General features: G+C 39.9%; 58 protein-coding genes, 1 pseudogene and 1 other annotated feature (2 of these 60 running past the window's edge). Of the genes and pseudogenes, 9 read left to right on the top strand and 50 right to left on the bottom strand.

Annotated features, from left to right (window positions below):
- From M3Z76_RS03820 to M3Z76_RS03785, 8 genes are all read right to left on the bottom strand, one after another.
- Positions 1–425: the 5' portion of a 16S rRNA (uracil(1498)-N(3))-methyltransferase gene (locus M3Z76_RS03820; protein ID WP_293920890.1), read on the bottom strand. The gene continues 319 nt to the left of window position 1, outside the view; the window shows 425 of its 744 coding nt (coding positions 1–425); it begins with the start codon at positions 423–425; the stop codon falls past the left edge of the window.
- A gap of 66 nt (positions 426–491) precedes the next feature.
- A complete protein-coding gene (gene prmA, locus M3Z76_RS03815) occupies positions 492–1,430 on the bottom strand; it encodes a 50S ribosomal protein L11 methyltransferase (protein ID WP_293920892.1) in 939 nt (312 codons plus the stop codon).
- A gap of 21 nt (positions 1,431–1,451) precedes the next feature.
- Complete coding sequence (dnaJ, locus tag M3Z76_RS03810; protein WP_293920894.1) at positions 1,452–2,570, bottom strand: molecular chaperone DnaJ; 1,119 nt, start codon at positions 2,568–2,570, stop codon at positions 1,452–1,454.
- Between the two features lie 220 nt (positions 2,571–2,790).
- Positions 2,791–4,623 carry a molecular chaperone DnaK gene (gene dnaK, locus M3Z76_RS03805; RefSeq protein ID WP_293920895.1) on the bottom strand — a complete coding sequence of 611 codons (1,833 nt, stop codon included), beginning with the start codon at positions 4,621–4,623 and terminating at the stop codon, positions 2,791–2,793.
- A 78-nt stretch (positions 4,624–4,701) separates the two neighbouring features.
- Positions 4,702–5,253, bottom strand: coding sequence for a nucleotide exchange factor GrpE (grpE, locus tag M3Z76_RS03800; protein ID WP_293920896.1), 552 nt, complete (start codon positions 5,251–5,253; stop codon positions 4,702–4,704).
- 23 nt (positions 5,254–5,276) lie between these two features.
- Positions 5,277–6,296 carry a heat-inducible transcriptional repressor HrcA gene (gene hrcA, locus M3Z76_RS03795; RefSeq protein WP_293920898.1) on the bottom strand — a complete coding sequence of 340 codons (1,020 nt, stop codon included), beginning with the start codon at positions 6,294–6,296 and terminating at the stop codon, positions 5,277–5,279.
- A gap of 208 nt (positions 6,297–6,504) precedes the next feature.
- Entirely contained in the window at positions 6,505–7,644 is a 1,140-nt protein-coding gene (gene hemW, locus M3Z76_RS03790; protein ID WP_293920900.1) for a radical SAM family heme chaperone HemW, read from the bottom strand.
- Positions 7,645–7,762: 118 nt separating this feature from the next.
- Positions 7,763–10,081, bottom strand: a complete 2,319-nt coding sequence (locus tag M3Z76_RS03785; protein WP_293920901.1) for a YhgE/Pip domain-containing protein — start codon at positions 10,079–10,081, stop codon at positions 7,763–7,765.
- A 142-nt stretch (positions 10,082–10,223) separates the two neighbouring features.
- Between M3Z76_RS03785 and M3Z76_RS03780 the strand changes: the two genes are divergently transcribed.
- Positions 10,224–11,261, top strand: coding sequence for a YdcF family protein (locus M3Z76_RS03780; protein ID WP_293920902.1), 1,038 nt, complete (start codon positions 10,224–10,226; stop codon positions 11,259–11,261).
- A gap of 22 nt (positions 11,262–11,283) precedes the next feature.
- Here the strand turns inward: M3Z76_RS03780 and M3Z76_RS03775 are convergent, their stop codons facing one another.
- The 11 genes and pseudogenes from M3Z76_RS03775 to M3Z76_RS03725 all read right to left on the bottom strand — a co-directional run.
- Positions 11,284–12,135 (bottom strand): pentapeptide repeat-containing protein, encoded by an 852-nt coding sequence (locus M3Z76_RS03775; protein ID WP_293920903.1) that lies wholly within the window; start codon positions 12,133–12,135, stop codon positions 11,284–11,286.
- Positions 12,128–12,835 (bottom strand): Type 1 glutamine amidotransferase-like domain-containing protein, encoded by a 708-nt coding sequence (locus tag M3Z76_RS03770; protein ID WP_293920905.1) that lies wholly within the window; start codon positions 12,833–12,835, stop codon positions 12,128–12,130. Before M3Z76_RS03770 ends, M3Z76_RS03775 begins: the two co-directional genes overlap by 8 nt.
- 164 nt (positions 12,836–12,999) lie before the next feature.
- Positions 13,000–13,284 carry a hypothetical protein gene (locus M3Z76_RS03765; RefSeq protein WP_293920906.1) on the bottom strand — a complete coding sequence of 95 codons (285 nt, stop codon included), beginning with the start codon at positions 13,282–13,284 and terminating at the stop codon, positions 13,000–13,002.
- The gene (locus M3Z76_RS03760; protein ID WP_293920907.1) at positions 13,284–13,532 is read right to left on the bottom strand and encodes a hypothetical protein; all 249 of its coding nucleotides are present in this window, start codon (positions 13,530–13,532) and stop codon (positions 13,284–13,286) included. The genes M3Z76_RS03765 and M3Z76_RS03760 overlap by 1 nt, the downstream gene beginning before the upstream one ends.
- A gap of 219 nt (positions 13,533–13,751) precedes the next feature.
- Positions 13,752–13,922, bottom strand: coding sequence for a hypothetical protein (locus M3Z76_RS03755; protein WP_293920908.1), 171 nt, complete (start codon positions 13,920–13,922; stop codon positions 13,752–13,754).
- Between the two features lie 182 nt (positions 13,923–14,104).
- Complete coding sequence (gene lepA, locus M3Z76_RS03750) at positions 14,105–15,934, bottom strand: translation elongation factor 4 (RefSeq protein WP_293920909.1); 1,830 nt, start codon at positions 15,932–15,934, stop codon at positions 14,105–14,107.
- Between the two features lie 127 nt (positions 15,935–16,061).
- On the bottom strand, positions 16,062–17,630 hold the full coding sequence (locus tag M3Z76_RS03745) for a glycoside hydrolase family 10-like protein (protein WP_293920910.1): 1,569 nt from the start codon (positions 17,628–17,630) through the stop codon (positions 16,062–16,064).
- Between the two features lie 101 nt (positions 17,631–17,731).
- A complete protein-coding gene (locus tag M3Z76_RS03740) occupies positions 17,732–19,855 on the bottom strand; it encodes an InlB B-repeat-containing protein (RefSeq protein ID WP_293920911.1) in 2,124 nt (707 codons plus the stop codon).
- 98 nt (positions 19,856–19,953) lie between these two features.
- Positions 19,954–21,072: a response regulator gene (locus M3Z76_RS03735; protein ID WP_293920912.1), complete on the bottom strand. Its 1,119-nt coding sequence runs from the start codon at positions 21,070–21,072 to the stop codon at positions 19,954–19,956.
- A gap of 1 nt (position 21,073) precedes the next feature.
- Positions 21,074–22,789 carry a sensor histidine kinase gene (locus M3Z76_RS03730; RefSeq protein WP_293920914.1) on the bottom strand — a complete coding sequence of 572 codons (1,716 nt, stop codon included), beginning with the start codon at positions 22,787–22,789 and terminating at the stop codon, positions 21,074–21,076.
- A gap of 96 nt (positions 22,790–22,885) precedes the next feature.
- Positions 22,886–23,476: pseudogene (locus tag M3Z76_RS03725) on the bottom strand (AAA family ATPase); the annotation flags it as partial.
- A gap of 90 nt (positions 23,477–23,566) precedes the next feature.
- On the opposite strand from M3Z76_RS03725, the gene M3Z76_RS03720 reads away from it, so the two are divergent.
- Positions 23,567–24,226, top strand: a complete 660-nt coding sequence (locus M3Z76_RS03720) for an HD domain-containing protein (protein ID WP_293920916.1) — start codon at positions 23,567–23,569, stop codon at positions 24,224–24,226.
- On the top strand, positions 24,141–24,917 hold the full coding sequence (locus tag M3Z76_RS03715) for a TGS domain-containing protein (protein WP_293920917.1): 777 nt from the start codon (positions 24,141–24,143) through the stop codon (positions 24,915–24,917). The genes M3Z76_RS03720 and M3Z76_RS03715 overlap by 86 nt, the downstream gene beginning before the upstream one ends.
- A 43-nt stretch (positions 24,918–24,960) precedes the next feature.
- Here M3Z76_RS03715 and M3Z76_RS03710 read toward each other — a convergent pair whose 3' ends face one another.
- From M3Z76_RS03710 to gpr, 3 genes are all read right to left on the bottom strand, one after another.
- Entirely contained in the window at positions 24,961–25,764 is an 804-nt protein-coding gene (locus M3Z76_RS03710; RefSeq protein ID WP_293920918.1) for an alpha/beta hydrolase, read from the bottom strand.
- Positions 25,765–25,847: 83 nt separating this feature from the next.
- Positions 25,848–26,672, bottom strand: a complete 825-nt coding sequence (gene spoIIP / locus M3Z76_RS03705) for a stage II sporulation protein P (protein WP_293920919.1) — start codon at positions 26,670–26,672, stop codon at positions 25,848–25,850.
- 53 nt (positions 26,673–26,725) lie between these two features.
- Positions 26,726–27,739, bottom strand: coding sequence for a GPR endopeptidase (gene gpr / locus M3Z76_RS03700; protein ID WP_293920920.1), 1,014 nt, complete (start codon positions 27,737–27,739; stop codon positions 26,726–26,728).
- A 164-nt stretch (positions 27,740–27,903) separates the two neighbouring features.
- Between gpr and rpsT the strand changes: the two genes are divergently transcribed.
- Positions 27,904–28,152: a 30S ribosomal protein S20 gene (gene rpsT, locus M3Z76_RS03695; protein WP_293920921.1), complete on the top strand. Its 249-nt coding sequence runs from the start codon at positions 27,904–27,906 to the stop codon at positions 28,150–28,152.
- A gap of 181 nt (positions 28,153–28,333) precedes the next feature.
- Here rpsT and holA read toward each other — a convergent pair whose 3' ends face one another.
- Positions 28,334–29,347 (bottom strand): DNA polymerase III subunit delta, encoded by a 1,014-nt coding sequence (gene holA, locus M3Z76_RS03690; protein ID WP_293920922.1) that lies wholly within the window; start codon positions 29,345–29,347, stop codon positions 28,334–28,336.
- 232 nt (positions 29,348–29,579) lie between these two features.
- Between holA and M3Z76_RS03685 the strand changes: the two genes are divergently transcribed.
- A complete protein-coding gene (locus M3Z76_RS03685; protein ID WP_082799124.1) occupies positions 29,580–29,750 on the top strand; it encodes a YqzM family protein in 171 nt (56 codons plus the stop codon).
- A gap of 40 nt (positions 29,751–29,790) precedes the next feature.
- Here the strand turns inward: M3Z76_RS03685 and M3Z76_RS03680 are convergent, their stop codons facing one another.
- The 12 genes from M3Z76_RS03680 to M3Z76_RS03625 form a co-directional block, all read right to left on the bottom strand.
- Positions 29,791–32,082 carry a DNA internalization-related competence protein ComEC/Rec2 gene (locus M3Z76_RS03680; protein WP_293920923.1) on the bottom strand — a complete coding sequence of 764 codons (2,292 nt, stop codon included), beginning with the start codon at positions 32,080–32,082 and terminating at the stop codon, positions 29,791–29,793.
- Positions 32,060–32,635, bottom strand: a complete 576-nt coding sequence (locus tag M3Z76_RS03675) for a ComE operon protein 2 (protein WP_293920924.1) — start codon at positions 32,633–32,635, stop codon at positions 32,060–32,062. The genes M3Z76_RS03680 and M3Z76_RS03675 overlap by 23 nt, the downstream gene beginning before the upstream one ends.
- Before the next feature lie 60 nt (positions 32,636–32,695).
- A complete protein-coding gene (locus tag M3Z76_RS03670) occupies positions 32,696–33,298 on the bottom strand; it encodes a helix-hairpin-helix domain-containing protein (RefSeq protein ID WP_293920925.1) in 603 nt (200 codons plus the stop codon).
- Positions 33,299–33,394: 96 nt separating this feature from the next.
- Positions 33,395–34,132 (bottom strand): class I SAM-dependent DNA methyltransferase, encoded by a 738-nt coding sequence (locus M3Z76_RS03665; protein ID WP_293920926.1) that lies wholly within the window; start codon positions 34,130–34,132, stop codon positions 33,395–33,397.
- Positions 34,132–34,476, bottom strand: a complete 345-nt coding sequence (gene rsfS / locus M3Z76_RS03660; RefSeq protein ID WP_293920927.1) for a ribosome silencing factor — start codon at positions 34,474–34,476, stop codon at positions 34,132–34,134. Before rsfS ends, M3Z76_RS03665 begins: the two co-directional genes overlap by 1 nt.
- 93 nt (positions 34,477–34,569) lie before the next feature.
- Positions 34,570–35,136 (bottom strand): bis(5'-nucleosyl)-tetraphosphatase (symmetrical) YqeK, encoded by a 567-nt coding sequence (gene yqeK, locus M3Z76_RS03655; protein ID WP_293920928.1) that lies wholly within the window; start codon positions 35,134–35,136, stop codon positions 34,570–34,572.
- Complete coding sequence (locus M3Z76_RS03650; RefSeq protein ID WP_293920929.1) at positions 35,126–35,695, bottom strand: nicotinate-nucleotide adenylyltransferase; 570 nt, start codon at positions 35,693–35,695, stop codon at positions 35,126–35,128. Before M3Z76_RS03650 ends, yqeK begins: the two co-directional genes overlap by 11 nt.
- Positions 35,695–36,000, bottom strand: a complete 306-nt coding sequence (gene yhbY / locus M3Z76_RS03645) for a ribosome assembly RNA-binding protein YhbY (protein WP_293920930.1) — start codon at positions 35,998–36,000, stop codon at positions 35,695–35,697. The genes M3Z76_RS03650 and yhbY overlap by 1 nt, the downstream gene beginning before the upstream one ends.
- A 25-nt stretch (positions 36,001–36,025) precedes the next feature.
- Entirely contained in the window at positions 36,026–36,850 is an 825-nt protein-coding gene (gene aroE, locus M3Z76_RS03640; protein ID WP_293920931.1) for a shikimate dehydrogenase, read from the bottom strand.
- A 24-nt stretch (positions 36,851–36,874) separates the two neighbouring features.
- Positions 36,875–37,978, bottom strand: coding sequence for a ribosome biogenesis GTPase YqeH (gene yqeH / locus M3Z76_RS03635; RefSeq protein WP_293920932.1), 1,104 nt, complete (start codon positions 37,976–37,978; stop codon positions 36,875–36,877).
- Positions 37,978–38,496 (bottom strand): YqeG family HAD IIIA-type phosphatase, encoded by a 519-nt coding sequence (locus M3Z76_RS03630; RefSeq protein WP_293920933.1) that lies wholly within the window; start codon positions 38,494–38,496, stop codon positions 37,978–37,980. The genes yqeH and M3Z76_RS03630 overlap by 1 nt, the downstream gene beginning before the upstream one ends.
- Positions 38,497–38,556: 60 nt before the next feature.
- Entirely contained in the window at positions 38,557–39,339 is a 783-nt protein-coding gene (locus M3Z76_RS03625; RefSeq protein ID WP_293920934.1) for a phosphatidylserine decarboxylase, read from the bottom strand.
- A 174-nt stretch (positions 39,340–39,513) separates the two neighbouring features.
- On the opposite strand from M3Z76_RS03625, the gene pssA reads away from it, so the two are divergent.
- Positions 39,514–40,053: a CDP-diacylglycerol--serine O-phosphatidyltransferase gene (gene pssA / locus M3Z76_RS03620; RefSeq protein WP_293920936.1), complete on the top strand. Its 540-nt coding sequence runs from the start codon at positions 39,514–39,516 to the stop codon at positions 40,051–40,053.
- 362 nt (positions 40,054–40,415) lie between these two features.
- Positions 40,416–41,120, top strand: coding sequence for an RNA polymerase sporulation sigma factor SigK (sigK, locus tag M3Z76_RS03615; RefSeq protein WP_483310139.1), 705 nt, complete (start codon positions 40,416–40,418; stop codon positions 41,118–41,120).
- A 334-nt stretch (positions 41,121–41,454) separates the two neighbouring features.
- Here sigK and mtnN read toward each other — a convergent pair whose 3' ends face one another.
- The 14 genes from mtnN to recD2 all read right to left on the bottom strand — a co-directional run bounded on the left by mtnN (position 41,455) and on the right by recD2 (position 56,292).
- Positions 41,455–42,147, bottom strand: a complete 693-nt coding sequence (gene mtnN, locus M3Z76_RS03610; RefSeq protein ID WP_293920937.1) for a 5'-methylthioadenosine/S-adenosylhomocysteine nucleosidase — start codon at positions 42,145–42,147, stop codon at positions 41,455–41,457.
- A gap of 25 nt (positions 42,148–42,172) precedes the next feature.
- On the bottom strand, positions 42,173–42,856 hold the full coding sequence (locus tag M3Z76_RS03605) for a YrrS family protein (RefSeq protein WP_293920938.1): 684 nt from the start codon (positions 42,854–42,856) through the stop codon (positions 42,173–42,175).
- A 199-nt stretch (positions 42,857–43,055) separates the two neighbouring features.
- Positions 43,056–43,547, bottom strand: coding sequence for a transcription elongation factor GreA (gene greA, locus M3Z76_RS03600; protein WP_293920939.1), 492 nt, complete (start codon positions 43,545–43,547; stop codon positions 43,056–43,058).
- A 428-nt stretch (positions 43,548–43,975) separates the two neighbouring features.
- Positions 43,976–44,611 carry a uridine kinase gene (gene udk / locus M3Z76_RS03595; RefSeq protein ID WP_293920940.1) on the bottom strand — a complete coding sequence of 212 codons (636 nt, stop codon included), beginning with the start codon at positions 44,609–44,611 and terminating at the stop codon, positions 43,976–43,978.
- Complete coding sequence (locus M3Z76_RS03590) at positions 44,612–45,889, bottom strand: peptidase U32 family protein (RefSeq protein ID WP_293920941.1); 1,278 nt, start codon at positions 45,887–45,889, stop codon at positions 44,612–44,614.
- A gap of 16 nt (positions 45,890–45,905) precedes the next feature.
- Positions 45,906–46,838, bottom strand: a complete 933-nt coding sequence (locus M3Z76_RS03585; protein WP_293920942.1) for a peptidase U32 family protein — start codon at positions 46,836–46,838, stop codon at positions 45,906–45,908.
- A gap of 5 nt (positions 46,839–46,843) precedes the next feature.
- Positions 46,844–47,476 carry an O-methyltransferase gene (locus tag M3Z76_RS03580; protein ID WP_293920943.1) on the bottom strand — a complete coding sequence of 211 codons (633 nt, stop codon included), beginning with the start codon at positions 47,474–47,476 and terminating at the stop codon, positions 46,844–46,846.
- 189 nt (positions 47,477–47,665) lie between these two features.
- Positions 47,666–48,784, bottom strand: coding sequence for an endolytic transglycosylase MltG (gene mltG / locus M3Z76_RS03575; protein WP_293920945.1), 1,119 nt, complete (start codon positions 48,782–48,784; stop codon positions 47,666–47,668).
- A gap of 161 nt (positions 48,785–48,945) precedes the next feature.
- Positions 48,946–49,461: a DUF1292 domain-containing protein gene (locus M3Z76_RS03570; RefSeq protein ID WP_293920947.1), complete on the bottom strand. Its 516-nt coding sequence runs from the start codon at positions 49,459–49,461 to the stop codon at positions 48,946–48,948.
- A 72-nt stretch (positions 49,462–49,533) separates the two neighbouring features.
- The gene (locus tag M3Z76_RS03565) at positions 49,534–49,824 is read right to left on the bottom strand and encodes a DUF1292 domain-containing protein (RefSeq protein WP_293920948.1); all 291 of its coding nucleotides are present in this window, start codon (positions 49,822–49,824) and stop codon (positions 49,534–49,536) included.
- Positions 49,825–50,142: 318 nt separating this feature from the next.
- Entirely contained in the window at positions 50,143–50,559 is a 417-nt protein-coding gene (ruvX, locus tag M3Z76_RS03560) for a Holliday junction resolvase RuvX (RefSeq protein ID WP_293920950.1), read from the bottom strand.
- Positions 50,556–50,828 carry an IreB family regulatory phosphoprotein gene (locus tag M3Z76_RS03555; RefSeq protein ID WP_107838770.1) on the bottom strand — a complete coding sequence of 91 codons (273 nt, stop codon included), beginning with the start codon at positions 50,826–50,828 and terminating at the stop codon, positions 50,556–50,558. Before M3Z76_RS03555 ends, ruvX begins: the two co-directional genes overlap by 4 nt.
- Positions 50,829–50,911: 83 nt before the next feature.
- Complete coding sequence (gene alaS / locus M3Z76_RS03550) at positions 50,912–53,572, bottom strand: alanine--tRNA ligase (protein ID WP_293920951.1); 2,661 nt, start codon at positions 53,570–53,572, stop codon at positions 50,912–50,914.
- Between the two features lie 89 nt (positions 53,573–53,661).
- Positions 53,662–53,872 (bottom strand) — a binding site (T-box leader).
- 38 nt (positions 53,873–53,910) lie between these two features.
- Positions 53,911–56,292, bottom strand: coding sequence for an SF1B family DNA helicase RecD2 (recD2, locus tag M3Z76_RS03545; protein WP_293921128.1), 2,382 nt, complete (start codon positions 56,290–56,292; stop codon positions 53,911–53,913).
- Between the two features lie 164 nt (positions 56,293–56,456).
- On the opposite strand from recD2, the gene hisA reads away from it, so the two are divergent.
- Positions 56,457–57,230, top strand: coding sequence for a phosphoribosylformimino-5-aminoimidazole carboxamide ribotide isomerase (gene hisA, locus M3Z76_RS03540; protein ID WP_293920952.1), 774 nt, complete (start codon positions 56,457–56,459; stop codon positions 57,228–57,230).
- Between the two features lie 5 nt (positions 57,231–57,235).
- Positions 57,236–57,526: a hypothetical protein gene (locus M3Z76_RS03535; protein ID WP_293920953.1), complete on the top strand. Its 291-nt coding sequence runs from the start codon at positions 57,236–57,238 to the stop codon at positions 57,524–57,526.
- Positions 57,527–57,573: 47 nt separating this feature from the next.
- Here the strand turns inward: M3Z76_RS03535 and M3Z76_RS03530 are convergent, their stop codons facing one another.
- On the bottom strand, positions 57,574–57,671 hold the 3' end of the coding sequence (locus M3Z76_RS03530; protein WP_293920954.1) for a TraR/DksA C4-type zinc finger protein. Its footprint extends 430 nt past the window's final position; the window shows 98 of its 528 coding nt (coding positions 431–528); the start codon falls outside the window, past its right edge — the gene reads right to left on this strand; the stop codon is at positions 57,574–57,576.

Below are 57,671 nucleotides of genomic sequence, written 5' to 3'. Positions count from 1 at the left end.
TATGTACGATGTGATTGCTCTGCTGCCTCCTGTGCAATTTTTTGCAGACGCTCCGTTTTTTTCTCACCTTTTTTGTCATCCCATTTCACGATGGAGCGCTCTGCTGCAAATGGAATTAATGCGTGCATCCCTAATTCTGTCGCTTTTTGTGCAATTAACTCTAGCTTATCTCCCTTTGGTAAGCCACAGGCAATATCAACCTTAATCGGCATTTCTGGCGACGGCACTGTGCGACCTGTGTTACGAACAATGACGGCTATGTCAATTTCTACAATTTCGCTAATATAGGCTTGTCCATTTGTGACAACAACGATTTCATCACCGCTTTGCATGCGCATCACTTTACTTATATGTTTTGCGTTTTCTCCAACCATTTCGAGCTGCTGTTGTTCATCGAATTGTTCATTTACAAAATATCGTTGCATACGCTCTCTCCTTCTGATGAAGAGAAAACCAACAGCTTCATTGGTAAGCTGCTGGTTCTCAAATTTTTAAGGTCTACGTGAAATAATTGCTACCCAATCTTCCATCATTAACACTTCCTCAATTTGGAAGCCCGATGCTTCAAGTGCTGCTTTTACTTCATCTTTTTTCGCACCGATAATACCTGATGTTACATAAACGCCCCCAGGCTTCACAATGGAAAAAGCGTCATCTGTAAAGCTCATAATAATTTCAGCTAAAATATTGGCAACAACGACGTCCGCTGGCTCCTTTACTGTATCAAGTAAATTGCCATGGAATACTTCTGCAACATGCTCCACTTTATTGAGCTGAATATTTTCCTGTGCTGACTTTACTGCGACTTCATCTAAATCAAGCGCATGCACCGATTTTGCGCCGAGCATTGCTGCGCCAATGGATAAGACACCTGAGCCTGTGCCAACATCAACAACACTATGCCCCTCTTTTACAACCTTTTCAAGCGCTTGTAAGCACATCACCGTTGTTGGGTGTGTCCCTGTACCGAAAGCCATACCTGGGTCTAGCTCGATAATCAGCTCATCTGTAGAAACAGGCGTGTAGTCTTCCCATGTTGGAACAATTGTAAAGCGCTCTGAAATTTTCACAGGATGATAGTATTGCTTCCAAGCTGTCGCCCAATCTTCCTCATGGACTTCGTTTGTCGTTAATACATTTTCGCCAATATTAATATCAAAGTTCACAAGATTTGCGATTGCAAGTCGAATTTCTTCAATCGTTTCAGCTAAAAAGCTTGTAGCAGATAAATATGCCTTCACTACTACACCATTCTTCGGGAAGTCCTCTGGATTTAGTGCGTAAATTTCACCAAATTGATCTATTCTTTCCTTCGTTAGTTCGATTGAATCTTCTATAACAACACCGCTTGCACCAGCCTCATGCAAAATATTTGATACTGCGTCTACTGCTTCATGCGTTGTTAAAATTGACAGCTCTGTCCATTTCACTTGCAACCACTCCTCTTATCATTATTCACCTTTTAATTTTTTCTTTAGCTGACCCCATAATGAACTGCCATGCTCTTCTGGAATATCGCCACTAATTTCTGCAAAATCACGCAGCAATTGCTTTTGTTTTTCTGTTAGCTTTGTTGGTGTAACAACATTTACGACAACATATTGATGTCCTACTCCATAGCCATGTACATTTTTAATCCCTTTATCTTTTAAACGGAACTGCTTGCCTGATTGCGTACCTGCTGGAATTTTTAATTTTACTTTACCATTCACTGTTGGTACTTCAATTTCATCACCTAAAGCAGCTTGTGGGAATGTCAGCTTTAATTCATAGTAAATATCGTCGCCATCGCGTTCAAAGTACTCATGGTTGCGGACAGCGAAGACGATATATAAATCACCAGCTGGTCCACCGTTAACGCCCGGCTCCCCTTGACCTGCTACACGCAGTTGTTGACCATCATCAACACCTGCTGGTACAGTAATTTTAATTTTTTTGCGCTTTTGCACCGTTCCTGCCCCACGACAAGTTGAACATTTCTCAACGATAATTTTACCTGTACCACGGCAGCTTGGACAGCTACGCTTATTGACAATACGACCTAATGGTGTATCGACAGTTTGATTGATTTGTCCTGCACCGTTACACTGTGAACATGTTTGTGGCGTTGTGCCAGGCTTTGCACCTGAGCCATGACATGTATCACAAGGCTCGTCGCGCGGAATTTCAATTTCTGCTTCCTTACCGAAAATAGCTTCCTCAAAGCTAAGATTCATGCGATACTGTAGGTCATCACCTTTGCGCGGTGCATTTGGGTCTTGACGTCGGCCACCACCGAAAAATGAGCTAAAAATATCTTCAAAGCCGCCAAAGCCGCCGCCTCCGAAGCCACCACCACCAAAGCCAGCATTTGGATCTTCATGGCCGAATTGATCATAACGAGCTTTCTTTTGATCATCTGATAACACTTCATAGGCTTCTGCGATTTCTTTAAATTTTTCATCCGCTCCCGGCTCTTTATTAATATCCGGATGATATTGCTTAGATAGCTTGCGATAAGCTTTTTTTATCTCATCTTTACTGGCACCTTTCGTAAGGCCTAGCACTTCATAATAATCGCGCTTATTCATTTCATTACACTCCGATCTTTTTTGCATAAAGTTTATTTTACCATGCAACGACAAAAACTGCTCTATATTTATCCAAAAACTCATTTAAACAGTGAAAAGCCAAAGCCGCAAGCGGTCTTTGGCTTTTTATCGATTACGCCTCAATTGAATTTTTGAGCAATTATATAAGGCTCTATTTTGCTTCAGCGAGTGTTAGAACACCCGCTAAAGCAAGATAATATTATTTATCGTCTTTTACTTCTTCAAAGTCAGCATCTACAACGCCGTCATCTTTTGCACCAGCATCGCCACCTGCTTCACCTTGTGCAGCTTGAGCTGCAGCTGCTGCTTGCTCATATACTTTCATTACTAGAGGTTGTAAAATACCTTCTAATTTTTCTTTCGCTGTTTTAATGCCTTCAATTTCTCCAGCCTCTAATGCAGCTTTTAATTCATCACGCGCATCTTCAACCGATTTTTTCTCATCTTCAGAAATTTGCTCGCCTAAATCTGTTACTGTTTTATCCACTTGGAATACAAGTTGGTCAGCTTCATTGCGTAGTTCCGCTTCTTCTTTACGCTTTGCATCTGCCTCAGCATTCGCTTCTGCGTCTTTTACCATGCGTTCAACTTCTTCATCTGTTAAACCAGAGTCAGATTGAATCACAATTGTTTGTTCTTTGTTTGTACCTAAATCTTTTGCTTTTACAGATACGATACCATTTTTATCAATATCAAATGTTACTTCAATTTGTGGAATACCACGTGGTGCTGGTGGGATATCCGCTAATTGGAAGCGACCTAATGTTTTGTTGTCTGCTGCCATTTGACGCTCACCTTGTAACACGTGAATGTCTACTGCTGGTTGGTTGTCAGCAGCTGTTGAGAATACTTGTGATTTCGATGTTGGAATTGTTGTGTTACGGTCGATTAAACGAGTGAACACACCGCCCATTGTTTCGATACCTAATGATAATGGTGTTACGTCTAATAAGACGATATCTTTTACATCACCAGTTAATACGCCACCTTGTACCGCAGCACCCATCGCTACTACTTCATCAGGGTTTACGCCTTTATGTGGTTCTTTACCTGTTGCATTTTTAATTGCTTCTACTACTGCTGGAATACGAGTAGAACCACCTACAAGGATGACTTTATCTAATTCTGAAGCAGAAAGACCTGCATCAGATAATGCTTGACGTGTTGGCACAATTGTACGTTCTACTAAATCACGTGTTAAATCATCAAATTTCGCACGAGTTAATGTTACTTCTAAGTGAAGTGGGCCATCAGCGCCAGCTGTAATGAATGGTAATGAAATTTGTGTTGAAGTTACACCTGATAAATCTTTTTTCGCTTTTTCAGCAGCGTCTTTTAAACGTTGCATTGCCATTTTGTCTTTTGATAAATCAATGCTGTTTTCTTTTTTGAATTCTTCCACTAAGAACGCGATAATTTTTTCATCGAAGTCGTCACCACCAAGCTTGTTATCACCAGCTGTCGCTAATACTTCGAATACACCATCACCTAGCTCAAGAATCGATACGTCAAACGTACCACCACCAAGGTCAAATACTAACACTTTTTGGTCTTCATCTTGTTTATCTAAACCGTAAGCAAGCGCTGCTGCTGTTGGCTCATTAATAATACGCTCTACTTCAAGACCTGCGATTTTACCCGCGTCCTTTGTTGCTTGACGTTGTGCGTCATTGAAGTAAGCTGGTACTGTAATAACCGCTTTCGTTACTTTTTCACCTAAGTAATCTTCTGCATAACCTTTTAAGTATTGAAGAATCATTGCCGAAACTTCTTGTGGTGTATATTCTTTATCTTCCACTTTTACTTTTTCAGCAGTACCCATTTTTGATTTGATTGAAATAATTGTATTTGGGTTCGTTACAGATTGACGTTTCGCTACTTCCCCCACTTGACGTTCGCCGTTTTTAAAGGCAACAACAGATGGTGTTGTACGATTTCCTTCTGGATTTGGGATTACTTTCGGTTCGCCGCCTTCTAAAACGGAAACACAAGAGTTTGTTGTACCTAAGTCAATACCGATAATTTTGCTCATTTGAAATTTTCCTCCTAATAATTAGACACAGTATAATTAATTTATTTTTAGGTGCATTAGCTGCACTTGCACACGAATTTATTCATTAACAGAAACCATTGCTGGTCGCAATACACGATCCTTTAACTTATAACCCTTTTGCAGTTCGCGTAAAACAATGCCAGACTCTTTGTCGCTATCTTGCTCTTGCATTACCGCTTGATGGAAATTCGGATCGAATGGCTCACCTTCAGATGCAATAACCTCTAAGCCTTCTTTTGCTGTTGCATCGATGAATTGACGATATACCATTTCTACACCAGTATATAATGAAGTAGCTTCTTCTGATGTCACTTCTACTTGTAAGGCGCGATCTAAATTATCTAGAACAGGAATTAAATCCGTTAATAAGCTTTGGGCACGGAATTTTTCAGCTGCCTCTCTATCCAATTTATTGCGACGCACCATATTATCGTAGTCAGCGCGCAGTCGTAAATAGCGATCCTCTTGCTCCGCTAATTTCGCTTCAAGCTCAGCGATTTTTTGCTCGTTTTCATCTAGTGCAACTTCTTCGACTACTTCCTCTGTTATTTCTTCCGCTTGTTCATTAGTTTGTTGCTCTAGCTCTTGATTTTCCACTTTTTCTGACACTCTGTATCCTCCTTAAAGCGTTGCTAATGTTTTTTGAAAGCACGTGTCAAACCATTTTGCATCATGTCTAATAATGTCACGACGCGTCGATAGTCCATGCGTGTTGGTCCAATGATAGCAATCGCACCATGCTGCTCATCCCCAGTTGAAAAGGCCGTTGTAATAACGCTACAGTTTTCCATTGCTAGAAGATTGTTTTCAGAGCCGATGCGAATTTGAATTCCCGCTTGATTTGGCTGGAATAAAGATTGCAATTGACTTTCTTTATCCATTAACTCCATTAGCATACGAATTTTATTTAAATCGTGAAACTCTGGCTGGTTTAACATATTCGTTTTACCACCATAGTAGATTTTTCCTTCTTTTTGATTTTTCGAAACATCTACTAATGATTGAACGATTGTTTCTGCTGTTGCAATATGTTGCTTTAAAATACTTAGCACCTCAGCCTCAAGCTTGATGTGTAGCTCATGCAGCGACACACCAGTTAATCGGTCATTCAAAATATTAACCATTTTTTCAATATCCGAAGGGCTAAACCCTTGCGGCAATGTGAGGATGCGATTTTCTACATGACCGTTATCCGTTACGATAATGGCAACAGCCTTATCATCTGCGAGTGGCACAATTTGAAATTTCTTCACTTTATGCTGCTGCACGTCTGGTCCAAGTAGAATCGCCGTATATGTCGTTAATTCCGACAATATATTAGCTGATTCTCGAATAAGCTCCTCCATCTCCCCAATGCGATGATGGAACACAGATTGGATTTGGCTTATTTCTTCAGCATGAATCATATGAGGCTGTAATAAATGATCGACATAAAAACGATAGCCTTTTTCCGACGGAACACGCCCTGAAGATGTATGGGTTTTTTCTAAAAAACCAAGCTCCTCAAGATCCGCCATTTCGTTGCGAATCGTCGCTGGGCTGTACGTAATACCCTCTCTCTTCGATATTTGACGTGAGCCAACAGGCTGAGCAGATGTTACAAAGTCATCAACAATGACCTGCAAAATTTGCAATTGACGATTTGTTAGCATTTTCATCACCTCTGTTAGCACTCGTTTTAATGGAGTGCTAATACTAATAATAAATTAACAAATCTCTCTATTGATGTCAACGAAATCGCCCGATGTTTTTATCGACTATTAAGAAAGTAAGTAAATATTCTACATTTCAAAGTATTGTGTGCTGCTAACGAGCATTTGGGCATCTATATTATGATGCTTCACTATTGACACAAAAGAATCAGGTTAAAAACTGTTGAAACACTTCATTGCCTACAAAGCGCCCTTGCCTTGTTAAACGAATGCCATGCTCGTCCTGTTGTAAAAGACCATCTTTGACAAGCTGTTCAATAATGTCACCATAGCGCTTATGCATCGGCTCCTTCAGTTTCTTTTCATAGGCTTCAAATGATACACCTTCTACTTTGCGCAGCCCTAAAAACATTTGTTCTTCCATTTTTTCTTCGTGTGTTACTTGATTCTCATGCACAATTGGACGCACACCTGATTGAGCGATTTCAATATATTTTTTGATAGGCCCATGATTAGAATAACGTATGCCTGCCAAGTAGCCATGCGCACCAGCACCGAAGCCTGCATACTCGTCATTATCCCAATAAATTTTATTGTGAATCGACACATGTCCTTCCTCAGCAAAATTACTAATTTCATATTGTGCCAGGCCTGCTGCTTCCATTTCCTGTAGCAATACATCATACATATCAGCTTCTAAATCTTGTGTCGGCAAATGCAGCTTGCCTTTCGCATATTGAATATAAAATACCGTCTTCGGCTCCACAATTAATGAATAGGCAGAGTAATGCGGTAGCTTTAACGCTAAAGCCGTTTGCAATGTGTGCTGCCACTGCGCCATCGTTTGTCCAGGTAAGCCGTACATTAAATCAATACTAATATTCGTAAAGCCCACTTGCTTCGCATTGTCAATTGCCTTATAAACATGCCCATTGCTATGTGTGCGCCCAATTTTTTCGAGCAAGCCCGCATCGAATGACTGCACGCCCATGCTTAGACGATTAACTCCACCATTAAATAAAGCCTGCAATTTTTCCACTGTTAGCTCATCAGGATTTGCTTCCGATGTAAATTCTTTTACGTTTTGCATCGGGATAAAGTTTCGAATTATTTCAAGTAAGCGCTGAATTTGTGCGGCAGATAGCGCTGTCGGTGTTCCACCACCTAAAAAAATCGTTTCTACTTGTGTAAATTCGTTCGGATATTGTGTTACAGTTGTTGCTATTTCTTGTCCAAGCGCCTCAATATATGCGTCTACTGGCTGATTTTTAAAAAATACTTTATTAAAATCACAGTAGTGGCAAATTTGATGGCAGAAGGGAATATGAATGTAAACACCTCTTGCCAATAAAATCACTTCCCTTTTATAATCTATTTCTTTGTGCTTTGTTATTACAGTTAAAAATCCACTATGCTTCTCCATTTACAGAGAAACATAGTGGAAACATGGCGTCAACTAAAAACAATCAATGGATAATATCCGTCTCTCTCGATTTTTTTAGTAAGGCCTCCGTTTTCTCGCTTAAAATCTTTTTAAAGAATGTACCAAACAGCAAGAATAACACCCCTACAATGAATAAAACAAGCATATCGAGCGCAACTGTTGACCAAACAATTCCTCCAACTGCTTCACGCATTAATTCAATCGCATACGTGAACGGTAAAAACGGATTAATCATTTGGAAAAACTTCGGCAATAGCTGGACAGGATACGTACCACCTGAACCTGCAATTTGCAATACAAGCATGACGATAGCCATTGCCTTACCGACATCTCCAAAGACGGATACGAGTGTATAAACAACTGTAATAAAGACGCTCGCAATAAATAGCCCAAATAAAACGAATAAAACAGGTGAGGCTAATGTGCCATCAAATAAGAAAATATCACCCATTGTAATAATTGTCGTTTGCAGTAACGCAAATGACCCGAATGTTAGCAAGCGCCCAAAGTACACTTCACGAATGGAAAACTCCCCCACACGATGTACGTTGACAGACAGTAAGGAAATAAGTAATAAGCAGCCTACCCAAATTGATAAAACCGTATAAAACGGAATCATCCCTGTACCATATTTATCAATTGGGAATAGCTTATGGTTTTCTACTTCAACAGGATTTGCAAAGAAGTCACGCTCTGCCGATGCATTGTTTTTCAGCAATGTAATAATTTCATGGATATTTGCTTCATTATCTAGTGTGCGTAATTTATTCGCCAAATCTTTTATCTTCTCACTCAACGCAGGATAGTTCGCTTGAATTTGTGCAAGCGTGTCGTTTGCCTTTGCTAACGATTCGTCTGCATTTTTTAAAATTTGTGTCACTTCTGGAACTAGGCTTTGTACTTTCGTTAAAATATCGGATGCACCTGTTAAGCTTTTTTTAGCATCACCTAGCATTGACTTAATTTTTGGCTCTAACGTACTTTTATATTGTGATAAAAAGCCATCAATTTGTAAATCGATGTTCGCTGCGACTTGCTGTAAATTTTTCAAGCCTTGCTTTAGCGTCGCATCATTGACATCCATTTTGCCCAATGCATCAATTTGACGCGAAAAATCTGCCATGCTCGACTTTAAATTGTACAGTTGATCGACTACAAGCTGCTCACGCTCTTTTGCAGTTGGCAAGCTTTCCACATGTGCTAATACTTCCTGTAGCCTCTGCACCATTTTCGTATTTGCTATTTTTTCTTCATCAATTTGTGGGTTCATTGCAAGAAGCTCATCAATTGCTTGCTGCACTTTTTGCTTTAAGGTTAAGCGGACATTTTCCGCATCTTGTGTAATTTGTCCAATGGCCTCTGCATGTGTGATTAGCTCATCAACACCTTTGTCAGCAACTGTTAGTCGACTTTGTAAATCCGTTAATGCTTGATCTAGCTTTGTCGTATCAATATTAACATTCCCTAATTGTGCCAAAAAGCTCTCTACATCTCTCGATACCTTTTGAACCCGCTGCAAATCCCTTTCTACAATCGGGGATAGCGCATTTAATGTTACTTCTGCTTCATTCAATAATAGCATGGCGCTTTGCACAGTCGCTAAGCCTTCATTCGTCGTTTCCTGCACCTTTGGCATCATGGCTAAGCCTTCTGTAATCATTTCACCTGCTTGATCGCTATCCTGCGCTGCCTTATTTAATGTGTGCTCAATATCAGGTAAATGCTCTTCAATTAAAAAGACGTACTCCTCAAACTTTTCGAAGTTTGGTACTTCCTTTTCGATTTCAACCCCTAATTCATTAAAAATAGTAAAAATCGTTCCATTGACCGTCGCAATAAATTCACTTGAGATTTGCTCGGCAATGCCGCTTGCTCCTTTATCTGTAATTTTAGGTGCAATCGAGTTAATTTTTTCATTGACATAATATTCGATTTTTGCCTTCTCTGGCGTATCTGCCAGTACAGAAGCCAGCTTTGCAGAAAAATCTGCGGGAATGATAACCGTCGCGAAATAATCGCCTACCGTTAATTTATCGATTGCCTCTTTGCGGTCGGTAAATTTCCAATCAAAATTTTTGTTCATTGCTAACTGGACGATGAGCTCATTTCCGACATTGATTTCATCGCCACGCACAGTAGCACCTATATCCTCGTTGACAATTGCCACTTGCATTTGATTCGTTTGTCCATATGGGTCCCATGATGCATAAATATTAAACCATGCATAAAGCGATGGTAAAAATACTAAGCCACCAATTAAAACAAGCGCTACCCAATTAGTTGCTATATTTTTTATATCGCTCGTATAGATAGTAAAAATCTGCTTTAAACTTTTTTTCATCTCATGCTCCTTCTGCTAAATTCATTCAGTTCCCCCAATTATAACGAAAAAATGGTAAGATGATAATCCATTATGCTAGAAAATATATAGAATGTTGACGAATGGCTTTTTTGCCTTCATCATAAAATTGGAGGTGTCTACGATGTATTTATATTTTGGAATTATTCCACTTATTTTATTTATCGTTTTTATGATTTCATATTTCATTGACCCTAGGAAATTAATAAATGGACTTTTATTTAACTTTTTTCTTATGTCATTTTTAATGTTTTGCCTTGTTGCATCGCTCTCATCTGATAATCATCTATTACAGCTAGCGATTGCCATTCCTATCGGTGCGCTAGTGTTATTAATTCCCTTTGCAACTGTAGCATTTACTGTAACTCTTTTTCTAAATGCTCGCACGTTGTTTCGTAAGGAAGGACGACGCTTTTCCAATTCCTTAACATTGTTGTTAGGCATTGCGATTGTTGCTTACTTTTTTATTGGCCTTTTCAATTTAAGCGGGCGCTTGTCTCTGGAATTTCAGCCATTTTTCATGGCAGTTTCTTTTATTATTTTCTATTTTTTAATTCATGCATCGAACTTCTTAGCAGCTTATTTTTTATATCAGTTCAATCGTCCACGCTTGAATCAAGATTTTATTATCGTGTTGGGCAGCGGATTAATTCATGATAAAGTGCCGCCATTATTAGCGAGCCGCATTAATAAAGCAATAGAATTTTATAATAAACAAGCGAAGGCTACAACGCCACCAACCATTATTTTTTCTGGTGGACAAGGTCCAAATGAGGGGCTTTCTGAGGCAGAGGCAATGCAAAGCTATGCGCTCGAAAAAGGAATTCCAATTGAGCATACATTGCAGGAAAATGAATCAGTGAACACCTATGAAAATATGCTCTTTTCTAAACGCCTAATGGATTCGTTAAAGCCTCAGCATAGCAGTATTTTCACAACAAATAATTTCCATTTATTCCGAGCAGGCTTGTATGCACGACGAGCAGGTCTAAACAGCCAAGGAATTGGCTCAAAAACTGCATTTTACTATTGGCCTAATGCGATGATTCGTGAATATATAGCGATTGTCGTAATGGGGAAAAAGCGTCATCTTTATGTTATCGGTACCGTTTTCTTCTTTGCCACATTGTTATCACTTTTCCTTTATTTCTTTGGAGAATAAGAAAAAGCTGTCTGGAATCACATTATGTTCCAGACAGCCAATGCGTTGGAGACTGAATATATGTCGGTAATTTCGTCTGTTTATCTCCTTTAGCTGAGTTAATCTGCATTTGTGTTAAAAACAGGCTTGTCGAGAGATTTGCCCCGCTAATATTGGCATCACGTAAATCAGCACCAATCAAATCGACACCTCTTAAGTCCGCATTTTGCAAATTTGCTGCAATTAAATAGGCACCTCGTAAATCAGTTGTTCTTAAATCTTTCCCCTTTAAATTTTTCCCAACCCAATCAATACCTCGATATTGCTTACCTTTTTTTATTTTAAAAACGTTTGCACTCAACTCACTACGGATGTACTCACTTGTTTCCAGCAACAGCATATTGACAGGCTGTCGACAGCTAATCATATCTATCGCTAATAATTGCTCTGCCTCTAAATCCGTTAAGCCTTGTAGCTTTTCTAGCTGCTCACTTAGCCTTTGTCTTAATGTATCTGAAATCGTATACGTTAACGCTGCTGCGACAAAGGCAATCATTTCATAAAGCTGCTCCATCACAGGAAAAACGTTGAACATTTTCTTAGAAACCTCAGGATGCTCACGCCAGCTTTGCCCTTTAAAGGTGTGCTGTGAAACCTTTTGACCAGCGCCTAAACAATCAAATACTGTACAGCCTTTAAAGCCCTGTGTCCTTAGGTTTTTATGTATTTTACAGCGAAAGTCTTGCTGTAAGTTTGGACATGGCGTCTCTGCCGGCTTATTGATGGCAAAATCGCTTGATGCCACAATATTCAACGCTGTACAACAAAGCCCAAAGCATTGTGAACAATCAGCGCTTAAACTTTCTCTGATATTTATAGCGGTTTCTTTATGCATTTTTTTGAACTCCTAAATAATTTGTTTCAAGCTCCATTTCTCGCACTTCTTGAGTGTAGGTAACTTTATATGCTTTTGCATATGGCCTTGAGCTAACAACAGCATGTACTTCCTGCTCGATGAAATGAATTCCAACACCATCATCTGCTGCGTAGCCTGCTTGAATTTGCTGTGCTGCGATTAGTTGATGGTAGCTCGGTCTACGATTGGCTTCCCCATCATAATGTGGACAATTGCTCCCTTGTAAAAAGCCTAGACATTGCAATGGTGCTAGTCCATCTCCAAAGGAATCTGTCACACCTTCTTCAAACCAACAAATCGAGCCTGCACTAATACCCGCTAATATGATGCCTTGCTCCCAAGCTTTATGTAATATTTGATCAATGCCCCACTCTTTCCATAAAGCGAGTAAATTTTTCGTGTTCCCCCCACCAACATAAATAATATCCTGTGCAAGTAAAAATGACTCTATATCCCTTGTAGATGGATTAAATAGTGAAAAATGACTTGGCTCACACGACTGTTGCTCAAAAAATTGATAAAAGCGTGCAATATAATCCTGTGAATCTCCACTCGCCGTTGCTAAAAAGCAAATTTTCGGCTTTGCTTTACTACTTTGCTGTAAAATATATTGGTCTAATAAGGGGTTATCTGGCTCCATTGAAAATCCGCCACCACCCAATGCAATAATTTGCTTCATATTGCCACTCTCCTTGTAAATTCTTAACATACAGCATAAATCATTTCAATAATTTGTCAAGGGAAAGAAGCACCTCCATTTTAATAAAGAAGGTGCACCGAAACTATTTATCCAACACCTATTTTCCTATGCTGATGCCCGTCAATTAACCTCTACTAGCAGGTTTACTGCAATTGTAGAAGCGTCAATGAACGGTTCATATAACCAAATAGAAAGGCTTCTGAGGCTGCACTAACCCCTACTTGATCCCCCACATTTAAAGCCGCTTGCACAATATAAGCTGAGCTATTTCTACTTGTAATATTAAAGACGGCAATACCTTGAGTAAAAATAGGCATTCCATTGACTGTAATAGTTGCTGATAAATAACCGTCCGTTGGGTCTGGTGCAGCAAATGCTATAGCATTTATCGATACTGTTACTTGATATACACCGCTCTCATTGATCACTAATTCATTTCCTGTTGGCTCACTGTCACATTCGATAAAGGGCCTACTATATCGAATGATACAGGGGTCTGCACGGTTGCTGTATCTTCCAATGTATTACTGCGTAATGAACCAAAGGCCATTGTACGCTCTTCAGGTGGTATATTAGGTGCAACATAGTCACCAGCAATAAATTTACCAAAAAATCTAGTCTCAATCGGACAATATTTTATTTTATGACAGCCTTTGTTGCTATGATTAAATGACATACTCTCCCTCCCTATCTTCTTCATCTAATCTAGTATACTCTGCTGCTTGCACATCTTTTGTACGAATGTCTATTAGTGGATTGTTGCTGGAGATGATGTACTAGCAATCGGGAGTGAAACATAGGACAAGTTTTATTTTGTTACAAGAAAAAGCACGTAAATGAATGTGGCTAGCCAAACTCATTTACGTGCTCTATTTCTCAATATCGAATTGTTAAGCTATGCTAAGATTGGACATGCCTTTCCAGGTTGGCATTTTGGTGGTGGCGGCGTATAGCCTCCGCCTCCTGCACCTTGATCATTCGCAGCGCTTGCACCTGAGCTAAATGACAAACCGAAAAGCAGAAAAGTTGCAACGGCAACTGATAACAATGTTTTTTTCTTTTTCATTGATTTATTTCCTCCTATATTCAAAATTCGTCTTTCAAATTGTTATATTCTATATTTTTTGTTAAATCCCTTTAATTTTTCAAATAATTTTAATAAATTACGATAATAAGAGCACTTAACCGTAAAAAAGGTTAAGTGCTCTATTAACTATAGCTAGAGTCATATTGCTCTGCTACTATTTCTTATTTACTATCATCCATCTTCAACACAGCCATAAATGCTTCCTGTGGAACTTCCACAGAGCCTACTTGCTTCATACGCTTTTTACCTTCTTTTTGCTTATCAAGAAGCTTACGTTTACGCGAAATGTCACCGCCATAACATTTAGCAAGTACGTTTTTACGGATGGCTTTGATTGTCGAGCGCGCCACAACCTTTTGTCCGATAGCCGCTTGAACAGGCACTTCGAATTGCTGTCTTGGGATTAATTCCTTTAATTTTTCTACAATCACTTTACCACGCTCATAAGCAAAGTCACGGTGTACGATAAAGCTTAATGCATCGACTTGCTCACTATTTAATAAAATATCCATTTTCACAAGCTTCGATGGCTTGTAACCGATTAACTCATAGTCAAATGATGCATAGCCTTTCGTGTTTGACTTTAAATAATCGAAGAAATCATAAACGATTTCCGAAAGTGGAATTTCGTATTGAATGCTGACACGTGATGTATCAAGATAATCCATGCCCATGAAATTCCCACGCTTCATTTGGCAAAGCTCCATAACTGCACCTACATAATCATTCGGCACCATAATCGTTGCTTTTACATACGGCTCTTCAATGCGGTCAATTTTTTGTGGATCAGGCATCATCGATGGGTTATCAACGCGAATCGACGAGCCATCTGTCATAAATACTTCATAAATAACAGAAGGTGCTGTCGTAATTAAATCGATATTAAACTCACGCTCGATACGCTCTTGAATAATTTCCATATGCAACAAGCCTAAGAAGCCACAGCGGAAACCGAAGCCTAATGCTTGTGATGTTTCTGGCTCATATTGTAAGGCAGAGTCGTTTAGCTCTAATTTTTCTAGCGCTTCACGTAAGTCATTGTATTTCGCTGTATCGATTGGGTATAAGCCGCAGAACACCATTGGATTTAATTTACGATAGCCGGGTAATGCCTCTGTTGCTGCTTTATTACCTGCAAACGTTACCGTATCCCCTACACGTGTATCGCCAACATTTTTAATGGATGCTGTTAAATAACCTACGTCACCAACTGTTAATTCCGCTTGTGGCACAGCCTTTGGTGTATGAATTCCTACTTCAATTACCTCAAACTCTGCACCTGTTGCCATCATACGAATTTTATCTCCAGGCTTCACTGTACCGTTAACAATACGAATGGAAATGATAACACCTTTGTAGGCATCATAGACAGAGTCAAAAATAAGCGCTTGTAATGGGGCATCTGGATCACCTGTTGGTGCAGGTACTTTTTCTACAATTTGCTCTAAAATTTCCTCAATCCCGATACCAGCCTTCGCTGATGCTAAAACGGCATCTGATGCGTCCAAGCCAATAACGTCCTCAATTTCCTGCTTAACACGCTCTGGGTCAGCTGCTGGTAAGTCAATTTTATTAATAACGGGCATAATTTCTAAATCATTATCAAGCGCTAAATAGACGTTAGCTAATGTTTGTGCTTCGATACCTTGTGCTGCATCGACAACTAAAATAGCACCTTCACATGCCGCTAAAGAACGTGATACCTCATATGTGAAATCGACGTGTCCTGGTGTATCAATTAAATGGAATGTATACGTTTCTCCATCTTTTGCTACATATTTTAATTGCACTGCGTTTAATTTAATCGTAATGCCACGCTCACGCTCTAAATCCATCGAATCAAGCAATTGCGATTTCATTTCACGCTGTGTTACTGTTTTTGTTGATTCTAAAAGTCGGTCTGCTAAAGTTGATTTCCCATGGTCAATATGGGCGATAATCGAGAAATTTCGGATATTCTCTTGGCGTTTCAAACGTTCTTCTCGGTTCATATAATTGTTCTCTCCTAAATGTAAACTATAGTGCATTATACTATGAACAATAGGCAAAGCACAATGTTTGCCTAAATGATGAAAAAATACAGGAAGGCATATAGATTCCCTCCTGTACTTTTTCAGGCTACTCGCCCTCCACTACGACAAAAGCTGCTTCACTTTCTACACCTGTAGCGGATACAGCCTTAATGCCATATGTGTAGTTCTTTTTAGCTGAGGCTGTCTTGTCCACAAATGTTGTAAAGCCATTCGTATTATAAACAACATCTACAATATTTTTCGGATCATCGTATGAGCCTTCACCATTGCCAGCAAAACGATAAATAACATATTTACGTGGTTGATTTTTATTTCCATCTGTCATTTCAATTTTGCGACCAGTTGCCTCTTTTGTCACCTGTACAAAAGTCGGTTCAGCAGGCGCTGTCGCATTTACCCAAGGTGTACCTGGTGTTAGCGCCGTATAATTATATAGCTGCTGATTAACAACTGTTGCATAGCCTAGTTTATTGGTTTGCATACTTTTCAAAGAAAAGTGCATTTGTCCCATCGCCGCTGTTTTTGCTGAACGATTCGCTATAATTTGATTCGGTAGCTCCATTTTGTTTTTCCATGCTTTATCGCTATCGTTGCCTACTTTATAATCGGCAAGCCCTATATAGAGATGAACAGGGTGTGCTTTCGCATATGTTTGTACTTCATGGCTCCACCAGTCAAGCAATGTTCCGTATTTGGCAACAGACAATGTGCGCGACCAATAAATTTGTGGTGTCACATAATCAATTGTACCATTTTTAATCCATGCTCTTACATCCGCATATAAATCGTCATAGTTGTTGACACCTGCTTTTGTATCGCTACCTGTTTTATCTGCTGATTTATTGCGCCATACACCGAATGGTGAAATGCCGAATTGCACATGTGGCTTCGTTTCTTTAATTGCTGTATAAAGCTTTTTGACAAGCTGGTTCACATTATCACGTCGCCAATCCTCCACTTTTTTGAAGGAGCTACCGTATTTTTTGTAGGCTGCTTGATCTGGGAAAGCTTCCTTAGCAATTTTGTATGGATAAAAATAATCGTCCATATGAACTGCATCGATATCATAATTTGCTACTAGCTCTTTTACTGTTTTCACTAAATAGTTTTGCACTTCTGGCAAGCCAGGATTTAAATAATATTGCTTGCCATATTTGACAACCCAGCTCGGATTTTTTCTTGCGACATTATCAGGTGCAAGATCCTTTAATTTTTGGCTAGGCATTGTTACGCGGTATGGGTTCATCCATGCATGTAGCTCCATCCCTCGTTTATGTGCCTCTTCTACCATAATAGCAAGCGGGTCGTATCCTGGATTTGTTCCTTGTTTTTTCCCTGTTATGTAGGTTGACCATGGTGCGAGCTTTGATGAATACATCGCATCATTTGTTGGTCTTACTTGATAAATCACCGTATTTAACTTATTTGCTTTTAATTTATCTAATGTTTGACGTACCCAAGCGGTATATTGCTCCTTATTCATTCCCGCCTTCATATCAATATTTAGCACTGTTGAAATCCATACCGCACGCATCTCCTCTTTCGGCTGCACTGTGCTTGCTGATGCTGGATGGACAGTGATTGTTGATAGACATAAAACAAAAATCATCGTGACAAAACTTACAATTTTCCATTTTTTCTGTTGCTTTTTCATAATTCCTCCATCTTGCTATTTTTCTCTTTTTAGTATACGACAAATACTGCACTTTTGAAATGCAAAAACGGTCGAGCTTGTTTTCTCGACCGTTTGATATACTATTGTTGCAGCGCTCGATACATAAATGCGACAAATTGCGCACGTGTCACAGGTTCATTTGGCTTGAAATATCCGCCATCCCCCAAGGCAATTTGCTGATCTGCTAGTATTGAGATATAGGCATATGCCCAATGTGTAGCAGGCACATCTTGGAATGTACTTGTTTGCTCTGAGGTTAAATCAAATGCTTCCACAAGCACTTTCGCCATATGTGCTCTTGTCATCGGTGCTTCGGGATTAAATTTGCCTTCTGTTCCATCAAATACCCCTGCTTGATACACTTGAGCAATCGCATCATAATAGCGATGCTTCGTCGTAATATCTGTAAACTCTTGCATCTCACGCACTGCTAGTAAATCAAATGCTCGAGTAAATATTACTGCTACATGCTGACGCTGAATGGAATCGTTTGGCTTGAATGTGCTATCAGGATAGCCTTTAACCCAGCAGCGTCCTGCGATATCTTCAATCATTTTTTGTGCCCAATGTGAGGCGATATCGTTAAATTGAATTGGACATGCTGGTGGCTGTTCCAGAGTAGGCTCTGTGATTTCATTTGAGTTATCTGGTATATCCACTACATTTTCTACCCATTTTGCATACAATGTCATATTTTCTGTCACGATATCCTGCGTAAAATCCCATTTATTTATGAACATAGCATCCTTATACCATCCTGCAAATGTGTAGCCTTCTTTTAATGGCTTTGTCGGCTCCACTACCTTTTGCTGTTCCTCAAGCGTTTGATTAGCTACTGTTGTCCCACCATTGACATTAAATATTACTGTGTAAGTGGATCGCTCTTTTTCAATAGGTGCTGGTACTGGAGGTGGCGAAGTATTTTTCGTCCATTTAGCATAAAGTATTGTGTCTGCCGTCACTTTATCATTTACAAAATCCCATAGCTCTGTAAATAGCACATCTTTATACCAGCCTGCAAATACATGATCTACTTTTGTTGGTGGAGGTGGCAATGTAATGTTCCCATTAGGTATAATATGCTGCATTGCAACAGCCGAACCTCCATTTGTATCAAAGGACACTTGATAATAGCTTTGCCATTTTGCATACAATGTTAGCGGCTTCGTCACGACATCTGTCGCAAAATCCCATCTATCATTAAACGTTGTATTTTCATACCAACCATCGAATATCGCATCAAGCTTGCTCGGCGCTCCGGGTTCTATTATTTTCCCTTTTGACAGTACATAGAGAGGATTTATTGCTGTCCCGCCCATTGTATCAAAGGACACTTTATATTCATATTTAGCATAAATCACGAATGGTAATGTTGGAACAGAGGAATCCCACTCTATCAAAAAGTCTTCTGCTGTAAACATTCCTCCATAAATTTGTTGCACTCCATATTTCCCTTGACTAAGAAAAGGCTCTTGCCCAATAGTTGGGCTACTATTAAATGTCACTGTACGCATATTATTTTCTTGAAATGCCCAGTTTCCTAAATTATTTAAGGAGTTTGGAAATGTTATATCTGTTAAATAATTATTGCTAAACGCAGCTTGTCCTAGCGTTTTAAGCGTATTGGGGAAGCTGACATGTGTTAATCGATTTTTAGAGAATGCACCTTGACTAATTTCTTCTACACCTACTGGAATTATGACATCAGTTAACAGATTATCAGCAAAGGCAAACGATGATAGTCTCGTTATATTTGGTGAGATATCGACTGTTGTTAATTGATTCTCAGCAAACGCATAATCCCCTAGTGTTGTTACACTATGTGGAAGAATAATTTCTGTTAACGCATTGTTAGCAAAGGCCGATTGACGAATCTCTTTTACTGTGCTGGACAAATTGACATTGGTAATTTGATTATTTTGGAATGCTTCTTTTCCTATAACTTGTACTGTATGTGGCACTGTCACCTTTGTTAACCCTTTATTGCGAAAAGCCTCATTTGCAATTTGTGTAACAGGCTCTCCCCCTGAGCCTAGTGTATTGGGTATCACAATCTCCCCTGCTGGCCCCGTGTAATTTGTAATCTCAATTTCTGCACCATTCACATTGTAATGAAAGCCATTTTCCTCCGCAGCTTTAACTGATGAACTCCTCCCATATAAAATCAATACGAATATAGCGAGCAAAAGCCCTATTTTTTTCATGCAAACCTCTCCTTCTTGTCATTTATAAAAAGCTACCATAGATAAATGAAAGAAAAATGAAAAGGCATAGGGTAGTAGGCAAATATCAACCTACTGCCCTATGCTTTTTGATATCGTTCATATAACTGCTGCATCGTCATTGATGGTGGTAAATGTAACTCTCGCTGCATTCTTTGCACATATTGCTGATAGTGCTGCTGGAAGGCGTACATATCCCTCATTGCTCCATATAGGTTGAGCAAAAGCTGATTTGCCTCTTCATCAAAGCCATCATATACTACTATTTTCCTGACGATTTCCACAGCCGTTACATAGCGTTCTCTCTGTAATAGCCAACTAGCAAGACGTTTGGCAAAGGAAGTATATAACAAGCTCATGCTCTCCTGCTCAAAAGCTGCCCATAAGAAATATGGTTCCTCAAATAGTACACCATTTACTTGCTTTTCTAGCTCTAGCGCCACATGTTCATTATCTTTGTTTATTTGTGTGAGCATTGCGACTCCTTGCTCGAATTGTAAAAAATCCACATCCATATTCGTCAAATCTAAGCGATATTTCTCCTGACCAGAAATGACATGACTCTTAAAGCCATGATCCTTTAATACCGCACGTAGCTGATAAACGGCTGTATGTAAATACGTTTCCGCATTTTTTACAGGCATCTCTGGAAAGACATCCTCAATCAGCCTCATTTTTGCTACGCTTTTCCCACGCTTCATTAACAAATAAGCAAACAATTCTTTATTTTTCTTGGAGCGCCATTTCACTTCACCATATTGTGTACTACTTACTTCGAGACATCCAAATGTTTGCACTTTAAGGCGATTTTGCACAGCATTTTCAGTAGTAGACGCTGTTCGTCGCTTACTCATAGCTCTTGCAATTGTTTGATTCAAACGGCTTTTCGACACTGGCTTTAACATATAATCAAGTGGATAAACATCGTAAGCCTGCATCGCGTAATTCGCATGGGCCGTTGTAAACACAATATCAAGATTTGCATTGTTTGCACGTAAATTGCGCGCTAATTCGATGCCATTGTCCTCAGCGATTTCAATATCTAAAAACGCGATATCTGCCTCATGCTGCTGAAGAAAAGCCAATGCCTCATTTATTTGTTGAAAGCTGCCAACAAGCTCAATCCCATCTATACTTGCTAACATACGTTTCATCGTTAGCAGCATAATTGGCTCGTCATCTACAATCAACACCTTCATTTTACTTCTCACCTCTCAGTGTAAAATAGAAAACGCTCCCTTGCCCTACAGCACTTTCCGCCCATATACTTTCACCACTTAATTGCATAAACTGCTTGCTGACTAATAAGCCAAGACCTGCCCCTTTTTCACCAGCCGTGCCAGTCGTTGAGCACATTTGATTTTCATGAAATAGCTGTTCAATTTGCTGTTCCTCCATACCAAGACCATTATCTCGTACAGATACAATGACCATTTCCCCTGATGGCTGCGCCTTAATCTGAATCATTCCACCAGCTTGCGTAAACTTAATGGCATTGGATAATAAATTGCGCAGGACGAGCGATACTATTTCTCTATCTGCATAAACGTATGTATCTTGTGCCATATCATTGACAACATGTAAACTTTTCATCTCACATTGCAGAGCGACTAATTGACAGCATTCCTCCACAACATCTACTAGCAGGAGCACTTGAGGTCGCAAAACGACATCATTTCGCTGACTGCGGAACCATTCTAGTAAATTATTAGACATAGTAAGTGTGTGTCGTATTTGCTCACCAAGCTTTGTAATTATTTCCTGATGGTCTCTGTCAAAATGCGCACGATCTTCCTCTAGCAGCTCGATTAATTGATATTGCATCGCTAACGGGCTACGTATATCGTGGGACACGACCGCAACAAGCTGATCTTTTAACTTGTTCAAATGCGCTATTTCCTCTAATTGCCGCTGTTGCTCTGTTATATCTACCAAAAGCGATACACTGCCCTGTCCTATTTGCAATGGATAGACATGGACACGATACATTTTTTTGATCTTTTGTATCCACACCTCTATATCGACAACACCTTGCTGCATCGTCTGTGTTAAATGATGCCATGCTGCCCACTGTGTAAGTAGTTCTGAAGCCTTTTGATTATAAATATCGCTATAGCCTAATAACTTAAAAAATTGAATCCCCTGCGCATTGCTTTCCATCACTTCACCAGCAGCATTCATAATGACGATACTCTCTGGGAAACGATCAAAGACAGTATGCTTAGCAATTGGCACAATCGCAAGAAATTTTGTTTTTAAAATAATAAACAAAATAGCTAATCCTGTCACACTGCAAAAAGTAGACAATGTACCTAGCTGGGTTGACCACTTTGGATTGGCAAAGCGAATCATTTCTAACACAAATGGCAAGGCGGTCAATACTAAGACAAATAGACCTGGTCGGCGAAAATCATTGCGAATCGCCCACACATAGCGAAATAGATGGTAGAAGCAAATGGCTAAAATCGCATAGCACAAAATATTAAAGCTACTTGCATAGAGTGTTCTAACTGTTAACAATTGACCATCTACTAATGTGCTTGTGTGATAGACAATATGTAAATAAGGGTCAAGCCATATAAGTAAGCTCCAGCTAATAAAGGGTGAAAAAATCGCTATTTTCCATCCAACTTTAAGCGTTTTTTGATGATTAATTAATAAATAGACAAAGAGTATAAAGCAAGGAATCATTAATATTAGCGACGTTTGCTGAATAGCACGGAAAAAAATTTTTTCAGCTAATAAATAGCTACTTTTCTCTAAGATTAGACTACTCGCATACGTCATTCGACAAATGACAAGCGCCATCATATAAATGACTCCATATACTTTTCTAAAGCGATAAAGGGTGAAAAAAATAGTACCCATCATGATTAGAGATATTATCATTAGCATCAGCTCTACACTAAAAACCACGACAGGACCTTCTTTCTTTTTATTGTACTCAAATAGTATCATAGACAAAACATGGAGATAAAGCCAAATTTAGCAGCTAATATACCTTCTAGCATATTAACGAATATGCTGAAGCAATATTTTAATTCGATCAAATTTCCTTTGTAGGGAATTGCTAGCATCTGGGAGCAACTTGACTCCCGCTAATTTTGCTACTTCCTCTACGACTTCATCAACCGTTAAAGCATCTGTCACTATTTTTCTCTCTGTTACCTCATGCTCAAAACCATATAAACAGGCTGCAATTTGCTGGCGTGGCCAACTATTCGGTCGCTCAAAACGTTTATTTAATCTTTTTGTTAAAGTAGCCTCACTTGCATACAAAATAAAATGTTCAATCGCAACCCCTTCATTTTGTAGCTGAGTAATAATTTCATCATAATATTGCTTTTTAACAAGCGTCATCGGCACGATAATATGTCCGTCATGCTCTTGTGCTAGTAGTCTTAACATCTCTACATTCATTACACGCCATTGCTTGAAATCTTGAAAATTGTTTTTCAGCATTGCTTTCGGTAGATGCTTATTCAAAAAATAGCCTATATTTTCAGGGTCATACACAAAAGAGTTGGGCAGCCGCTTGTTTAGCTCATAAGCTGTTGTTGTTTTACCTGAGCCAAAAGCGCCATTCAACCAAATAATCATAGGTTTGCTCCTTTCATCATCATCTAGCTACTTGACTTTCATAGCTCAATCATGATACATATAATTTTAAAAATTACAGGAGAGGGTGGGCATATGCAAGAAATTCTATTTACAAAGGCTTTCTATCTTCAGCAAGCCGAACTCGAACAGTTGCGCATGGCAATGAGGTTTGCAGAGCAGGCGCATGCAGGGCAATACCGAATAAGCGGAGAGCCTTATATTATTCATCCATTTGCTGTTACAGAGATTTTACTAGACTATCAAGCAGATATCACCACATTAATCGCCGCACTACTACATGATGTTGTAGAGGACACACATTATACAACAGAAGATATCACACAGCAATTTGGCACAAAAATTGCCATGATTGTTGAAGGGCTCACAAAAGTAGATAAGAAAGACGTTACAGGGCAAGATGAATATAAAGCAATCAATTTAAAAAAGTTATTGTTGGCTGCCCAAATGGATATTCGAGTAGCCATTATTAAAGTTGTGGACCGTCTTCACAATATGCGTACATTGCAGGTAAAAACTGCTCAAAAGCAAGTGCCTTATGCAAGCGAAACATTAAAAATTTTCTCTCCTCTATGTAAAAAATTGAAATTATCCTATATACGACGGGAATTAGAAGAGCTAAGCTTCTTCTATCTCAAGCCTTCAAAATATGATAAAACAATACGAGCAGCTTTTAGAGCGCCTGTCTCAAACGTTGCAAATCTCGCTAGCATCAACTATCCCTTTTACGATTAGCTATGAAATGAAGCCGATGTATAGCGCCTATTCTAAAATAAAAGATAACGAGGAATTTGCAGCAATAGCAAAAATGATTATTACTACTTCTAATGCTCTAGATTGCTATCAACTAGTTGGCGACATTCACCAAATGTATCAGCCTATTTCCCATCGCTTTGAAGACCATATGACAAACCGCACATTCAATCATTACTTAAAAACAACGATTATGTTAGACCATTTGCAACTAGATATTATCATTGAAACGACAGAGAATCGACTGCGAAGAGAGCAAGGTGTTTTCTATTTTCTAACAGATGCTACAAGAGAGCATCAAGCACACCAGCTAATGGATACATTTATACTAACGAATCATCAGCTTACACAAAATGCAATTGAATTTTATGATTTCATCACATTTGAATTACTGCAAGAAACAATTACAGCATTTACACCAACATTAGACACTGTCTATTTGCCACAAGATGCAACTATTATCGACTTTGCATTTACGCTAAATCCTGCACTAGCTAAACGAATGTTTGGTGCTAAAATTAATGGTGTGGAAAAACCACTGACAACTAAGGTCGCCCATTTAGATATAGTAGAGCTTTTAGTTGCCAATCAAGAAAATCAAAATCTGAACGAATGGCTTAATTTTGCTAATAGCTCCAAGGCACAATTTGCAATTAATCAGGAGCTTGCATAAGCAAAAAAAGATGGTTAGCCAAGTAGCCAACCATCTTTTTCTTTTATACTCTTTTCTCAATCCAAGAAATGGCCTCTTCAATCACTTCATCGCGCACTGGTTCATTGAAAATTTCATGCATTAATTGTCCATAAATTTTTAATGATTTATCCGTAGCAGCAATCTCGCTATATAATGCAATTGAATCCTCTTCGCTTACAAGTCCGTCATTTGCTCCATGCATAATAAAGACCGGATCTACGAATTGCTGTGGATTCGCCTTTAACCAATCTACCCCTGCAATTAAATTATTTAATAAATCCACCGAGATTTGCTTTTCTACAAGCGGATCATTAACATATGCTGCTACAACAGCTGGGTCACTACAAACACCATCTCCCAGCTCGTTCGGTAAATACGTGCCTGATGGCAGATTAATAGGTGTTTCGCCAAAAAGTTGCTTTTTATAGCGAGTCAGTGCACCTGATAGTACAAACCCTTTCACTTTGTTCGGATATTTTGTGGCAAAGGCCGTTGTGGCAAAGCCACCCATGCTATGTCCAATAACGAAAACAGGCACATCTGGATTTTCTTGTAGCGCTACATCAACAACTGCGTTGACATCATCTACAATTTCATTGAAGTCCGTGTAAAATACGCGATTCCCTTCTGAGCGAGCATGTCCACGATGGTCAAAACGGTATACGCTAAAACTACGAGCTACTAGCTTTTCTGTTAAATAGTCGTAGCGGCTCGCATGCTCACACAACCCATGTACGATAACAACTGCCCCTTTTGCATTGTCCACTACATCTTTTTTGAAATACAGCTTTGTCCCATCAAATGAAGTTAACATCGTTTCTGTCATCCCAATTCCCCCGATATGATACAAGATGGATTTATCATACTATTATCTGAATTCTCTGTCTACAATGTAAAAGCGGCGCTCTTTTAGGCACCGCTTTGCTCACTTGCATTAATTTTCGCAATGGCTTGCGCTAATACCGCCACTGTGCGCAAAATTTCTTCCTCTGTATTATCAATGCCACCAAGCTCTACTAGCAGCATTTTATGAAATAAATCTTGATTATAGACACCATCTACCCCTGCGCCTGACTTTTTCATCACACCTCGAGAAATACCTGGCACAATACTGTCCATCGCTGCATGAATTGCCTCTGCATATTTTAAATTACCTGCATAGCCGGGATGATCTAAGCCAACAACAAATGCCACTTTCGCAAAGCTCATTTCTGGCGTTTCCAATGTTGTCACCTTACGTCCCACCGCATCACGATGAAAATCGATGACTAAATCGTATAGATTACCTGCCAGTTCCTCTTGAATGTACGGACGTACAACTTGATATGCTTGATGAAAGCCTGCACCTTGCTGATTCATCACATTCATCACATCTACATCTAATACTGAGCCTTGCAAATTATTTAATTGAAAATGATTCAGCATCGCTTGCTGCATTGAGAAAATATTTGTTTGCTCATCATATACAGCCTTCATACCGGTTTTGCTCTCTACAGCTGGCTGATAAGCTTCATGGGAATGTGTGTAAACAAAAAGGATATCCATAGATTTAGGCGTGGCATTTATAGGACGCGGATTCAAATTCGTTGCGGCAGCGTAAACGACCTTTTTTTCAGGTGCTGGCTTCGACTCATTTACGGCTGCTTGGTTATTCGGAAAAGGAAGCTGTCCTATCATAATTGGTAGCAAAAATAAAATAACAAGCAGTATACAAAAGCGTTGCATTACTTTCATCGCTTGCATCCCCTCCTTCCACTACTCTATGGAGGGAGGAGATTATTTAGAACTTATGAATTTGTTAAATCGAATAGGCTGTTTGAAATTAAATGGGCATACTGCATAAGCCAAATGTCCACTTCCTTTGGGGTCACGATAAAGCGCTCCTGCGCATGAAATACTTCTTCAAATAGCTGCCTTTTATCGTCAATTGACCATGTCGACCACTCGCCAAAAATCGGCTTCACTAAGTTTAAGTCGGCATCGGTTGTATCGCCACGCCAGCCTGTCACCGACAGCTTACCTGATGGCTTGCCACGCTCACCAATGCGCGTAGCAATTGTGCGAAAGACAGTGTCGACAGCATCCGCTAGCAAAACGGTCGCTTCCACAACGGTCGGAATACCAATTGCTAACACTGGTACGCCTAGCACCTCCTGCGAAATTTCCGCACGCTGATTGCCGACGCCTGAGCCTGGATGAATACCTGTGTCCGTTAACTGAATCGTGCGACATAGTCGTTTGCTGCTTCTTGTTGCTAATGCATCAATCACAATGACGGCTGCTGGCTTAATCTTTTCTGCCAATGCTTTGACAAATTCGCTTGTTTCAAAGCCTGTTTGCCCTGTTACACCTGGTGCATACATAACGAATTGTTCATTTGGACTTTCCGAAAAGGCGCTTTGCAATTCATCAATGGCAATCGGACCAATCGCATCTGGCGTAATTGTTTTATTTCCGAGCCCAACAATCAATATTTTATTTGGTGCCTTATATTGAATGTCTTCCAATAGCATGGCGATATATTTTTGCAAAACTTGCTGCAATTGTGTAAAGCCATCCGTATCGCTCGGATAAAGTGTTGGAATGGATAATGTAATATAAGTACCTTTCTTTTTACCAATTTGCTTTTCTCCCTCTTGTGATACTATAACCTTCGTTATTTCAACACGGTTCTCCTTCAGCTCCTCCATTACGACACCGCTTTGACGCGCTGTCTTTTCCTTTTGCTGCTGGGTTTCATACGTTAAAACTTCCTCAGCTTCATCTACCAAATCGGTTCTATTCCAATTAACTTGTTCCATATTTTCACCTCATTTTTATTGTGCTCAAACTGTCAAGTAAATATTCTTTGCATTTATGTATTGCAATTAGGCTCACGGTTTGGTAGAATGATTTTTGTTGTATTGACACATGAAATAAGTGAGAAGATACTCATCTCGTACCTAATATTTAGGAGGTGAAAGTTATGCCAAATATTAAATCTGCTATCAAACGCGTTAAAGTTAACGCAAAAGCGAACGAAGCAAACTCTCAAGCGAAATCTGCTATGCGTACTGCAGTTAAAAAAGCTGAGCAAGCTTTAGCTACTGGTGCTGAAAATGCACAAGAATTAGTAGTTGCTGCTTCTAAAGCAGTTGATACGGCTGCTGGTAAAGGCCTTATCCACAAAAACGCAGCATCTCGTACAAAATCACGTTTAGCTAAAAAAGCGTAATTGATGAAACATTGGTCAGCACTTGTTGCTGACCTTTTTTCGTTTTGTTTGCGTGCCAGGCACACAAACAATTCTGACAATAAAGAAAACTCTACCTAATTAAGCGATTTCCACATTAGTATGATCACTTTTTCGATTGTTATGAGTATTTCGCTTTATTCCTATAGAAAAAACCCCTTCTTTACAGAAGAGGTTTCATTAAAAATAGCTCTAGCACACGAGCGCGATTACTGCTCGTTGTTTTCAGTTGTAGGTCAACCGTTGCAAGTGCGTTCAATGCTTGCAATAAACGTTCTGCTGATGGACGATTGCGTTGTTCAAGTATCATTTTAATGCGATATGGATGAACTTTTAGTTGCTTCGCAATTTGCTGTGGGTGATAGCCTTTTGTTAGTAGATAAAAAGCTTGGCTCATCGTGCGAATATTGGATGCCAATAAACCAACAAGCATAATTGGCTCTTCTTTTTGGCGCAATAAATCATGATAAATTGTTAATGCCTCTGCCTGTCGATTGCCTAAATAAGCATTTAGCATTTGAAAGGCATCATGCTCCAGCGTTTTAGCAACAAGCTCCTCAACAATGTCTACTGTTACTTCATGCTCCTCACCTAAATACAAAACCATTTTTTCTAGCTCTGCTTTTAGCTGTAGCATGTTAGTCCCAACCATTTCGACAAGCTTCACAGACGCCTCATTTGTCATGACCTTTCCCATCGACTCTACTTCAAGCTTCATCCATACATATAAATCCTGCTCTTTTGGCGATTCTGCTAAAATTAAAACAGCCTTGTCCTTCAACAGCTTGACGATTTTTTTGCGCTCATCTAATTTTTCATATGGGGCTATAAAAACCGTAACAGCTGTATCAGTTGGATAAGATAGCCACGTTTCTAAACGCTTTAAATCATGGTCAATTTTTTCCTTACCTTTTTCTGTTGCCTTTAAAAATGAAGCATTTTTCGCAATGATAAGCTTTCTGTCTGTAAAAAATGGTATGGTATCTGCTTCATCTATTACAACATCTACAGGTCGTTCAGTTAAATCAAAAGGCATTACTTCAACTTCCTCTTGTCCACTCAATGCATCCTTCAAACGGCTTATTGTTTCATCTATAAAATACGTTTCTTCGCCAACAATTAAATAAACAGGGGCTATACTCCCCTTCTTTATATCCTGCCAAATTTTTGTAATCATTTCAAAACCTCGCTTGTGCTTCTTCCTCTTTAGTATAACATTGATCTTCATTGAATGGTTGATAATCATTATGCATCAGGGTGTTAGCACACCTTGCCATTTGAATTGAGTCAAATTTTCTGAATTGTTTGTGTGCCTGGCACCCATTTGTGACATGTCCATGAAAATTGTATTGCGTGTAGATTTTTGCAAAGGCTTGACTTATAATTGTAATGGAGTAGGAGGGATATATATGGCAGGACATAATGATCCAAATTACGTAACTGAAAACCCATTCGAAGGTCGCGGTCGCGCTTCTCAACGCAATGATGCAATCGATGCTGGTATTGGCTTTGTCGTTCCTTTTGGGGTATTCACAATAATGTTCATCATCGCAATGATTGTAGAAGTAGCTACTCGCTAATTGAAAGAGGACTTTGTCGTATGACGACAAAGTCTTTTTCTCATTTTAAGCGCCTGAATTCCAGCTGTGTGCCATTCCATTGTAATGTCACAGTGCCTATTTCAGCTGTTACTAAATAAGCGATATGCCGCCTTTGTAAGCGCGCAATTACTTCTGGATGTGGGTGATTGTAGCGATTATTTTTACCCGCCATAATAACGGCTAATTGAGGATTTGTTGCTTCGATAAATTCATCGCTACTTGATGTTTTACTACCATGATGACCAATTTTTAATACCGTGACATTGTCAATATCCTTATAAGCTATTTCCGCTAATGCCAGCTCGCCCTCACGCTCTAAATCGCCCGTAAATAACATTTTCAAAGTATCTAGCTCCATTAGCAAAACAAGTGAATCATTATTTCCTTCATATTCAACATCAGTCGGCCATAAATAACGAAACTTCGCCTTTCCTGCCTGCCAAGCATTCCCTGCTATCTGCTCTCGGATTACAAGCCTTTTGTTCATTGCTTCCTGTAAAAAATCAGCCATTACAGCTTTCCCCAAGGAGTGTGGTGAAACATGCACCTCTCCTACACTTATCTCACGTAATACTTCCTCAGCACCTTCCACATGATCGGCATCTGCATGTGTTAAAATCAGCTTGTCAATTTTGCTAATTCCTCGTCCCTTTAAAAACGGCACAACGATTTGACGACCAACCTCATACTCCTGATGGCGCTGCTGCCAGCTCTCCTGCTCAAAGCGTAGCACGCCACCGGTGTCAATGACATACACCGCCTTGCGATAAGGTAGCTCAATCACAATACAATCCCCCTGCCCAACGTCAACAAAGGAAACAATTAATTGCTTATTCGTATAAGGAAGGAGTTGCACAATTAATGCTGGTACAATAAGCACGAATATTGCAAGTCGCCATCTTTGTAGCTGGAAATAATACAGTGTTGCACAAGCACTACTAAATAACAGCATAACCATCACTCTTGATGGCCTCCCTGCCACCCACATTTGATATGGTATGCTTTGAATAAAAAAAATTCCTTCTGTTAAAAGGCTACGACACGGCTCATACACAAAAAATAATAATGCCGCAAGCGGCTGCCAGACATAGGTCATGATCAGTAAAACAATATTCAAAGGTAAAATGATGAAGGAAAATAGCGGCACAAACAACACATTAACTATAAAAGAGGAAAGGCTAATTTCATAAAAATGCAGTAACAACAACGGATAAACAAGGATTTGACAGACGCAGGTCATCATAAATGTTTGCATCAGCATACCTTGCATTGATGCTAATAATTTACTTGATAAGACAAGGCTAAATGTTGCTAAAAAAGATAATTGAAAGCCAATTTGATAAAAAATAGCTGGCTGCCAAATAACAAAAACAATAAAACAAATGGACAAGGCATCTAAAGCGCTTAGCCGCCATTTCCAAAAGCGTGCGAGCATCACAACCTCCACAACTAGCACCGCGCGCCAAACAGATGGCGCTCCACCCGCTAATATTGCATAAGTAGGTAACACGATTAACAACAATAATGTCGCTAGCTCCCGACGTATTCGTAAGCGCAGAAGCACTTCAAAAAACAGCAACGATATGAGTGCGATATGCAAGCCTGAAATAGCAAATAAATGTGTAATGCCAAGCTTTTGATAGGCTCGTATCAAATCGGCATCCACCTGCTCCTGTGAGCCAATTAATAGCGCCTGTGCTTCTGTCACAAGCGCTGCTGGAAAAGTATTTTCAATATGTCGTAACATGCGATAACGTTGCTGTGCTAAAAAGCTGGCAACGGAATGCTCTGTAGCCATAAGGCGCCAAGAAGATATTTCCAGCACGCCAAGTGCATGTTTGCTCTTCAAATATTGAACCATTGAGAAGCTATACGCATGTGCAGGCGTTTCTGGTAAGATAATCTCCCCTTCAACAAAAAAACGTTGCCCTGCTAATGATTGCCCGCTAAACATATATTTTTCCTGTTCGCTCTTCAATGTATAATGAACATATATTTTACGCCCTTTGTCGTCCTTCATAAAGCCGCGCAACGATGCACCGTCTATTTTATAGTCGCTTGTCCATAACAGCTCTATGGGCGTTGTAAAAGGCTTAGATAGCTTATCGATTTTCCATAGCGTATAGCTATACATTACGCCACAGACAATCGCCAATGCTACTAAATGTAAAAACGAGAGCCGTTTATAATGACAAAAAACGAGCAGTACTACAAACCATAAAAAAAGCCATGCGGATTCAAATGCTGCACTTGCTGCAACGAGAACCGCCATGGCATAGTATAACCATTTATTTTTCAATGTATTGACCAAAAAGTTCGTTCACCTTCTCTTCTAAAGGGTCTAATTCCTCTCGAGAAGCACCATGGCTGCGCAATTTTTCAAGCATCGTCGAAAGCAGCTGCAACTTTTCATCTTGCAAAAAATCAATTTTTGCTTCATCAAATGGAATATGTGCAACATTGACCTTTGCTTTCGCTAATAGCTCTAATGCATAAGGATTATTTTTATAATCCTTTGCATAATAGACATTTTGAATGCCTGCTTGAATAATCGTTTTCGTACAAGGAAGGCATGGGAAATGGGTAACATATAAATCTGCTCCATTCGCAGGCGTACCATATTTAGCACATTGCAATAACGCATTTGTTTCTGCATGCACCGTTCGCACACAATGATTATCGACAACGTAGCAACCCTTTTCAATGCAATGCTCATCACCTGAAATTGAGCCGTTATAGCCGCCTGCAATAATGCGCTTCTCCCGAACGATTGTGGCGCCAACCGCTAGTCTTGTACATGTGCTTCTTAATGCTAATAAATGGCTTTGTGCCATAAAAAATTGATCCCATGTAATACGCTCCATATGACAACCTCCAAAATTTCTTAACTTTAGTTTAGTGCTTTCATGGAATGGGAGCAATCGTTATTTTACTTCAATTAACTCTTTAATACGTTCAAAGGATTTTTCACCAATACCAGACACCTTTTTTATATCATCAATTGTTTGAAATTTTCCCGCTTCGTTGCGATAGCTTATAATCGCTTGCGCCTTCGCAGGTCCAATGCCAGGAATCGTCATCAGCTGTGTTTCATCCGCTGTATTAATATTGACCTTGCCAGAAGCATTCAATTGAGGAACAGCTATATTGACGCTGTCAGCTAGTTCTTCTCCTTGGAAAGGCACATAAATAACCATTTCATCTTGTAGACGTTGTGCATGGTTAATCATTTTTGTATCTGCCTGCTCTGTATAGCCACCCGCCATTTGAATGGCATCGATAATGCGATGCTCTTCCGTTAGCTCATAAACACCTGGAAATTTCACTTGCCCCTTTACATCAACCATTACAGCAGAAACAGGATCTGTTGTTTCTTCGTTTTCATTGTAGCTAGGTTGCTCGGTTACAGGGATAATATCTACTTCAGTTGAATTGCTTTGTTGAAGGAAAAAATAGAGGAGTCCAGCAAGGAGTGCAATGGGGAACAGCACTCCTTTTCCGTATTTCTGAAAGTATCGTTGCATCATATCTCTCCATAAAAGGTGTCATATGAAGCTGTCTTTACTATACAAAATTTTCTGATGAATGAAAAGAGGCTGTCTGGATTTTTTCCAGACAACCTCCTATTTTACCGCACGAATAAAAATTCGTTCACTATCCTCTTGTGGTGCCTCTGTCGACCAGTCTGCTGTCATATGCACTTCGCTAAAGCCTATTGAGCGTAACCATATCTCGTACTGATCTGGCACAAAGGTGCGCTGATAATGCTCCTCGTCAAAGCGCTCATACAAGCCGTTTGTCATTTGGGCGAAAAATGTCATGTAATGGTAAACAGAATGGGCTTCCTTCCCTTGCTCTGTATGCCATACGTAGGTAATTTCTTCGTCATCGTATGTGAATGGACTATCCAAAAAGATTTCATCCATTTTATAAAGTGAGTGAACATCGAAAAATAATTGCCCGCCTTGGCGTAGGCTGTTATAAATGCGCTGTAGCGTTTCTACAACGGCCTGCTCCTCACGCACATAATTAATCGAATCGATTGGAATAATCGCTACATCAAGCTCGTAAAAGCCTTCTAGCTGCTCCATTGGCATCGCAATAAGTGGGATGGATTTATTGGCTGCTGCAAAACGAGCGCTAGCAATCATTAGCATTTCCTCTGATAAATCCACACCGCTCACCTGATAGCCTGCATTGTCCAATAAAGCAGTTAAAATACCTGTACCACAGCCAATATCTAGTAATGTTGGGTACTCACTTGGTGGTGCATAAGCCTTCACCCATTCCACATATTCATCATACGGAATGTCTGTCATTAATGTATCATACACTTCCGCAAAGCGTTCGTAGCTTGCCATTACAGCTCAGGTGCGTCCAATTGAGGCGCATCTCCCCATAAGCGTTCTAAATTGTAGTAAGCTCGCTCATCCTTATGGAATACATGTGCTACAACATCGCCCATATCAACTAAAATCCAGCGCGCTGTATCAAAGCCTTCCACACGCTTTACTTCATAGCCATTTTCATGTGCCTTCTCTTGCAGCTCACGTGCAATCGCCTGCACTTGGCGATCGGAATTACCGTGACAGATAATAAAATAATCCGCTAGCAAGGAAATATTGCCCATGTTTAAGACAACAATATCCTCTGCATGCTTATCGTCTGCCGCTTTATATGCTAATTGTAATAATGTTTCATTCATTAATTTTTAGTCCTCCCTAATCAATTGCACCTCGACATCTGTCAGAGGTTTTATTTAGATGCAGCGAGCATTTATCTGCCCGCTATTGTTTTGCTAGTTCTGTTGAATCAAAATATAGTAATTATAGCATTCGGTAGATTGTGGGTAAATCGCTAGCTCCATTGCGATTAAATGTGCCAATGAATGCTGAATACATGCACGCATCGCCAACGTTAAATCTTGCTGTGCGATTTTGCGTAAATCCTCAACACCTGGAAATTTGCGATTCGGCTCAATCATATCTGCTATAAAAAGTATTTGCTCTAATTTTGTCATAGTCGCACGTCCTGTTGTATGGAAGCGAATCGCATTTAACACGTCCTCATCCTCCACTTGAAACTCAGTTTGTGCAACCCATGCCCCGACAGGACCATGTAAGATTTCAGCGCCCCACGCAAGCAATTTGCTATCAAGGGCATGTGTGCGTACAATGTCTCGCATCCATTCTTCATCTGCATATTTCACTACATCATGTAAAATCGCAGCAATTTCTGCTTTTTTGACATCTTCATTATAGCGTTGAGCTAGCTGCATCGCTGTTTCCATCACACCAATTGTATGAATATAACGCTTTTCTGGCATACGTGGCTTAATCGCATTCAGTAGTTTGTCACGCTCCATAAAGACCTTCCTTTCGAATATATGCCTCTACCGCTTCTGGGACGATATACTTTAATGGACCGCCATCATGACAGCGTTGGCGAATCACTGTTGAAGAGACATTCATTTCAGGTGTTTCTAACACTTGCACTGGATACGCCGTTTTTGCTTCTGTTCCAGGACGTTTAATCCCAACAAACTGCACAAGCTGAGTAAGCTCTTCAATATGATACCATTTATGCAATGAGTCAATCATATCGCCGCCAATAATAAAATAAAACTTTGCGTCAGGCTCTCGCTCCTGCAATGCATACATCGTATTATACGTATATGATATGCCGCCGCTTTCTAGCTCAATCTTTTCGATATGGAAATACGGTACATCGCTAATCGCAAGCTCCAGCATATGCACTCTTTGCTCATCTGTTGCCAAATGGCGCGCTTCTTTATGTGGAGGTGTAGCATTCGGCATAAAGCGCACTTCGTCCAATTTTAAGGCATGAAACGCTTCATTCGCCATCAGTAAATGACCTTGATGTATTGGATTAAAGGTACCACCTAAAATTCCTACACGCTTCATTACTTTTGTGTTGCCTTTGGTAAAACGATTTTTTTATTGTTGCGTGACTCTTTGTATAATACAACTGTTAAACCAATTAGTTGCACTAGCTCAGCTCGTGTACCTTGCGCTAAAGCCTCTGCTACCTCATGCTTATCGTCCTCACAATTGTCTAAAATACGCACTTTAATTAATTCACGGACTTCTAATACATCGCGTAATTGTGCAAGCATTGCATCATTGACGCCACCTTTCCCCACTTGGAAAATCGGGTCTAAATGGTGTGCCTCCGCACGTAAAAAACGCTTTTGTTTACCTGTTAACATAAATAATTTCCTTCCTGAAATAACCTTATTTTAATTGTGCCGTTAATTCGGCCATTGTATTCGCTATAGTTGGATAATGCCCTAGCCAATAATTATAGGCAATTGCACCTTGATGCACAAACATACCTAGCCCGTTGACAATCGTTGCACCCTTTTCTTCAGCTGCTTGCAAAAAAGGTGTCATTAACGGGTTATAAACGATATCTGCAGCAATCGCATCTTGTGGTAGCCCGTCTAATGCAAATGGTAAATCAAGTGTGCTGCTCGCCATGCCAGCAGGTGTCGTCTGTATAAAAATTGCAAACTGCCCTAGTTGTTTTTCTGCATCAGCTAAAGAAATTGCTTGTCCCGTGCCTAGCTCCTTGCAAATGACCTCCGCCTTTGCGAGAGTGCGGTTGGCAATTGTGATGTTTGAGTAACCTCCAGCTAATAAAGCGAAGGCAATACCACGGGCTGCACCGCCTGCTCCAATTAATAAAATTGGCTTCTCCTTGTGCTTCATTCCAATCACATCTTCTAAAGAACGGACAAAGCCTGCACCATCTGTATTATAGCCTTTATATTTTCCAGTCGCAGTTTTCACGACTGTATTAACAGCTCCCATTTTTGCTGCTTGCTCATCTAACTCGTCTAACAATGGAATGATTGCCTCTTTGTGTGGAATCGTCACATTCCAGCCAGATGCACCTAATAATTTCAATGAGGCAACCGCCTCTCGTAAATTGGCGGGCTCCACATGAATTGGTATATAGGCTGCATCAACATTCATTTCCCTATACCAAGCATTGTGCATGGCAGGTGATTTGGAATGGCTGATTGGGTCACCGATGACAGCAAACCATTTTTTCATCTATGCTCACCTCTATACTTACGATTAAATTAATGATGGGCGAATAAATACTTGTACCCCTTTTGGTGCGTATGCTGCTATGACAACATTCGCATGCTGTGCTGTAATCCAGCCAAGCCCTGAAAAGACGATATCGGTTTTTGCCTCTTTAATTGAAAATTCATGGCGCACAAGCTCTGGCAATTGCTCGATAAACTCTTTACTTGGTGGCGCCAATAGCTCACCTTTATGCTCAGCATATAAAGCATCTGCTTTTTCGAGCTTCGTACGATGAATCGGTAAATCATTCGCCACATGCACTGTGAACGCTGAACGCTCCCCCTGTACAAAGTCAAAGCGAGCAAGTGCACCGATAAAGAGTGTTTGCCCTGCGTTTTGCTGGTACACCTTTGGCTTAATTTCCTTTTTCGGCATAATATATTTCAATTCGCTCGCATCTAAATAGTGCGCCATTTGATGATGATTAATAATGCCTGGCGTATCATAAAGTGCCGAGCCATCATCTAGTGGAATTTCAATCATATCTAATGTTGTACCAGGGAAATGCGAGGTTGTAATAACTTCTCCTTCACCTGTTGCCTGCTTAATAATGCGGTTAATAAATGTCGATTTCCCTACATTCGTACAACCGACAACGAATACATCCTTGCCATTTCGATACGCTTCGATTGCTTCAACTACTTCTGCCATTCCGCGTCCTTTATGTGCAGAAACGAGCATAACATCCACTGGCTTCAAGCCAAGTGCCTTTGCCTCGCGCTTTAACCAATTAATTACTTTTTTCTCTTTTACTGATTTCGGCAATAAGTCCACTTTGTTAGCAACAAGCAATACGGGATTTTTCCCAACAAAGCGGTGCAAGCCTGGTAGCCAGCTCCCATTGAAATCAAAAATATCGACGATTTTCACAATTAACCCTTGCTGCTCACCAAGACCGTTTAAAATGCGTAAGAAATCATCGTCTGTTAAGCTGACAGGTTGAATTTCATTGTAGTTTTTCAAGCGGAAACAGCGCTGACAAATAATCGTTTCCTTCTCTAAAGAAGAAGCAGGCGCATAGCCTAGTTCATCTTTATTTTCTGTTTGGATTACTGCTCCACAGCCTATACATTGTGGCATTTCTACCATTATTTTTCCTCCCAAGTTATAATTCCTTTACGTTTCAAATCATTAAATATTCTGCGTTCAACAAAGCGATTAAATAATGTGACAAGCCCATCTGATTCCGCTACAGGACGCACTAAAAATGTGTAAAGCTTTTGGCGCTTACCACCAAAAATATCCGTTAACAACTGATCGCCTACCATCGCCACTTCGTCTCGACGTAAGCGCAGCTTTAGTAAACCCGCATAGTAAGCTGAACCAAGTGGCTTTTTCGCACGATGGATGTACGGAATTCCTAGCGGTGTCGCAAAATGCTTCACACGTTCCTCCTTATTATTTGATACAATAATGACACGAATACCTGCAGCTGTTAATTGCTCAAGCCATGTCATTATTTCCTCTGTTGCATCCGCTCGATCCCATTCAACTAAAGTATTATCTAAGTCTGTAATAACACCTTTAATGCCTAGTGCATGCAAGCGCTCTGGCGTAATTTCGTATACGCTATTGACATAAGCATCTGGTAATAAAAAATTATACAAAATCGTTGCTCCTTTAATTGTATTGCGAAGATCTTTTCGCTATAGGCATAATGTATTCTATTATAACATAGTTGCGAAGGCTTCTCCCATTCTTATCGCCTGTCCTTGCTGAACATTTTCAAGAAAAGCAATTGTTTCGCTTTCAAATAGCATAACAACCGTTGAGCCAAATGAAAAATAGCCAACTTCCTCACCTTTTTTCCATTGCTTCGATGTGTTTGTTAATACAATGGAATTGACAAATGTAGCGCCAACTTTAATAAAGGCTGCATGCTTGTCCTTACCATAGACGAGCTCACTGACCATACGATAGTTATGACTAATTGGCTTTTTGCCATATTGCAAGCCTATTTGATTGACCGGGAATGATTTTTTGCCAAGAATGTATTGCTTCTCCACATAGGCATTGACAGGGCTATGCATGCGATGATAATCAGCTGGACTTAAGTAAAAAACGATATATTGTCCCTTTTCATAACGCTTCGCAGCTTGCTCACTTCCTAATAAGTCAACAAGAGAGTATGGCTTGTCCTTTACTGTTAAAATAACATTATCCTTCATTTCTCCAAATGCCTCTAGCTTCGCATCAACAGGGCTAACTAGAATTGAAGGGTTTTCGTCGATTGGACGCGCCTCTGCTTTTAGCTCGCGTGTAAAAAATTCGTGCAAGCTTTGAAATTGCTCCATTTTTTTTGAAACTTCTTCTATATCAATACCGTATAATTTACTATAGCTGCGAATAAATTTCTTACTGTAGCTTGATTTAGCAAATTTCATTAATATGTTAGAGCTTGTTTGACCATTTGTTAATTCAATTAGCTGTTGATAAATTTTTTCTCTCATATTTCAGCCCCCGTCACGTGTTATTTAGCTTGTGCTATAAATGAGACCTTTACTAACGCTATGCTATTATATAGTGTAACAGCTTAGAAGAAAAGTAGATATATTTTAAAGAGCTATCATTTTATCGCTCAAAGCAGTATAATAGAAAAATATTCAGTCGAAGGAGTGTTTCTAATGTTTCTTCTCCAGAAAGTTGACTTAACTTTGAAGAAAATAAAATCAAACGCTGCCAATTTAATTACGCTTTTAAATCTATCATTTGGTGGAGCCTCTGTAATGGCATCATTAAATGAAGCATATAACTACAGTGTACTCTTTATTTTTATTGCAGCATTTTTGGATCGTTACGACGGCAAAGTCGCTCGAAAATATAATCAGGAATCCGAGCTTGGCAAGCAGCTTGATTCAATGGGAGATATTATTTCATTCGGTGTAGCACCTGCTATTTTAATGTACGAGATGGTTTTCTCTAACTTTGGTCTACCAGGCATGTTTATTACAATTTTTTATATTACATGTGGAGCCTTCCGTTTGGCACGCTTCAATTGTTCGGAAACACCTGGTTTCTTTGTAGGTTTACCAATTACAGCAGCAGGAACATTATTAACGATTACCTTTTTCTTAGTGCCTGCCGTTTCACCTGTCTTTTATTTAATCGTATCACCGCTACTTGCGTTATTAATGATTAGCACATTTACATTGAAAAAAGTGTAGTATATAAGGCTGTTCAAAAGAGATCATCTTTTGAACAGCCTTCACTTTTGTTATGAAAAGGACTATCTCAAAATGAATTTTCAGATGGTCCAAGCTTATTTATAAAATATCCGCTATACCGTGCTTCTGCGGTGGTCGCATTGCATGCCACCATCCTCGGCGCAAAGAGACTGTCTCAAAATACTTTTCAGACGGTCCAAGCTTATTTATAAAATATCCGCTATACCGTGCTTCTGCGGTGGTCGCATTGCATGCCACCATCCTCGGCGCAAAAGGACCATCTCAAAATGAATTTTCAGATGGTCCTTTTCATGAAGTGCTAAAAATCGACATATACTGCTAAAAAGGCGGAAGGATGAAGCATGTTGAGCGGTATATTTTTTTCGCTCATTCAACTATGGTTAGAATTCCCTTCATTGCTCGGTTATTTAAAGGGCCAGGCGTTTTCTAAACCATTTTCTCGTGAAGAAGAGGCAGAAGTATTAGAAAAGTATTTAGCAGGGGATGAGCAAGCGCGCCTTGATTTAATTGAGCGCAATATGCGACTCGTAGCGCACGTCGTAAAAAAATTCCATCCTCCTCATGAACAGCTCGATGATTACATTTCCATCGGGACAATCGGCTTAATGAAGGCGGTAGCTAGCTATACACCCGACAAAAAAACAAGGCTTGCTACATATGCCGCAAGATGTATTGAAAATGAAATATTGATGCATTTACGTGCACAAAAAAAGGTACAAAAGGATATTTCACTTTTTGAGTCAATCGGTGTTGACCATGAAGGGCAATCGTTGCAAATTCGCGATTTGCTGCAATTAGATGAGCAGCCAACAATCGATATTTTAGAGCAGCAGGAGCGCTTTGCGCAGCTCTATGCTTATTTAGATACACTGGATGAGCGAGAGCTAGAAATTATTACGTATCGTTATGGGCTACAGCAACAAGAACCATTGACCCAAAAAGAAATTGCCAAAAAGCTCAATATCTCAAGAAGCTATGTATCACGCATTGAAAAAAGAGCGTTAATTAAGCTTTATCAGCAATTCAAGCATAATCAAAAGGAGTAATCTATTACGCCTTGGCTAACGCTCATCCAGATTTTTTTTGAGCTCGTGAGCGAAAGTGCTGGGGCGTTGTTGGTCGCTCAGTGGATGTTTGTACACTCACTGAATCAAAATAAAAACGCTTGAAAACGAGGATTTCCCCTTGCTTTCAAGCGCTTTACTTTATTCAATTGTACTATCATGTACATCCGCCGAAATCACTAGCATGAATACTACTGTTGCCATAATCGCTGCCGTCGCAATAAATATCATAAATATGCTCCTCTCACGATAAATCGTATATGATAGCTATATCGTATCATGTTTAGCTCACATCGACTGTGATTTTTTTAACACTTCACAGCTTCGTAATTGCCTTCAAGACAATTTCTGTTGAATGCTTTGCCGCAGTCGGTAAAAATTCATCAAAGCTAATATTTGATTCTTTTCCTGCAATATCCGATAATGCACGGATGACAACAAATGGTGTGCCAAATTGATAGCATACTTGAGCCACTGCTGCCGCTTCCATTTCAACTGCTTTCATTTGAGGGAAGTTTGCGCGAACTGCCTCAGTACGAGTTGGATCTGCCATAAATACATCACCAGAGCAAATAAGTCCAACACCATATTGATGCTCCCCTACTTCTGCAACTGCTTCTTGCGCAATTTCAATTAAACGTGCATCTGCTTGATAGGCAGCAGGCATACCAGCCATTTGACCAATTTCATAGCCAAATGCTGTAACATCCACATCATGATGGCGTACTTCATCAGAAATAACGACAGCTCCTACTTCAAGCGCTGTATCAAAGCCACCAGCTGAGCCTGTATTAATCACGACATCTGGTTTAAATTGTTGCAATAATAATGTAGTAGACATGGCAGCATTCACTTTACCAATACCGCTTTTTAATAGTACGACATCTTTTCCTTCATATGTACCGGCTGTATACTCGCTACCTGCAATTGTTGTGACAGCTGTATTCGTTAGTGCGGCACGCAGTAATTCTACTTCCTGCTCCATTGCACCGATTACGGCAATTTTCATTAAATGTTCCTCCTAAAATCGTCACTTACCATGACCCTTCAATTGTGTTAAGCTTTTCTAATTTTACAGGTTTCCACCCTTCATTGGCAACCCATTCTATACTTACACGGTATTTCTCTGTTTTATCATTTGAAGAAACAACAGCAATCGCCGTATCAGCACCACCATTATTTTTAATCTGCCAAATAATGCTATTGCTCTGCTCTATCGGCAGTATCGCAAAAATAGTTGCTAGCTTTTCTTCATAATCAATATGTCCCTCTTGAAAAACAGATGTATGTGGACCTGTTTGTGCAGTTTTCGTCGGCTGCCAATTTGGATTGACAACCACTTCATCTACGAGCGGGTCTGTAGATGGTGTGATAACATCTGTCGCAGTATTTTCCTCATTAGCATTCTCTGTTTGCTGTGCATCTTCAGAAGATTCAGGCTCATCCACTGCATTTGTATCATTTTGAGTCTCTTCGTTTGTGCCATCATTTTGTTCATCTACATCGTTTGTATTTACATCATGATCTGCTTGCTGTTCAGCTGGCTCTTTTTCAACTGCCTTATCATCACCTGTGAAGAAAATAATATAGCTCGTAATGCCAATTAATACGATAACGAGCGCTATTAAATAATTTAATAACCGATTCATTGGATTTGTTTTTTGCTGGCGCTGTCTATATTCCGAGCGCGAATTTTTATTTTGTTCATAATCTGCCATACATTTCGCCCCTTTATTTCATATATCAATTACACTTTGGCGTCATTATTTCGGGATTTGGAATTCCCTTTAATCAATTGACGAGCTACCGATTAACAAAGTTCCGAATTAATACACATATACTATATAACGAAATGTACGAAAAAGCCCAAAAAGTAACATTACTTTTCGGACTTTTATCTTCACTAATCTAGCATGATTAGCTAATTTTTAAAATCTCAACTTCCATGTCCCCGCCAGGTGTTGTTAATTTTACTTTATCGCCAACTTTGTGTCCCATTAATGCTTTTGCGATTGGCGAGTCATTTGAAATAAGTCCCTCTAGTGGATCTGCCTCTGCTGAACCAACGATTGTGTAAGACTCTTCAAAATCAGCACGTTTACCATCAATTAATTCATCAAAAGTAACCGTTTTTCCTAAAGTCACTGTATCAGTTGCAGCAGACTCGTCCTCAGTAATAATTAATGCATTGCGCAGCATTGACTCGATTGTTGAAATACGACCTTCCACGAAGCCTTGCTCTTCCTTCGCTGAATCATACTCTGAGTTTTCTGATAAATCACCAAAGCTACGAGCAATTTTAATGCGCTCTACTACTTCTTTACGCTTTACTGTTTTTAAATGCTCTAATTCTTCCTCTAATTTCGCTTTTCCCGCTAAAGTCATTGGATATTGTTTTTCGTTTGACATAATACTCATTCCTCCATTGTTGTAAAACTGTACGTTTGTATTTGCATATTTTATGCAATCGTTTACTTTTTAGAAATCATACTTCAGCCATCTATCGAAGCCCTATAAAGTGAACCTTCAATCAGTGGGGGTTTTCCTCATCCCCCACTGATTGGTAGTTTCACCAATCGGGTTTTTACAGGCTGTTTGATCCCCCTCTTCAACACCTTGATTTTATCTGCTGTTTTGAAGTAGGGGTCTTACAGCCTGTTGATACGGGATAAAGTATGTTGCTAGTAAATGTATGAATGAGCGGGCTTCCGTAGAAGTCGCCCGCCCATTCTATTTGTATACTTCAGTTAATCGGTCTGAAATTACACTAAAAACTGTTTTCTTTATATGCCAACACAGCAAAACTGCATGTTAAATGTAAATACTTCCCTATCATATTATACATTTGATTCAGTTTCAAGAATTGTTTTAATTTTTGTGACCATCAAATCGATTGCCACACCGTTATCGCCACCTTCTGGTACGATGACATCTGCATAACGCTTTGTTGGCTCAATAAACATATTGTGCATCGGACGTACTGCTGTTAAATATTGTTCAATAACAGAATCTGCTGTACGACCACGTTCTTTAATATCGCGCTGCATACGGCGAATAATACGCAAGTCCGCATCTGTATCGACAAATAATTTAATATCCATTAAATCACGTAGTCGCTCATCCTCCAGTACTAAAATACCTTCTAGAATAATGACATCCTTCGGTTCAACGTGAATGACATCACTTGCACGCGTATGCTGTACATAGTCATACACTGGTTTATCAATTGATTGACGCTCAAGTAGCATGTTAATATGTTCAATTAAAAGCTCTGTATCAAATGCTAAAGGATGATCATAATTCGTTTGTAAACGCTCCTCAAACGTCATATGACTTTGATCTTTATAATAATAGTCTTGCTCAATCACCACAACAGAATGATCTTTAAATACCTCATAAATGGCACGTGTCACACTTGTTTTACCTGAACAAGAGCCACCAGCGATACCAATAACTACAGGACGCTTTGCCATTTAGTCATTCTCCTTACGCATCATATTTAATTTTGATAATGGACGATCTACTTTAAACTTTAGAATTTGTAATGGATGACGCGCAACGTCTAGCTCATTGCCTTCCTCATCCCAAAGCTGGCCTACTGTCATTTGGAACGTCTCGATATCTGGACCGAAAAATTCCACTGTATCGCCAGGTTTGAAATAATTGCGTTGCTCCATTGTGACCATTTGTGTTTCTGCATCATAATCCAACACAAGTCCAGCAAAATCCCATTTCACTTTGCCTGCATGGAAGCCAAACATTTGCTGCTTGTAGCTCGGCTCGCCTTCAAAGAAAGAGGAAGCTGTTGCACGGTTTGCACAGCGTGATAATTCCTCTAGCCATTCTTTTTTAATCACAAAGTTTTCTGGGTCTGCACAATAAGCATCAATCACTTTACGATAAACAGATACAACTGTTGCTACATAGTGAATGGATTTCATACGCCCTTCAATTTTTAATGAATCGATACCTAGCTCAATCATATGTGGAATCGATTCAATCAATTTTAAATCTTTTGGACTCATCGCAAACGGTGCTTCGCCTTCTTGCGTTAACGCCTTTTCCTCTCCATCGACCTGCTCGTATAAATCATAATCCCAACGGCAAGATTGACAGCAACCACCCCGATTGGAGTCGCGTGCCGTCATATGGTTCGACAGCGTACAGCGTCCTGAATAGGCAATACACATTGCACCATGCACGAAGGCTTCAATTTCAATATCGACTTCGTCCTTCATTTTTTGCATTTCCACTGCGCCAACCTCGCGTGCTAATACAACACGATGTAAACCTTCATCCTTCCAATACTGCACAGCCTTCCAGTTCGATAAAGATTGCTGTGTTGAAAGATGGATTTCTAGCTTTGGTGCAACGCGGCGGCACGTTTCAATAATCAGTGGGTCCGCTACGATAATACCACGCACGCCAACACGCTCAATGTCACGCAAATAATCTTCAAGCCCTACCATATTTTCGTTATGGGCAAAAATATTTGTTGTAACATAAATGACAGCGCCATATTTATTCGCAAATTCAACGCCTTCTGCCATTTCCTCAATCGAGAAATTCCCCGCATTTGAACGTAAGCCAAATTCCTGACCACCGATAAAAACAGCATCTGCCCCGTAATGAACAGCTACTTTTAATTTTTCTAAGCTTCCTGCTGGTGCTAATAGTTCTGGCTTTTTTGTAATAACCCGTTTGCCATTTACCACTTCGCTTATTTTATCATTTTGAATTAATTCAAGCATAGTCCGCACTCCTTTCTTAGTAAACTGTTTCCTTATAAATAAAGCCTGTATCTAGTGGGCGTAGCTCTGGTTGAATTTCTTCAATTTTTGCTAATAGCTCGTCCTTCAAACTTTCATACGCATCCTCACCTTGCTCGAAATATGTATCGATTGCTTGGCGGTATAACTTCGTCACTGTCACAACATAGTCAAAGCTTTGTAATACGCCATCAAATTTAAGTGAATCAATACCTGCTTCAAAAAGCTCTGTTAACTCATCAATGATGCACATATCGTTTGGCGAGAAAATATGCGTGCCGTTAATATCTTCATAAATTGGATATTTATTTTTACGCTCTTTATCATGTAAAAACATATTTTTCGAGTCTTTGCGCTGCTCAATCTCCATCACTTCATCGCGATATAAGAAATAGTTGCCTAACAGCTTGCGCTTCGATTGGAACATACATGTCATACCGTGCACTTGCACTTCGATTTCATGCTCTGTATTTTCCTTGATTTCAATCACTTCATCAAGAGAAAGCTCACGCGCTAACACCGCACGTTTCGCACCGCGCTCGCCCCAATAATTTACTTGGAACCAGTTTGTTGCGATTGTTTCTGCACTCCAATGTAATGGAATCGTAATACCAAACTCTCTTACTGCCATAACGACTGCTGGGTCACCAAATAATAAAGCATCAACACCGATACGCTGCATTTCTTGCACGTAAGTCTCTAATGCTTCAATACGGTCATTATGGAAAAGTGCATTCACTGCCACATAGCCCTTTTTACCCGCTGCATGAATTAAATTTGTCGCTTCCTCTACTTGCGCTACTGTAAATTCACCAGCTAGGCGCAAGCCAAATTGTTGCTCCCCAATAACAAAAGCATCTGCGCCTGCTTCGATTAATGCTTTGACATGCTTGGTAGATTGGGGCGTTACTAATAACTCAGGTTTCTTCACCTTTCTCACCTCTTTAAGCAAATTAATAAACCATCACCAATTGGGAAAAACGCACTCGTATAATCTGGGTGCTGTAGTATCCAATTCGTAAATGTGTGTAAATTGCGAATCATCGTCCGCTTTCTTCTAGGTACTTCCTTCATCTCTAGGTCGGACAAGCCGTGCATATACATATTGTCAATGTACAACACACCACCTGATGGTACAAGTGGTGAATATTTTTCAAAAAACTTTTGATATTGCCCTTTTGCCGCATCAATAAAGACAGCATCAATTGTTGATGGCAAAGACGCAACGTCAACTTCTAACGCATCGCCTTCAATAACTTGAATGCGGTCCGCCACTTCCGAACGTTCAATAAATTTGCGCGCATGTAGTACACGTTCAGCATCGCGCTCGATCGTGACAATTTCACAGTTCGGTAAAGCCATCGCCATGCGCATCGCTGAATAACCTATCGCCGTGCCAATCTCTAAAATTTTCGCTGGATTTTGAATGCGTAACAATTGATTCAATGCATCAATACCAACTAACTGCATAATTGGTACGTGATGTTCCTGTGCAAACCTCTCCATCTCCTGTAGCAACGCATTGCGAGGCTGAATAAAGGATGCGATATACGTATCTGATAATTCCATTGTGTAAAACTCCTTTTTACAAAAAGAAAAAGCGAAACGATGATGTTTACGCTTGTCGCCTATCATGTAAGGAGGACTGTCTAGAAATGTAGGCTTAGCCTATTTTTCTGGACAGCCCTATATTTTATATTTGCTTTAAAAACCACCATCTATAATAGCACGAATTTCGACAAAATGCGAATAATGTTTTTAGCGTAAATATTGTTCGATATTCGCTAAATGCTCATCATACGTTTTCGCAAAGTGGTTTGTACCCTCTTTATCTGCTAAGAAATATAAATAATCCGTTTGTGAAGGATTTAATGCGGCTTCAATTGATACTTTTCCTGCCCCAGCAATCGGACCTGGTGGCAGTCCTGTATTTTTATACGTATTGTATGGGTTGTCCACTTCTAAATCCTCATATAATACGCGATCTTTATGTGAGCCAAGTGAATACAGCACAGTTGGGTCTGTTTGCAATGGCATATCAATCGATAAACGATTGTAAAATACGCTCGCAATCGTTTCACGGTCTGTTTGTGCCGTTGCCTCTTCCTCAAGCAATGAAGCAAATGTCAGCAGCTCATGTGCTGTCATTTCCTTTTCATCTATTATGGAGCGATACTCTGTTACGATATCGTTCGTTGCACTTAACATTGTTTCAATAATAGCTGTTAATGACGGATTCTCCTCATAAAATGGATATGTTGCAGGATATAAATAGCCTTCTAATGCATAGCGAATGTTTTCATTATAGATTTCTTCTGTTAATAAATTCGGATACTGCCCCATTAAGCCTTCAATATATGTAGCATCGGTTACTTTATCCATAAATTGCTGTGCTGTAAAATTCGTATTTTTTTCTATAATTGCTGCGATTTGCTCTAATGTTAAGCCCTCTGGCACCGTCATTGTGAAAACAGGCTCACGGTACACTTTTCCTGTTTTTAAGCTTTCAATAATTTCATCTAGCGTCATCGCCTTCGTTAGCTTGTAATTCCCAGCTTGGAATTGCGATTCATTTTTAAATTTCGCATAGTATTTAAAAATTTGCGCATTTTTCACGACGCCATTTTTCTCTAAAATTTTTGAAATTAATGTGACACCAGAGCCCATTGGCACCTCAATCGCAATTTCATCCGTTGCATTTGGATCTACTGGCTTAAGTGCAGAGCTTACATATTTATAACCAGAGTAACCGCCTATTCCTATAACAATGAGTGCAATCAGCACAATGACACTGACAATACGGCGCACAATTTTCACTTCTTTTTTCTTACGTTTCATGTTATCAAACATTTGTTGCTTTTTTGATTCGTTTTCCACGAGGTAGCCCCCTTACTCCACATTAACAGGCAGTCCCGATAGAAAAGCCTATTATTTCTCTTTCATATCATACAAGATAATGCATGGAGTGACAAATGAAAAAGGAAAACGCTACTCAGCAAAAGTACCGAGTAGCGTTTGTATAATGTGTAAAATAATCTTTATTCTGCAACCTCAGCTAATGAAGCAAGCACTTTTTCAACCATCGCCCACTCTGCCTCTGTTTCAATCGGCAATAGCTCCGATACTTCACCATTTTCACCTGCAATATAAGCAGAGGCGAATACTTCTGAAGGCTCCTCACCTTCTTCATCTATCGCGTAAAATAAATAAGATTTACCTTCAACATCAAAGCGGTGCAAAATGTGGCAATAAATATCTTCGCCATCTTCGTTTGTTAATGTCATATAGTTTGTTTGGTCATCGGAAAATTCATCAACAAGCGTATTCAACACTTCCTGTACCATTTCCCATTCTGTCTCTGTTTCAAGCGGAGCAAAATCGCTTACTTCACCGTTATCATCTAGTTCACAGCGCAATGCTGAAATTTCAGCATTTTCTTCACCTTCGATTGTGTAAAGAACATAGGAATGCTCCTCTGCATCGAATGTGAAGATGACACGACATACTACTTCCTCGCCCGCTTCATTTAACAGCTTAAAAAATTGTTCATCCATTATGAATTCCTCCTTTGTTTTGTCAAAAGGAAAGCAGAGTTGGCGTTGCTGCCTCCCCTGCCTTATTTATCCCTATTCTTCGCCGTCAAGCTCATCTTCTAATGCATTTAATACGTCTTCGATTAAATCCCATTCTGCTTCTGTTTCGATTGGCTCTAATTCGCCATCTTCACCGTTTTCAGAAGGTGTAAATGATGAAGCGAAAATTTCTACTTGCCCATCCTCATCCTCTTCTGCACCTACTAAAGCATATAAAACGTATGATTTACCGAATTCTTCTGAATCAAAAGTGTGTAATACCTCACAAAGTTGCTCGTTACCGCTCTCATCAATAATTGTAATATGGCGTTGTTCTTGTTCCACTCTGGTCACCTCTTCATGTTATTTAGGCATTGCCTATTCATTATACAAAATGAACGGGGCTGCCGAAAAGGAAAAGCCTTTTCAGTTACCCCATTTGTGTGTCAAAAATTAAGTAGCTGTCTCGAAATTAAGAAATATCCCAAACAATAGGAAATTCAATCTTCTCTCATTTATATTTTAAAAATGAAAGTAGCCGCTCAGATACTTAGTCAACTCTTCAAAGAACAGCTTCGCTTTTTTGAACGATGAATTCTTTTCTCTAAAAGCGAATCATCTTGTCTGCAAAGTGGTGCGTTAGACCACTTTTCAGGCAAGCCCTTAATTTTTACTATCTAAGTATCCTTGCAAAATCATCACAGCTGCCATTTTGTCAATGACTTGCTTACGCTTTTTACGACTGACATCCGCCTCGATTAACATGCGCTCCGCAGCCATTGTCGTTAATCGTTCGTCCCATAGTGTCACAGGCAGTCCAAACGTTTCCTCTAAGAGAGCTTTATATCGCTCACTCGCCTCACCGCGAGGACCAACAGTATTGTTCATGTTTTTCGGATAGCCAACAACAAACGCTGTTACAGCATATTCCTTTACAAGCTCCTTGATGCGCTCAATTCCAAATTGTTCTTGTGCCTCATCAATTTTCACTGTTTCAATCCCCTGTGCCGTCCAGCCAAGCGCGTCGCTAATTGCGACGCCGACCGTTTTCGTGCCGACGTCTAATCCCATAATTCTCATTTTGTCGCCTCGTTATTCTTTCGAATGTAAAATTTCACGAGCTCCTCTAAAATTTCGTCTCGCTCAAGTTTACGGATTAAATTTCGCGCGTCCTGGTGGCGAGGGATGTATGCCGGATCACCAGATAACAAATAACCAACGATTTGATTCGTTGGATTATAGCCCTTTTCCTCTAATGATGCGTATACTGTTAACATCACTTGCTTTACTTCTTGTTCCATTGATTCTTCTGGAAAATTAAATTTCATTGTTTGATCAAACGAACTCAAGACCAGCACCTCGCTTTCAGAAAGTCGGAGATGAAACTTCCTCATCTCCGCTTTTCCTTATTATACTTGATTATTAATATAAGTTAAATGCCTTTTACATAATCATACACAGAATTTAGCGCTTGTTCAAGTTTTGTGCCGTCTTTCGCGCCAGCCATCGCCATATCTGGACGACCGCCACCTTTACCGCCACAAGCTTCTGCAACCATTTTAACAATATTTCCAGCATGGTAGCTTCCACCAACTAAATCTTTTGTTACACCTGCGCAAAGCATCACTTTATCACCATCAACAGCACCTAACACGATGACTGCATTGACCATTTTCTCTTTTAAATCATCCATCATTTGACGCAGCTGATTGTTGTCTTTCGCATCAACCTTTGTTGCTAACACTGTCACATCACCAATTTTTTGTGCCGCATCTAAAATTGCACCCGCTTGTGCATTAGCGATTTTTTGTGATAATGATTCGTTTTCGCGCTGCAATTCTTTGTAGTCTGCCTGTAAGCCTGTGATACGTGCTACTAAATCTTTCGGATTTGCTTTAAATTGTGCCGCAGCCTCTATTAAAATTGCTTCCTCTTCCTTCGCAGCTAAATATGCACCTTTACCTGTTACCGCTTCAATACGTCGCGTACCTGCACCAATACCGCCCTCAGATACAATTTTGAAGAAGCCAATTTCAGATGTGCGTGTCACATGAATACCACCACATAGCTCGATTGAATAATTACCTATAGAAACAACACGCACTACATCGCCATACTTCTCACCAAATAGTGCCATTGCGCCCATTGCCTTCGCTTCATCAATCGGCATTTCTGCAATAACAACTTCAATATCTTCCCAAATCTTTTCATTTACTGCACGCTCAATTTGTGCGAGCTCTTCCTTCGTTACTTGACCAAAATGAGAGAAATCGAAGCGTAAACGATCTGGTCCAACATATGAGCCTGCTTGGTTGACGTGGTCACCTAGAATATCTTTTAATGCACGTTGCATAATATGTGTTGCTGTATGGTTTTTTATAATTAGCTTGCGCTCTTCACGGTTAACTGTTGCTTTTACTGCATCGTTTACATGCAATTCGCCTGATTCAATAACCACTGTGTGTAATGGTTGACCATTTGGTGCTTTTTGCACATCTTTCACAAACGCTGTGAAGTTGTCGTTTGAAATATAGCCATGGTCAGCAATTTGACCACCCATTTCCGCATAAAACGGTGTTTCTGCAAGCAACACTAACGCTTCCTGCCCTTCTGAAGCAACCTCAGCCGTTTGCCCCTCGATAACAAGTGCTGTCACCTTTGTTTCAGCCGTTAATGTGTCAAAGCCTACGAAGGTGCTAGGCTCCTTTAAGTTCGCTAACACTTCGCTTTGCACTTGCATTGAATCAACATCTTGACGAGCTGCACGTGCGCGCTCACGTTGCTCCTCCATTGCCACTTCAAAGCCTTCGTGGTCAACTGTCATGCCTACCTCTTCCGCATATTCCTCTGTTAATTCAATTGGGAAACCGTACGTATCATATAGACGGAATGCATCAGCACCTGGAATAAATGTTTCGCCTGCTGCTTTTTGCGCTGCAACAACTTCATTGAAAATCGATAAACCGCCATCCAACGTTTCATGGAAGCGCACTTCTTCATTTTTAATCACACGCTGGATAAACTCTTGTTTCTCTGTTACTTCTGGGTAGAAATCTTGCATAATTGCTCCAACTGTTGGTACTAGCTCAAACATAAACGGCTTTTCAATGCCGATTTGCTTCGCATAGCGTACAGCACGACGTAATAAGCGGCGCAATACATAGCCACGCCCTTCGTTTGATGGTAATGCGCCATCTCCAATCGCAAATGCCACTGTACGAATATGGTCTGCAATCACTTTAAATGGTGTATTAACATCTTCCTGTGAGCCGAAAATTTCTGCTAAATCTACTTCAGTTGGACGTTTATAACGACGGTTCGCAAATTCCTCGATTTTTTCAATAATTGGCATAAATAAGTCCGTATCAAAGTTTGTTGGCACATTTTGCACAACTGAAACGATACGCTCTAAGCCCATTCCTGTATCAATGTTTTGCTTTGGCAGCGGCGTATACGTATGGTCTGGATTATGGTTAAACTGTGAAAATACAAGGTTCCAAATTTCTAAATAGCGCTCATTTTCACCACCTGGGTACATTTCCTCCTCTGGTGTATTAACACCGTATGCCTCTCCACGGTCATAGAAAATTTCCGAGTTTGGACCAGATGGACCTTCACCGATATCCCAGAAATTGCCCTCTAAACGAATAATACGCTCCTCTGGAATGCCAATTTCATTCAACCAAACATTGTATGCTTCCTCGTCCTCTGGGTGCACTGTAATGGATAGTAGCTCTGGGTCAAAGCCCATCCATTTTTTATCCGTTAAAAACTCCCATGCATAATGAATCGCTTCTTTTTTAAAGTAATCGCCAATAGAGAAGTTGCCTAGCATTTCGAAAAATGTATGATGACGCGCTGTTTTCCCTACATTTTCAATATCATTTGTACGTATTGATTTTTGCGCGTTTGTAATGCGCGGATTTTCTGGAATAATACGGCCATCAAAATATGGCTTTAATGTTGCCACACCTGAGTTAATCCACAATAAAGTAGGGTCATTAATTGGAACAAGTGGTGCAGATGGCTCATGATGATGCCCTTTTTCCTTGAAAAACTCTAAGTACAGTCGTCGAATATCAGTTGCTTTCATAAATAAAATTCCTCCTATGATGTAAAAAATATTGATGGAAATCGTCTAGCTTTACCTTCCCAAAACAAATAAAAAAAGCCTTCATCCCAAAAAGGGACGAAGACATTGTCTCGCGGTACCACCCTAATTTATAAATTGCCTATGACAACTTATATCTCAAGTGCTTGTAACGTAAGCAAACGGCAAGGATTAGTTGCACTCTGGAGTAGCTGTTCAGCATTAATTTATGGAGATTTTTGCAGCCGAGAAATCTCTTTCTAAACATTTATTAAAGCCTACTTGTTCCATCATCGTTTTCGTTTATTATGCCTAAATTATATGCAATTGTTTTTAGGCTGTCAATCTTTAAAATCAAATGGCGACACGCCTTCCATGCCAATCAATGGATGAATATACGGAGCTGTTTCCACATTTAAAACAGATGGCATTGATGTTGCACCCTCTCGTTTCATTTCTGTTACTTCAGTTATTTCTTCTTCATCCATCGGGTTTAAGCGTGCTGTTAAGCTTGTGAAGCGCTGCAAATCATCGGTTTTCATTAAGCCTTGTGCAAGTACATCTGGCTCACCGCACAAAATTAAAAAGCTTTTCGCACGTGTAATGCCTGTGTACAGCAAGTTGCGACGTAGCATTTTTGAATAGCCGCGCACAATCGGCATAATTACCGTTTGAAACTCCGAGCCTTGCGATTTATGAATGGAGCAGCAATAGGCTAGCGTTATTTGGTTCAAATCACCACGCTGATACGTCACTTCAATACCGTCATAGGATACAACGAGTAAGTCTTGCTTTTCCACCGTTTCCTTTGCACGAATAATTGCCACAACCTCGCCCATATCGCCATTAAAAACATTGCTGTCAGGCTGATTCACAAGCTGAAGCACTTTATCACCAATGCGATAAACGGTATCACCAAAGGCAAGCTCCTTACGTGTACCATCATTTGGATTGACGAGCTCTTGAATTTGTTTATTTAATGCGTCAATGCCTGCGGGTCCTTTATACATCGGTGCAAGCACTTGAATATCGCGTATCGCCTGCCCTTTCGTTGTCGCACTTTTAACAATTTGTGTCACGACGTTAGCAATTTGCTCTGTCGATGCTTGAATAAAGGAGCGGTCAGCTGTTTTTTGTGTCAATGTAGGCGGCACTGTACCACGCTTAATTTGATGGGCAACCTCAATAATTGTCGAGCCTTCTGCTTGTCTATAAACGTCTGTCAACTCCACTGTTGGCACTTGCTTTGATGCAAGCAAATCCTTCAACACTTGCCCTGGTCCAACAGGTGGCAGCTGGTCTTGATCACCTACGAAAATCACCTGTACATCCTTTGCTAAGCTTTTTAATAGCTGATGCGCGAGCCATGTATCCACCATCGACATTTCATCAATAATGACAAGCCGACCTGTTATTTCACGCTCTGTTTCTTCCTCTTTTTCCTGCCCTGTAAAGCCTAGTAAACGGTGGATTGTCATTGCAGGCAAGCCCGTTGATTCCGCTAATCGCTTCGCTGCACGTCCTGTCGGTGCAGCTAATATAATCGGAAATGGCTCTTCTTTTTTGGCATATGTTTTCGGATCAAGTGACAAACCATGTAGCTCTGCATATACTTCCACAAGCCCTTTGACAACCGTTGTTTTCCCTGTACCAGGGCCACCTGTTAAAATCATCACTGCATTTTGCAGCGCACATTCAATTGCTGCAACTTGAGATGGCGCATACTGCACCTCATAACGCTCCTCTAGCTCTCCAATTGCCTTTAAAATCTCATCCTTTGAAAAATGCGATTGCTTTTTGTTATTCTCGACAAGCTCTAAAATTTTGGACGCAATACCGACCTCACTAAAATAAAGTGAAGGTAAATACATGCGTGTTTCCTCACCACAAATTTTGTTTTCTTCACGCATTTCAATACAGGCCTGTGAAATCGCATCAAACGGGATTTCCACACGTTGACTTTGCTCTAGCATCGATTTTACTGTCGGTAATACCTGCTCCGCCTCTAAGTAAACATGCCCATCCGACAATGCTGCAACTGTTAAAACATGAAAAACAGCCGCCTTAATTCGGTCAGGGTGATTGCCTGTAATACCGAGCTTTGCACCTAAATCATCCGCACGTCCAAAGCCAATCCCTTCTACTTCTTCAATTAAACGATACGGATTTTCCTTTAATAAGGTAACCGTATCTTCACGATATGTTTGGTAAATTTTCATGCCGAGCTGAGGCCCGAAGCCCCATTCATTTAGTTGAATCATGACGCGCTCTAAGCCTAAATTTTGTTCAATCACTTCCACAATCATCTGCTTTTTTTCTTGCGATAATCGCGGAATCACATCAAGGGCATGCGGATCATCCATAATTTTTTTTAACGCATCAACACCAAGCTTTTCCACAATGGTTTCCGCTGTTTTGCGACCAATTCCTGTAAATAAATCGCTCGATAAATAATGAATGACCCCTTGCTCTGTCGCAGGCACTTCCTTTTCAAACGTATCGATTTGAAATTGCACACCATATTTTGGATGTGTCTTCATATTGCCGGTAAATCGATACAGCTCATCCTCTGTCAATGGTGGAAAATAGCCAACAACAATCATTTCCTTCTCTTCATAGGCTAAATTTGTTTCTTGAATTTTCACACGTATAATTGAATACATATTCGTTGCGTTATGAAAAATAGAAACAATTGGGCGCCCTAGTATAAAGCGCTTTTCCATCTCAAATAAATTTAAGTTTTCCAATACTTTGCGCCCCTCCCTTGCTAGTCAATCTTATACCATTATTTTAGCATATTTTATCGTTTCCTCCTATACGAGGTGTGCGTTTGCTTCTCTCAAATGGTATGATAGATATATATTTCTTTGGAAGGACTGTGATTGCGGTGGAATTTCGACCGTGCATTGATTTACACGATGGGAAAGTAAAACAAATTGTTGGCAGCACGCTTGGCTATGCTGACAAAGAAGTCGTTGAAAATTTTGTTTCAGCACATGATGCTGGCTATTTTGCCGGGCTATTCCAGCAAGACCGCTTAACAGGCGGTCATGTCATTATGCTCGGTAACGGCAATGAGGAAGCAGCACTACAAGCACTGCAAGCATATCCAAATGCACTACAAATTGGCGGTGGTATTAGCGCACAAAATGCAGCAAGTTTTATTGAGGCAGGTGCTTCCCACGTTATTGTTACTTCATTTATTTTCCATGACGGAAAGCTCGACATGGAGCGTTTAAATGCGCTCGTTGCTGCTGTTGGCAAGGAGCATCTTGTCATTGACTTAAGCTGTCGTCAGCGCGATGGCAAGTGGTTTGTCGTGACAGATAAATGGACGAAATTTAGCGATTTTGAAGTAAACGCCGCGTCCATTCAAATGATGGAAGGCTATTGTGACGAGCTCTTAATTCATGCGGTCGATGTGGAAGGAAAACGCAGCGGCATGCAGGAAGATTTAGTACGTCAGCTAGCTGAGTGGACAACGCTCCCAACAACCTATGCAGGTGGCGTACGTTCACTTGATGATTTACAAAAATTCGAAACAATTGCACAAGGCAAGCTACATATTACCATCGGCTCCGCCTTAGATATTTTCGGTGGTGACTTGGCATATACCGATGTTGTACGCTACTGTCAGAAAAAAACAAGGAAGGAAGTTTAGTTACTATGTATATTCGTTATCAAGATTTAATTTTTCCGTTTGTTGAGACAAACCTAGAACGCATCGTGGATGAGGGCTATTTCAAAATCAATTTACGAGACAAGCCACAAGAAGTACACGTCCATTTAAATAACGAGTTAATGTTGCTTGAATTTTCAAAATCTTTAAAGGCCACTTGCAGCTATTTGCGCGACTTTAAAAAGGAGCCATATATTATGGTTGCCATTGATTTAGAAGTGTTCGTCGATGAATTTAATAAGCGTTATAAATTGGATGCAGTAGTTAGTCAGCCATAAAAAATAGGGCTATAAGGACAGGTGTACCTTCCTTATAGCCTTTATGTTTATTCCATGTCCCCTTCAACCTGTGCTGGTAAATTCTCTATCTCGATATCATCAATATCGCCCATAACCTCTTTATCATAGGCGTCCCAATTTCCTT

It is taken from the genome of Metasolibacillus sp. (assembly GCF_025291715.1).
In the GTDB taxonomy this organism is placed as follows: domain Bacteria; phylum Bacillota; class Bacilli; order Bacillales_A; family Planococcaceae; genus Metasolibacillus; species Metasolibacillus louembei.
Note: the sequence above shows the minus strand (reverse complement) of the source record. Positions and strands in the feature narration are given on the sequence as shown.

Coding starts and splice junctions, on each gene's coding strand:
- M3Z76_RS03720 (WP_293920916.1), top strand. CDS start 23,567: ATGCAAGAAATTCTATTTACAAAGGCTTTCTATCTTCAGCAAGCCGAA.
- M3Z76_RS03590 (WP_293920941.1), bottom strand. CDS start 45,889: ATGCTTGAATTAATTCAAAATGATAAAATAAGCGAAGTGGTAAATGGC.
- M3Z76_RS03580 (WP_293920943.1), bottom strand. CDS start 47,476: ATGGAATTATCAGATACGTATATCGCATCCTTTATTCAGCCTCGCAAT.
- M3Z76_RS03755 (WP_293920908.1), bottom strand. CDS start 13,922: ATGAAAAAGAAAAAAACATTGTTATCAGTTGCCGTTGCAACTTTTCTG.
- greA (WP_293920939.1), bottom strand. CDS start 43,547: ATGTCAAACGAAAAACAATATCCAATGACTTTAGCGGGAAAAGCGAAA.
- M3Z76_RS03665 (WP_293920926.1), bottom strand. CDS start 34,132: ATGGCAAGCTACGAACGCTTTGCGGAAGTGTATGATACATTAATGACA.
- udk (WP_293920940.1), bottom strand. CDS start 44,611: ATGGCAAAGCGTCCTGTAGTTATTGGTATCGCTGGTGGCTCTTGTTCA.
- pssA (WP_293920936.1), top strand. CDS start 39,514: ATGTTTCTTCTCCAGAAAGTTGACTTAACTTTGAAGAAAATAAAATCA.
- alaS (WP_293920951.1), bottom strand. CDS start 53,572: ATGAAAGCAACTGATATTCGACGACTGTACTTAGAGTTTTTCAAGGAA.
- M3Z76_RS03760 (WP_293920907.1), bottom strand. CDS start 13,532: ATGTCATTTAATCATAGCAACAAAGGCTGTCATAAAATAAAATATTGT.
- M3Z76_RS03785 (WP_293920901.1), bottom strand. CDS start 10,081: ATGAAAAAAAGTTTAAAGCAGATTTTTACTATCTATACGAGCGATATA.
- yqeH (WP_293920932.1), bottom strand. CDS start 37,978: ATGGTAGAAATGCCACAATGTATAGGCTGTGGAGCAGTAATCCAAACA.
- M3Z76_RS03650 (WP_293920929.1), bottom strand. CDS start 35,695: ATGAAGCGTGTAGGAATTTTAGGTGGTACCTTTAATCCAATACATCAA.
- rpsT (WP_293920921.1), top strand. CDS start 27,904: ATGCCAAATATTAAATCTGCTATCAAACGCGTTAAAGTTAACGCAAAA.
- M3Z76_RS03570 (WP_293920947.1), bottom strand. CDS start 49,461: ATGGATGAACAATTTTTTAAGCTGTTAAATGAAGCGGGCGAGGAAGTA.
- M3Z76_RS03605 (WP_293920938.1), bottom strand. CDS start 42,856: ATGGCAGATTATGAACAAAATAAAAATTCGCGCTCGGAATATAGACAG.
- M3Z76_RS03770 (WP_293920905.1), bottom strand. CDS start 12,835: ATGAAGCAAATTATTGCATTGGGTGGTGGCGGATTTTCAATGGAGCCA.
- M3Z76_RS03710 (WP_293920918.1), bottom strand. CDS start 25,764: ATGACAGAAACGATGTTAACTTCATTTGATGGGACAAAGCTGTATTTC.
- sigK (WP_483310139.1), top strand. CDS start 40,416: ATGTTGAGCGGTATATTTTTTTCGCTCATTCAACTATGGTTAGAATTC.
- M3Z76_RS03715 (WP_293920917.1), top strand. CDS start 24,141: ATGATAAAACAATACGAGCAGCTTTTAGAGCGCCTGTCTCAAACGTTG.
- M3Z76_RS03745 (WP_293920910.1), bottom strand. CDS start 17,630: ATGAAAAAGCAACAGAAAAAATGGAAAATTGTAAGTTTTGTCACGATG.
- M3Z76_RS03775 (WP_293920903.1), bottom strand. CDS start 12,135: ATGCATAAAGAAACCGCTATAAATATCAGAGAAAGTTTAAGCGCTGAT.
- aroE (WP_293920931.1), bottom strand. CDS start 36,850: ATGAAAAAATGGTTTGCTGTCATCGGTGACCCAATCAGCCATTCCAAA.
- M3Z76_RS03625 (WP_293920934.1), bottom strand. CDS start 39,339: ATGAGAGAAAAAATTTATCAACAGCTAATTGAATTAACAAATGGTCAA.
- M3Z76_RS03670 (WP_293920925.1), bottom strand. CDS start 33,298: ATGATGCAACGATACTTTCAGAAATACGGAAAAGGAGTGCTGTTCCCC.
- gpr (WP_293920920.1), bottom strand. CDS start 27,739: ATGGAACAAGTTAATTGGAATAGAACCGATTTGGTAGATGAAGCTGAG.
- dnaK (WP_293920895.1), bottom strand. CDS start 4,623: ATGAGCAAAATTATCGGTATTGACTTAGGTACAACAAACTCTTGTGTT.
- yhbY (WP_293920930.1), bottom strand. CDS start 36,000: ATGTTAACAGGTAAACAAAAGCGTTTTTTACGTGCGGAGGCACACCAT.
- M3Z76_RS03740 (WP_293920911.1), bottom strand. CDS start 19,855: ATGAAAAAAATAGGGCTTTTGCTCGCTATATTCGTATTGATTTTATAT.
- yqeK (WP_293920928.1), bottom strand. CDS start 35,136: ATGGAGCGTGACAAACTACTGAATGCGATTAAGCCACGTATGCCAGAA.
- M3Z76_RS03780 (WP_293920902.1), top strand. CDS start 10,224: ATGTATTTATATTTTGGAATTATTCCACTTATTTTATTTATCGTTTTT.
- spoIIP (WP_293920919.1), bottom strand. CDS start 26,672: ATGAAAGTAATGCAACGCTTTTGTATACTGCTTGTTATTTTATTTTTG.
- rsfS (WP_293920927.1), bottom strand. CDS start 34,476: ATGAATGAAACATTATTACAATTAGCATATAAAGCGGCAGACGATAAG.
- recD2 (WP_293921128.1), bottom strand. CDS start 56,292: ATGGAAAAGCGCTTTATACTAGGGCGCCCAATTGTTTCTATTTTTCAT.
- lepA (WP_293920909.1), bottom strand. CDS start 15,934: ATGAACCGAGAAGAACGTTTGAAACGCCAAGAGAATATCCGAAATTTC.
- M3Z76_RS03535 (WP_293920953.1), top strand. CDS start 57,236: ATGTATATTCGTTATCAAGATTTAATTTTTCCGTTTGTTGAGACAAAC.
- ruvX (WP_293920950.1), bottom strand. CDS start 50,559: ATGAGAATTATGGGATTAGACGTCGGCACGAAAACGGTCGGCGTCGCA.
- dnaJ (WP_293920894.1), bottom strand. CDS start 2,570: ATGAATAAGCGCGATTATTATGAAGTGCTAGGCCTTACGAAAGGTGCC.
- M3Z76_RS03675 (WP_293920924.1), bottom strand. CDS start 32,635: ATGGAGCGTATTACATGGGATCAATTTTTTATGGCACAAAGCCATTTA.
- hrcA (WP_293920898.1), bottom strand. CDS start 6,296: ATGCTAACAAATCGTCAATTGCAAATTTTGCAGGTCATTGTTGATGAC.
- holA (WP_293920922.1), bottom strand. CDS start 29,347: ATGATTACAAAAATTTGGCAGGATATAAAGAAGGGGAGTATAGCCCCT.
- mtnN (WP_293920937.1), bottom strand. CDS start 42,147: ATGAAAATTGCCGTAATCGGTGCAATGGAGCAGGAAGTAGAATTACTG.
- M3Z76_RS03735 (WP_293920912.1), bottom strand. CDS start 21,072: ATGAAGGTGTTGATTGTAGATGACGAGCCAATTATGCTGCTAACGATG.
- M3Z76_RS03685 (WP_082799124.1), top strand. CDS start 29,580: ATGGCAGGACATAATGATCCAAATTACGTAACTGAAAACCCATTCGAA.